Origin of the sequence: Phyllobacterium myrsinacearum (assembly GCF_014138285.1) — a bacterium.
Lineage (GTDB): Bacteria > Pseudomonadota > Alphaproteobacteria > Rhizobiales > Rhizobiaceae > Phyllobacterium > Phyllobacterium myrsinacearum_A.
The window spans coordinates 171,065-228,735 of sequence record NZ_JACGXN010000007.1; the positions used below are offsets into that span (position 1 = coordinate 171,065).

Annotated in this window: 55 protein-coding genes (2 of these 55 running past the window's edge); 42 read left to right on the forward strand and 13 right to left on the reverse strand. The window is 56.2% G+C overall.

From position 1 onward, the window contains the following. From FHW16_RS19775 to FHW16_RS19800, 6 genes are all read left to right on the forward strand, one after another. Positions 1–37, forward strand: partial view of a phasin family protein gene (locus FHW16_RS19775; RefSeq protein ID WP_182551002.1) — the 3' end only. The gene continues 296 nt to the left of window position 1, outside the view; only the last 37 of its 333 coding nucleotides appear in the window; its start codon lies beyond the left edge, outside the window; the stop codon is at positions 35–37. 197 nt (positions 38–234) lie between these two features. Next, on the forward strand, positions 235–588 hold the full coding sequence (clpS, locus tag FHW16_RS19780) for an ATP-dependent Clp protease adapter ClpS (RefSeq protein WP_105733146.1): 354 nt from the start codon (positions 235–237) through the stop codon (positions 586–588). A gap of 6 nt (positions 589–594) precedes the next feature. Further along, positions 595–3,069 (forward strand): ATP-dependent Clp protease ATP-binding subunit ClpA, encoded by a 2,475-nt coding sequence (gene clpA, locus FHW16_RS19785; protein ID WP_182551003.1) that lies wholly within the window; start codon positions 595–597, stop codon positions 3,067–3,069. Continuing rightward, positions 3,069–3,890 carry an AzlC family ABC transporter permease gene (locus tag FHW16_RS19790; protein ID WP_348643907.1) on the forward strand — a complete coding sequence of 274 codons (822 nt, stop codon included), beginning with the start codon at positions 3,069–3,071 and terminating at the stop codon, positions 3,888–3,890. Before clpA ends, FHW16_RS19790 begins: the two co-directional genes overlap by 1 nt. Then, on the forward strand, positions 3,887–4,237 hold the full coding sequence (locus tag FHW16_RS19795; RefSeq protein WP_182551004.1) for an AzlD domain-containing protein: 351 nt from the start codon (positions 3,887–3,889) through the stop codon (positions 4,235–4,237). The genes FHW16_RS19790 and FHW16_RS19795 overlap by 4 nt, the downstream gene beginning before the upstream one ends. 77 nt (positions 4,238–4,314) lie before the next feature. Beyond that, positions 4,315–5,253 carry a phosphatase PAP2 family protein gene (locus tag FHW16_RS19800; protein WP_182551005.1) on the forward strand — a complete coding sequence of 313 codons (939 nt, stop codon included), beginning with the start codon at positions 4,315–4,317 and terminating at the stop codon, positions 5,251–5,253. On the opposite strand, the gene FHW16_RS19805 is transcribed toward FHW16_RS19800, so the two are convergent. From FHW16_RS19805 to FHW16_RS19820, 4 genes are all read right to left on the reverse strand, one after another. Continuing rightward, the gene (locus tag FHW16_RS19805; protein WP_182551006.1) at positions 5,250–5,684 is read right to left on the reverse strand and encodes an HIT family protein; all 435 of its coding nucleotides are present in this window, start codon (positions 5,682–5,684) and stop codon (positions 5,250–5,252) included. The genes FHW16_RS19800 and FHW16_RS19805 overlap by 4 nt on opposite strands. Positions 5,685–5,768: 84 nt before the next feature. After that, positions 5,769–6,953, reverse strand: a complete 1,185-nt coding sequence (locus tag FHW16_RS19810) for a GNAT family N-acetyltransferase (protein WP_182551007.1) — start codon at positions 6,951–6,953, stop codon at positions 5,769–5,771. 117 nt (positions 6,954–7,070) lie between these two features. Beyond that, a complete protein-coding gene (locus FHW16_RS19815; RefSeq protein WP_182551008.1) occupies positions 7,071–7,790 on the reverse strand; it encodes a glycerophosphodiester phosphodiesterase in 720 nt (239 codons plus the stop codon). A 2-nt stretch (positions 7,791–7,792) separates the two neighbouring features. Then, positions 7,793–8,257, reverse strand: a complete 465-nt coding sequence (locus tag FHW16_RS19820) for a RidA family protein (protein ID WP_182551009.1) — start codon at positions 8,255–8,257, stop codon at positions 7,793–7,795. Positions 8,258–8,377: 120 nt separating this feature from the next. On the opposite strand from FHW16_RS19820, the gene FHW16_RS19825 reads away from it, so the two are divergent. From FHW16_RS19825 to lpxB, 14 genes are all read left to right on the forward strand, one after another. Continuing rightward, positions 8,378–9,202 (forward strand): cell envelope integrity EipB family protein, encoded by an 825-nt coding sequence (locus FHW16_RS19825; protein ID WP_182551010.1) that lies wholly within the window; start codon positions 8,378–8,380, stop codon positions 9,200–9,202. Positions 9,203–9,584: 382 nt separating this feature from the next. After that, entirely contained in the window at positions 9,585–10,379 is a 795-nt protein-coding gene (rpsB, locus tag FHW16_RS19830) for a 30S ribosomal protein S2 (RefSeq protein ID WP_182551011.1), read from the forward strand. Between the two features lie 117 nt (positions 10,380–10,496). Then, entirely contained in the window at positions 10,497–11,420 is a 924-nt protein-coding gene (gene tsf, locus FHW16_RS19835) for a translation elongation factor Ts (RefSeq protein WP_182551012.1), read from the forward strand. A 100-nt stretch (positions 11,421–11,520) separates the two neighbouring features. Then, a complete protein-coding gene (gene pyrH / locus FHW16_RS19840; RefSeq protein ID WP_182551013.1) occupies positions 11,521–12,243 on the forward strand; it encodes a UMP kinase in 723 nt (240 codons plus the stop codon). A 69-nt stretch (positions 12,244–12,312) separates the two neighbouring features. Further along, on the forward strand, positions 12,313–12,873 hold the full coding sequence (gene frr / locus FHW16_RS19845; RefSeq protein WP_182551014.1) for a ribosome recycling factor: 561 nt from the start codon (positions 12,313–12,315) through the stop codon (positions 12,871–12,873). A gap of 40 nt (positions 12,874–12,913) precedes the next feature. Continuing rightward, on the forward strand, positions 12,914–13,633 hold the full coding sequence (locus FHW16_RS19850; RefSeq protein WP_182551015.1) for an isoprenyl transferase: 720 nt from the start codon (positions 12,914–12,916) through the stop codon (positions 13,631–13,633). Further along, positions 13,630–14,481, forward strand: a complete 852-nt coding sequence (locus FHW16_RS19855; RefSeq protein ID WP_182551016.1) for a phosphatidate cytidylyltransferase — start codon at positions 13,630–13,632, stop codon at positions 14,479–14,481. The genes FHW16_RS19850 and FHW16_RS19855 overlap by 4 nt, the downstream gene beginning before the upstream one ends. Before the next feature lie 23 nt (positions 14,482–14,504). Beyond that, complete coding sequence (gene rseP, locus FHW16_RS19860) at positions 14,505–15,674, forward strand: RIP metalloprotease RseP (protein ID WP_432652057.1); 1,170 nt, start codon at positions 14,505–14,507, stop codon at positions 15,672–15,674. Positions 15,675–15,903: 229 nt separating this feature from the next. Further along, complete coding sequence (gene bamA / locus FHW16_RS19865) at positions 15,904–18,288, forward strand: outer membrane protein assembly factor BamA (protein WP_182551017.1); 2,385 nt, start codon at positions 15,904–15,906, stop codon at positions 18,286–18,288. A 53-nt stretch (positions 18,289–18,341) separates the two neighbouring features. Beyond that, positions 18,342–19,400 (forward strand): UDP-3-O-(3-hydroxymyristoyl)glucosamine N-acyltransferase, encoded by a 1,059-nt coding sequence (lpxD, locus tag FHW16_RS19870; RefSeq protein ID WP_182551018.1) that lies wholly within the window; start codon positions 18,342–18,344, stop codon positions 19,398–19,400. Beyond that, positions 19,393–19,878, forward strand: coding sequence for a 3-hydroxyacyl-ACP dehydratase FabZ (gene fabZ, locus FHW16_RS19875; RefSeq protein WP_182551019.1), 486 nt, complete (start codon positions 19,393–19,395; stop codon positions 19,876–19,878). The genes lpxD and fabZ overlap by 8 nt, the downstream gene beginning before the upstream one ends. Continuing rightward, positions 19,878–20,711: an acyl-ACP--UDP-N-acetylglucosamine O-acyltransferase gene (lpxA, locus tag FHW16_RS19880; protein WP_182551020.1), complete on the forward strand. Its 834-nt coding sequence runs from the start codon at positions 19,878–19,880 to the stop codon at positions 20,709–20,711. Before fabZ ends, lpxA begins: the two co-directional genes overlap by 1 nt. Continuing rightward, positions 20,695–21,585 (forward strand): UDP-2,3-diacylglucosamine diphosphatase LpxI domain-containing protein, encoded by an 891-nt coding sequence (locus FHW16_RS19885; RefSeq protein ID WP_182551021.1) that lies wholly within the window; start codon positions 20,695–20,697, stop codon positions 21,583–21,585. Before lpxA ends, FHW16_RS19885 begins: the two co-directional genes overlap by 17 nt. Next, entirely contained in the window at positions 21,582–22,763 is a 1,182-nt protein-coding gene (gene lpxB / locus FHW16_RS19890; protein WP_182551022.1) for a lipid-A-disaccharide synthase, read from the forward strand. Before FHW16_RS19885 ends, lpxB begins: the two co-directional genes overlap by 4 nt. A gap of 78 nt (positions 22,764–22,841) precedes the next feature. On the opposite strand, the gene gltA is transcribed toward lpxB, so the two are convergent. Together gltA and gltX are read right to left on the reverse strand one after the other, a co-directional pair. Then, positions 22,842–24,134, reverse strand: a complete 1,293-nt coding sequence (gene gltA, locus FHW16_RS19895; protein ID WP_182551023.1) for a citrate synthase — start codon at positions 24,132–24,134, stop codon at positions 22,842–22,844. Between the two features lie 303 nt (positions 24,135–24,437). Further along, positions 24,438–25,862: a glutamate--tRNA ligase gene (gltX, locus tag FHW16_RS19900; RefSeq protein ID WP_182551024.1), complete on the reverse strand. Its 1,425-nt coding sequence runs from the start codon at positions 25,860–25,862 to the stop codon at positions 24,438–24,440. Between the two features lie 112 nt (positions 25,863–25,974). On the opposite strand from gltX, the gene FHW16_RS19905 reads away from it, so the two are divergent. Then, on the forward strand, positions 25,975–28,428 hold the full coding sequence (locus tag FHW16_RS19905) for a ComEC/Rec2 family competence protein (protein ID WP_210278206.1): 2,454 nt from the start codon (positions 25,975–25,977) through the stop codon (positions 28,426–28,428). On the opposite strand, the gene lexA is transcribed toward FHW16_RS19905, so the two are convergent. Further along, positions 28,422–29,141, reverse strand: a complete 720-nt coding sequence (lexA, locus tag FHW16_RS19910) for a transcriptional repressor LexA (protein WP_182551026.1) — start codon at positions 29,139–29,141, stop codon at positions 28,422–28,424. The two genes, FHW16_RS19905 and lexA, sit on opposite strands and share 7 nt — an antisense overlap. A 364-nt stretch (positions 29,142–29,505) precedes the next feature. On the opposite strand from lexA, the gene FHW16_RS19915 reads away from it, so the two are divergent. After that, positions 29,506–30,348 (forward strand): GNAT family N-acetyltransferase, encoded by an 843-nt coding sequence (locus FHW16_RS19915; RefSeq protein ID WP_182551027.1) that lies wholly within the window; start codon positions 29,506–29,508, stop codon positions 30,346–30,348. A gap of 6 nt (positions 30,349–30,354) precedes the next feature. Here the strand turns inward: FHW16_RS19915 and FHW16_RS19920 are convergent, their stop codons facing one another. Further along, positions 30,355–31,383 carry a substrate-binding domain-containing protein gene (locus FHW16_RS19920; RefSeq protein ID WP_182551028.1) on the reverse strand — a complete coding sequence of 343 codons (1,029 nt, stop codon included), beginning with the start codon at positions 31,381–31,383 and terminating at the stop codon, positions 30,355–30,357. 464 nt (positions 31,384–31,847) lie between these two features. On the opposite strand from FHW16_RS19920, the gene FHW16_RS19925 reads away from it, so the two are divergent. The 6 genes from FHW16_RS19925 to FHW16_RS19950 all read left to right on the forward strand — a co-directional run bounded on the left by FHW16_RS19925 (position 31,848) and on the right by FHW16_RS19950 (position 38,020). Next, positions 31,848–33,110 (forward strand): ABC transporter substrate-binding protein, encoded by a 1,263-nt coding sequence (locus tag FHW16_RS19925; protein ID WP_182551029.1) that lies wholly within the window; start codon positions 31,848–31,850, stop codon positions 33,108–33,110. A gap of 116 nt (positions 33,111–33,226) precedes the next feature. After that, complete coding sequence (locus tag FHW16_RS19930) at positions 33,227–34,174, forward strand: carbohydrate ABC transporter permease (protein WP_182551030.1); 948 nt, start codon at positions 33,227–33,229, stop codon at positions 34,172–34,174. Further along, positions 34,174–35,004 carry a carbohydrate ABC transporter permease gene (locus tag FHW16_RS19935; RefSeq protein ID WP_182551031.1) on the forward strand — a complete coding sequence of 277 codons (831 nt, stop codon included), beginning with the start codon at positions 34,174–34,176 and terminating at the stop codon, positions 35,002–35,004. Before FHW16_RS19930 ends, FHW16_RS19935 begins: the two co-directional genes overlap by 1 nt. A 5-nt stretch (positions 35,005–35,009) precedes the next feature. Next, on the forward strand, positions 35,010–36,020 hold the full coding sequence (locus FHW16_RS19940; RefSeq protein WP_182551032.1) for an ABC transporter ATP-binding protein: 1,011 nt from the start codon (positions 35,010–35,012) through the stop codon (positions 36,018–36,020). A 55-nt stretch (positions 36,021–36,075) separates the two neighbouring features. Then, positions 36,076–36,858: a ThuA domain-containing protein gene (locus FHW16_RS19945; protein ID WP_182551033.1), complete on the forward strand. Its 783-nt coding sequence runs from the start codon at positions 36,076–36,078 to the stop codon at positions 36,856–36,858. Positions 36,859–36,970: 112 nt separating this feature from the next. Further along, positions 36,971–38,020, forward strand: coding sequence for a Gfo/Idh/MocA family protein (locus tag FHW16_RS19950; protein WP_182551034.1), 1,050 nt, complete (start codon positions 36,971–36,973; stop codon positions 38,018–38,020). 91 nt (positions 38,021–38,111) lie between these two features. On the opposite strand, the gene FHW16_RS19955 is transcribed toward FHW16_RS19950, so the two are convergent. The 5 genes from FHW16_RS19955 to FHW16_RS19975 are packed head-to-tail and all read right to left on the reverse strand — an operon-like array spanning position 38,112 to position 43,572. Beyond that, positions 38,112–39,320, reverse strand: coding sequence for a molybdopterin molybdotransferase MoeA (locus tag FHW16_RS19955; protein WP_182551035.1), 1,209 nt, complete (start codon positions 39,318–39,320; stop codon positions 38,112–38,114). 3 nt (positions 39,321–39,323) lie between these two features. Further along, positions 39,324–39,824 (reverse strand): cyclic pyranopterin monophosphate synthase MoaC, encoded by a 501-nt coding sequence (gene moaC / locus FHW16_RS19960; protein WP_182551036.1) that lies wholly within the window; start codon positions 39,822–39,824, stop codon positions 39,324–39,326. Continuing rightward, positions 39,821–40,639, reverse strand: a complete 819-nt coding sequence (gene trpC, locus FHW16_RS19965) for an indole-3-glycerol phosphate synthase TrpC (protein WP_182551037.1) — start codon at positions 40,637–40,639, stop codon at positions 39,821–39,823. Before trpC ends, moaC begins: the two co-directional genes overlap by 4 nt. 2 nt (positions 40,640–40,641) lie before the next feature. Beyond that, positions 40,642–41,661 carry an anthranilate phosphoribosyltransferase gene (gene trpD, locus FHW16_RS19970; RefSeq protein ID WP_182551038.1) on the reverse strand — a complete coding sequence of 340 codons (1,020 nt, stop codon included), beginning with the start codon at positions 41,659–41,661 and terminating at the stop codon, positions 40,642–40,644. Between the two features lie 18 nt (positions 41,662–41,679). Continuing rightward, positions 41,680–43,572 carry a SurA N-terminal domain-containing protein gene (locus FHW16_RS19975; protein WP_182551039.1) on the reverse strand — a complete coding sequence of 631 codons (1,893 nt, stop codon included), beginning with the start codon at positions 43,570–43,572 and terminating at the stop codon, positions 41,680–41,682. Between the two features lie 154 nt (positions 43,573–43,726). Here FHW16_RS19975 and tpiA point away from each other — a divergent pair, with 154 nt between their 5' ends. From tpiA to lpdA, 14 genes are all read left to right on the forward strand, one after another. Further along, a complete protein-coding gene (tpiA, locus tag FHW16_RS19980; RefSeq protein WP_182551040.1) occupies positions 43,727–44,491 on the forward strand; it encodes a triose-phosphate isomerase in 765 nt (254 codons plus the stop codon). Between the two features lie 112 nt (positions 44,492–44,603). Then, a complete protein-coding gene (secG, locus tag FHW16_RS19985; RefSeq protein ID WP_182551041.1) occupies positions 44,604–45,071 on the forward strand; it encodes a preprotein translocase subunit SecG in 468 nt (155 codons plus the stop codon). A 208-nt stretch (positions 45,072–45,279) separates the two neighbouring features. Beyond that, positions 45,280–45,957: a L,D-transpeptidase gene (locus FHW16_RS19990; protein ID WP_182551042.1), complete on the forward strand. Its 678-nt coding sequence runs from the start codon at positions 45,280–45,282 to the stop codon at positions 45,955–45,957. A gap of 145 nt (positions 45,958–46,102) precedes the next feature. Beyond that, on the forward strand, positions 46,103–47,731 hold the full coding sequence (locus FHW16_RS19995; RefSeq protein ID WP_182551043.1) for a CTP synthase: 1,629 nt from the start codon (positions 46,103–46,105) through the stop codon (positions 47,729–47,731). Positions 47,732–47,785: 54 nt separating this feature from the next. Beyond that, positions 47,786–48,682 carry a VOC family protein gene (locus FHW16_RS20000; RefSeq protein WP_182551044.1) on the forward strand — a complete coding sequence of 299 codons (897 nt, stop codon included), beginning with the start codon at positions 47,786–47,788 and terminating at the stop codon, positions 48,680–48,682. Continuing rightward, entirely contained in the window at positions 48,679–49,512 is an 834-nt protein-coding gene (gene kdsA, locus FHW16_RS20005; protein ID WP_182551115.1) for a 3-deoxy-8-phosphooctulonate synthase, read from the forward strand. Before FHW16_RS20000 ends, kdsA begins: the two co-directional genes overlap by 4 nt. A gap of 101 nt (positions 49,513–49,613) precedes the next feature. Continuing rightward, positions 49,614–49,967, forward strand: a complete 354-nt coding sequence (locus FHW16_RS20010; protein ID WP_182551045.1) for a PRC-barrel domain-containing protein — start codon at positions 49,614–49,616, stop codon at positions 49,965–49,967. Positions 49,968–50,131: 164 nt separating this feature from the next. After that, positions 50,132–51,409 (forward strand): phosphopyruvate hydratase, encoded by a 1,278-nt coding sequence (gene eno / locus FHW16_RS20015; RefSeq protein ID WP_182551046.1) that lies wholly within the window; start codon positions 50,132–50,134, stop codon positions 51,407–51,409. A 183-nt stretch (positions 51,410–51,592) separates the two neighbouring features. Beyond that, the gene (locus FHW16_RS20020) at positions 51,593–51,925 is read left to right on the forward strand and encodes an FtsB family cell division protein (RefSeq protein ID WP_182551047.1); all 333 of its coding nucleotides are present in this window, start codon (positions 51,593–51,595) and stop codon (positions 51,923–51,925) included. 128 nt (positions 51,926–52,053) lie between these two features. Beyond that, positions 52,054–53,085, forward strand: coding sequence for a pyruvate dehydrogenase (acetyl-transferring) E1 component subunit alpha (pdhA, locus tag FHW16_RS20025; protein WP_182551048.1), 1,032 nt, complete (start codon positions 52,054–52,056; stop codon positions 53,083–53,085). Positions 53,086–53,098: 13 nt separating this feature from the next. Beyond that, a complete protein-coding gene (locus tag FHW16_RS20030; RefSeq protein WP_182551049.1) occupies positions 53,099–54,493 on the forward strand; it encodes a pyruvate dehydrogenase complex E1 component subunit beta in 1,395 nt (464 codons plus the stop codon). 55 nt (positions 54,494–54,548) lie between these two features. Next, entirely contained in the window at positions 54,549–55,874 is a 1,326-nt protein-coding gene (locus FHW16_RS20035; RefSeq protein WP_432652062.1) for a pyruvate dehydrogenase complex dihydrolipoamide acetyltransferase, read from the forward strand. An 8-nt stretch (positions 55,875–55,882) separates the two neighbouring features. After that, positions 55,883–56,521, forward strand: coding sequence for an SGNH/GDSL hydrolase family protein (locus FHW16_RS20040; RefSeq protein WP_182551051.1), 639 nt, complete (start codon positions 55,883–55,885; stop codon positions 56,519–56,521). Positions 56,522–56,544: 23 nt separating this feature from the next. Then, on the forward strand, positions 56,545–57,671 hold the 5' portion of the coding sequence (gene lpdA, locus FHW16_RS20045) for a dihydrolipoyl dehydrogenase (protein ID WP_182551052.1). The gene runs 319 nt beyond the window's last position; the window shows 1,127 of its 1,446 coding nt (coding positions 1–1,127); the start codon lies at positions 56,545–56,547; its stop codon lies off the right edge, out of view.

Consider the following 57,671-nt stretch of genomic DNA (forward strand, 5'->3'; position numbering starts at 1 on the left):
GCCTTACGAAGCTGCGGTTGCCAAGGTTACCAAATAAATCCAGTTTCATTTCTGGGTCAGATGAGGTCCGGTTGCCATCGCAACCGGACTTTTTTTGTCTCTGACACCCAAAACAGGCTGTGCAGCGGCAAGTTGATATTGCATGCTTCGAGAGAGGGCTTAAAATCGACGCGTTGCGACCTACATAGGATACACAGGGCAACACATGACCACGAAATGCGGGTATCGGAAGAGATGAAGCGGTTTGCACCAACAATGCAAGATGAAGACAAAGGCAGCGGCAATGGCCCCGGCCGGGGAACGGCTGTCATCACACGAACCAAGCCAAAGCTGAAGAAGCCGAGTCTTTACCGGGTGTTGCTCCTGAATGACGATTACACTCCCATGGAATTCGTCATTCACGTTCTGGAACGTTTTTTCCAGAAAAACAAAGAAGATGCCACACGCATCATGCTTCATGTGCATAATCATGGAGTCGGAGAGTGTGGAGTCTTTACCTATGAGGTCGCGGAGTCCAAGATGACCCAAGTCATGGACTATGCGCGGCAAAACCAACATCCGCTGCAATGCGTGATGGAGAAAAAGTGAGGTTTCATGCCATCTTTCTCACCTAGTCTGGAGCGGGCCCTCCATCAGGCGCTGACAATCGCGAACGAGCATCATCATGAATATGCAACGCTGGAGCATCTGCTCCTCGCGCTCATCGATGATCAGGACGCGAGCAGTGTCATGCGCGCCTGCAATGTTGACCTCGCACAGTTAACCCGCACCGTGACCGATTATGTCGATCACGAACTGGATAACCTTGTCACCGGGTATGACGAGGATTCAAAGCCAACCGCCGCGTTCCAGCGTGTCATCCAGCGTGCAGTTATTCACGTTCAGTCCTCCAACCGTGAAGAAGTTACCGGCGCCAATGTTCTTGTGGCAATTTTTGCCGAGCGGGAAAGCCATGCGGCATTCTTCCTGCAGGAACAGCAGATGACCCGTTATGACGCGGTCAATTATATCTCCCATGGCATCTCGAAGCGCCCCGGCGCAGCTGAGCCGCGTACCCCGTTGGGTGCGGAGAGCAACAATGAAGAAAACCATGCTGCCGAGTCCGAAGAGGGCGCGACAAAGAAAAAGCAGGATGCCCTGACGGCCTATTGCAACAATCTGAACGACCGGGCGAAAGCAGGCAAGATCGATCCGCTGATCGGCCGTGATCAGGAGATCAACCGTACGATCCAGATTCTTTGCCGCCGTTCCAAGAACAACCCGCTCTATGTCGGCGATCCAGGTGTTGGCAAGACAGCCATCGCCGAAGGTCTTGCCAAGCGGATTGTCGAAGGCAAGGTTCCGTCCGTATTGGCGGATGCAACGGTGTTTTCGCTTGATATGGGCACGTTGCTTGCCGGAACACGCTATCGCGGTGATTTCGAAGAACGTTTGAAACAGGTCATCAAGGAACTCGAAGAGTTTCCGGGTGCGATCCTTTTCATCGACGAGATTCACACGATCATCGGTGCCGGCGCCACTTCGGGCGGCGCAATGGATGCGTCGAACCTTCTGAAGCCGGCATTGTCATCCGGTGCGATTCGTTGCATCGGTTCAACGACTTACAAGGAATTCCGCCAGTTCTTTGAAAAGGACCGGGCACTTGTTCGCCGTTTCCAGAAGATCGACGTCAATGAACCATCCATCCCGGATGCCATTGAGATCATGAAGGGGCTTCGCCCGTATTTCGAGGACTTCCACAAGGTCAAGTACACGGTGGAAGCCATCAAATCGGCTGTTGAACTGTCGGCGCGCTATATCAACGACCGCAAGTTGCCTGACAAGGCAATCGACGTGATCGATGAGACAGGTGCCAGCCAGATGCTTCTGCCGGAAGGAAAGCGCAAGAAGTCCATTGGCGTCAAGGAAATCGAGGCAACCATTGCCACGATGGCTCGCATCCCGCCGAAGACTGTTTCCAAGGATGACGAAGCGGTTCTGTCCAATCTCGAGGCTGAACTGAAGCGTGTTGTCTATGGTCAGGACCTTGCAATTGAAGCTCTGTCTTCCTCGATCAAGCTGGCCCGTGCCGGACTGCGCGAACCGGAGAAGCCGATTGGCTCCTACCTGTTCTCGGGCCCGACCGGCGTCGGCAAAACGGAAGTTGCCAAGCAACTGGCGCTGTCACTCGGCGTGGAACTCCTGCGTTTCGACATGTCGGAATACATGGAGCGTCACACGGTCTCGCGTCTGCTCGGTGCACCTCCCGGCTATGTCGGCTTCGATCAGGGCGGTCTTCTGACCGATGGCGTCGATCAGCATCCGCATTGCGTGCTGCTGCTTGACGAAATCGAAAAAGCCCATCCGGATCTGTTCAACATCCTGTTGCAGGTGATGGATCACGGCAAGCTGACCGATCACAATGGCAAGCAGATCGATTTCCGCAATGTCATTCTGATCATGACAACCAATGCGGGTGCTTCCGATGCTGCACGCTCGGCCATCGGTTTCGGCTCGTCCCGTCGTGAAGGCGATGACATGGAAGCGATCAACCGGCTGTTTACACCGGAGTTCCGCAACCGTCTCGATGCCATCATTCCGTTCGGTCCTCTGCCGATCCCGGTCATCCATCAGGTGGTTCAGAAGTTCGTCATTCAGCTTGAGGCACAACTTGCCGATCGCGGCGTGACGTTCGATCTGAAGCCTGAAGCAATCGCCTGGCTCGCTGAAAAGGGCTACGATGACCGCATGGGTGCTCGTCCGCTTGGCCGTGTTATTCAGGAGTACATCAAGAAGCCACTGGCTGATGAAGTGCTGTTTGGCAGGCTGAAGAAGGGCGGTACCGTTGCGGTATCGGTCGGCGAGAAGGCGGATGGTTCCAAGGGTCTTGTCCTTGACTACATCGCCGATGAAGTGGTGGTGAAGCCGAAGCAGGAGATTGCCGCCCAGAAGAAGCCGGTGGTCAAGAAGAAGCCCGCGCCGAAGAAGCCGATACTTGAAAAAGCGACGGCTGGGCCTTCTATCGCCGACGAACCGACGCCGCCGTCACGCGGCAAGGCATCGGTGCCCAAGGTACCGCGCAAGAAGTAATGAAAAGGCCGCCTTCGGGCGGCCTTTTTCTTGCCGGTATGGCAGGATCAGGTTATCGGTTGGGTATGGCCGATTCCGAATTCTCTCCCGCGCCAATGCCAGAAGATGACAGCCTGAGAACGCGATTCTCGTGGTTTCTCTCCGGCGTGTCCATGATCTTCAGTATTCCGGCCTTCATTCTCATGACCGCGCATGTGGGCTTTGCCGGCTTTGCCAGCGAGAACGGTGTATCCCTGCTGCAGGCGGCCTTCATGGTCGCGACAATCTGGGCGCTTCCTGCAAATATTGTCCTGATCGGCGCGATTTCCGGCGGGTATTCACTTCTCGGTGCCGCCATTGCCGTCGGCCTGTCATCCATACGGCTGATGCCGATGGTGGCCGCATTCATCCCCGAGATGCGCGGTCCGAACACCCGCAGGATCACGCTGCTTTTTCTGTCGCATTTCATTGCCGTGACTGCCTGGGTGATGGGCATGGAGCGTTTCCAGCATATTCCGCGCAATATGCGCGTGAGTTATTTCGCCGGTCTTGGCATGACGTTGACCGTGACCAACACCCTTGTCGTGGCGCTTGTCTATTTTCTGTCGACGGATTTTCCGCCGATTGTTTTTGCCGGGTTGTTCTTTCTAACCCCCATGTATTTTCTCACGTCGCTATGGGGATCCGCCCGCGACCGGTCGATCCATGTGGCCATGGTATCGGGGCTTTTGCTGTTCCCGCTCGTGCATCATCTGGCGCCAGCCTATGATCTGTTGTTGACGGGATTTGCCGGCGGCGGCGTGACGATGGGATATGTGCGGTGGGCGAGGGCGCGCGCATGACCTGGCACAGCCTGACCGACTGGTGGTGGCCCTATATCTTCATCCTGCTCGCCGGATGGCTGCCCACGGATATTTGGCGGTATCTCGGTGTCTTTGTCGGCGGCAAGGTGCGCGAGGACTCTGACGCACTGATAGCCGTGCGTGCCGTTGCCACAGCTCTTGTTGCAGGTGTGATCGCCCAGCTCATTCTCTACCCGAGCGGATCGCTTGCCGAATCGTCGGTTTTTCTGCGTATCGGTGCAGCCGCTGCCGGATTTCTGGCCTATTTACGTCTTGGCCGCCATGTTATTGTCAGTGTGATTGCCGCTGAGATCGTCCTGATAACAGGGCTCTTTCTCGATTTTTAGCTTTGATTAAGGCAATCGCTTAACGCGATGAACATTCCAGCCCCCTAAGTTTGACGACGTACTTAAGGGGAGCCAAGATGAGGTCCGATATTCAGACCCTTTGGAAAGCATCAATCGTTACCGGAATACTGCTCATTGATGCGGTCTGGATTGTTATGTCCGACTTCCAGTTTGATACCTTGAGCGCTTTGAAGGCGATTATCTTGACCGGCATTTGCGGAGGTATCGCCTATATCTACCATGCCAAGCGGCCGATGCGTCATTTCAATGTGATGTGCGTTGAAACGGCTGTTCTGGTGGCGTTCAGCGCAGCCGCCGCTGTACTGAGTTATCTGGTGACATCGCTAGATTTTCCTGCTGTTGACGCCGAGCTTGTGCGCCTTGATGCTTTATTTGGCTTCGATTGGCTTGCCTATGCGCGTTATGTCGGGGAACATCCATCGTTGGGTCTTCTGTTCTCATTCACTTATGTCACGACGTTGGTGCAAGTCGCATTTGCAGTCATTGTTTTCGGGGTGATGGGGGATGTGAAGAAGGCGCAACATTTTGTAGCAGCTGTCATGGCGGGCGCTCTAGTGTGCATCCTCATTTCGGCAATTCTGCCTGCAGCGGGAGCACTGGCAACAATCAGACCGGCGGAAACCCTGTGGGGAATACACAGGCCGGTCGTGGATCTCGCCTACAAGCAGACTTTCTTTGATCTTCGATCTGGCGTTGAACAGCGGGTTTCGCTGTATTCCATTAAAGGACTGATCGCATTTCCATCTTATCATGGAACCCTCTCAGTCCTTCTGGTGCTGGCTTTTTGCGGTGTCCGTATATGGTTTTTACCGATCCTGCTATTGAACATAATTATCCTGATCGCCACGCCAATCGAGGGCGGACACCATCTGGTTGATGTCATTGCGGGTGTCGGCGTCGCTCTGTTGTGCTGGTATGGAACCGGACTGTTCTATAGATCAGCCCGTCTTCATCCAGCTGGTAAAGCTTCCCGTCCGGTTATGACGACAGCCTAATCCAACTGCGCGAGTGCCACTCTGATTTTTTCAGCGTTTGCGGCGAGCAGTCCCTGATCTTCCATCTGTCCCGTATGAGGCTTCAACGCGACGCCTTCAAAGCGCGGAATGATATGGAAATGCAGATGGAAAACCGTTTGACCGGAAGCGGGTTCATTGAACTGAATCACGGTAACGCCATCGGCGTTGAAAGCGGATTTCACGGCACGGGCGAGTTTCTGCGTTGTTGCAATCACTGCCGCAAGACTGGCCGGAGCAACATCGAGAATATTACGCGATGGCTGTTTCGGTATAACGAGACAGTGACCATTGCCCTGAGGCATCACATCCATGAAGGCGTAGGTGTCGGCATTCTCATAAAGCTTGTGGGAAGGAATTTCACCACGGAGGATTTTCGCAAACACGTTGTTGTCGTCATAGATCTGGCTCATGGGGCACCCGTCTTTCCTGAATGATGAATCGGATGTTTGCCATGTGGCGCGACAAGGTCAAGCGTACCTGCCGAAATGTTGCTGTCAGCAGTCGGATTTCTTGAAGGGGGCATGCTCGTTGAGAACTTCGCTCATCGTAGCAACCTCGCTGCGCTCATGTTCGAGGAAACCTGCGACAGCACGGCGCAAGCCTTCATGGGCTATAAAATGAGCGGAATGGGTCGTGACCGGCAGATAGCCGCGCGCAAGCTTGTGTTCGCCCTGTGCGCCAGCCTCGACCACATGCAACTTGCGTTCGATGGCAAAGTCGATGGCCTGGTGATAGCAGACCTCGAAATGCAGAAACCGGTGATCCTCGATGCAGCCCCAGTGGCGGCCAAAGAGCCGGTCGGAGCCGATAAAATTGATCGCGCCTGCGATGTAACGGCCATCGCGCCTCGCCATCATCAGAACAATGTCATCGGGCATGCGCTCGCCGATAAGCCGGTAAAATTCGCGATTAAGGTAAGGGCGGCCCCATTTGCGACTGCCGGTGTCCGTATAAAAGGTGAAAAAGTCGTCCCATACAGGTTTGGTCAGTGCGCTGCCGGTCAGGTGATCAATCGAAATGCCATCGGCAAGAGCTTCGCGCCGCTCCCGCTTTAACGCCTTGCGTTTGCGCGCAGCAAGACTTTCAAGGAAATCATCATAGGTTTCATACCCCTCGTTGAAGAAGTGAAACTGCTGATCGATGCGATGCAGGAAGCCGGCCTCTGTCAAAGCGGGCAGATCATCTGCATTGACGAAGGTGGAATGAGCCGATGAAACGCCAAGCTGTCCTGTGAGCTGCCGCAAACCATTGGCAAGCGCGGCACGAACTGCCGGACCGTCCCAATCCCGATGCGCAAGAAGGCGAGGGCCCGTTGCCGGCGTGAAGGGAATGCTGGCCTGCAATTTCGGATAATAGCGTCCGCCAGCCCGTTCGAACGCGTCCGCCCAACCATGGTCGAAGACATACTCACCCTGGCTGTGACCCTTCAGATAGCACGGGACAGCACCAATAACTTTTCCTGCGGCATCTTCGAGACGCAGGAACTGCGGCAGCCAGCCGGATTTGCGTTCGACGCAGCCGGAATCTTCCAGTGCGGACAGGAAAGCATATGAAAGGAAGGGATTGTAGCCGGGTGACTCTCTTGAGGTTCCCGTCAGCTGCGACCACTCCTCCGGCGTGAACGCGCCGATTCCATCGCCGACGCGCAAGGTGAACTCGCCCTGATCAAGATTTGACATTGCTGAACTTGGTTTCCTGACGTTACCGGCAGGATGATGGTCGCCTCGCTGCCTCTGGTTTAAACTAGGTATTTCACCCAGCGATACAAGAGGCAGCGCGGCTTAACATGAGCGGCTTCAAGCCGCCCGAGGATCGAATCCTTCAAACGTGATCTGATCCACGCGCGCATCGCTCCTGGCTTTGTCATCGGGACTGCGCACCGTCCAGGAAATGACCGGCAAGTCAAGTTTGCTCTTCACGAAATCGACAAAGCGGTTTTCCAGATGATGAACATTGTAGGAGACGAAATCGATATCGTGAGCAAGCATGGAAAAATGCGCTTCCAGATCGCTGTCTTTCAGGCCTTCAGCCGTGAGCCCGGCCGGAATACCGGGAGCATCCTTGCCAAACAGCCGGATGAGATGGTGATCGAAGGACATGATGGCGGCATCGCCTTCATACCCCGCCAAATCCTCGGCAACTGCCTTGACGAGACCATCGTCCCTTCCCGGAATACCTTTCAATTCAATCACAACGGGTACCCGCCCGGCGATGAGCTTGAGTGCTTCTGCCAGTGTTGGTACGTGATCCTTGGTGCCGCCGACCCGCAGGGCTGCGGCGTCTGCAACCGAAACGTCATGAGTATTTCCTGATTTGCCCACCAGTCGATCCAGTGTACCGTCATGGAACACGATCGCTTTGCCATCAGCAGAGAGATGCACATCGCATTCGATCGCAAATCCGGCACTTGCCGCTGCGTCAAAGGCCGAAAGTGTGTTCTCCCAGCGGGATTTGTTCAGATCATGCAATCCGCGGTGGGCAATAGGTGTTTTTGCCAGCCAATCCAGAGATGCCATGATCAGCGAACCTCGATGATGGCTTCGATTTCCACCGGTGCATTCAGTGGCAGAACGGCGGTACCGACGGCCGAACGGGCATGGCGGCCCTTGTCGCCAAGCACGGCAACCAGAAAATCGGATGCGCCGTTGGCGACAAGATGCTGTTCGGTAAAATCCTTGGAGGAAGCGACAAACACGGTGATCTTCACAACCCGCTCAATCTTTTCAAGGTCGCCAAGTGCTGCCTTTGCCTGTGCAAGAATATTGATGGCACAGGCCTTTGCTGCTTCCTGGCCCTGCGCGAGCGTAAGATCTGCGCCAAGCAGACCCGTGTGGACGAGCTTGCCCCCCGCGAGCGGCAACTGTCCCGAGGTCAGAAGCAGCGATCCGCTCTGCGCAAACGGAACGTAATTTGCGGCCGGTGCCGCGGCCACGGGGAGGGTGATGCGTAGCTCGGTTAGACGGCTTTCGACGGTACTGCTCATGGGATTTCCTGTCCTTATGTTGCGGAATCGCAATTGATTGTGAATGAAGTTGCGATTTTTGCCTCGCTTCCGCCAAGAGTTTTTTTAATATGCACATTCGAAAACTGGAGAATCTTGTCAATGCGTCTATTCCCCGTCCTCGTTTTCAGCATGAGCGCCATCGGTCTGTCCGGATCATCCATGGCTCTTGCTGCTGGAACAGCGACTCTCGTACCACACCGCGCCATCTACGATCTGAAGCTGGACAATGCGCAGGAAAGCAGTGGTATCACGGGGCTGACAGGCCGCATGGTATACGAATTCAATGGTTCGGATTGTGAAGGTTACACGACAAATTTTCGCTTCGTGACACGCGTGGACATGGAGGAGCAGCCCCAACGGGTGACTGACCAGCAGACCACGACCTTTGAATCGGGGGATGGTGCGAAATTCCGTTTCGTCAACAAGACATTCGTGGACCAGAGCCTGACCAAGGAAGTGCGCGGTGATGCACTTCTGGCCAAGGACAAGACGGAAATTTCCCTGACCAAGCCGGAAGCGAACAAGGAAAATCTCGAGTTTTCACAGTTTCCGACGCGCCATATGCAGGAACTGATCGGGAAAGCCATTGCCGGTGACGTCTTCTACCAGACAAAATTGTTTGACGGCTCCGAGGATGCCGACAAGGTTATGGCGACGACGGTTGTCATTGGCAAATCGGCAGCTGGTGATTCTGATGACGAAACCAAGAAGATGGGCGCGCTGGAGAAGGAAAACACCTGGCCCGTTTCCATCGCCTATTTTGATGACGCGGATAAATCGGAAGGCTTGCCCAGTTACCGCATAAATTTCAAACTCTACCGCAACGGGGTGACCCGCGATCTCAAGATGGATTACGGTGACTTTTCCATGACCGGAAAGCTCGTCAATCTTGAACTTTTTGACGCTCCGAAATGTTCGAAGTAGCGCGCGAAACTATCGAGAATGGTTGGCTTCCATGGAAGGTCCCAGACAATTAGGCAAAGCATTGTCAGATTCACTTGGTGGGCTATGGCGCTACTAGAGTCGGCAACTATCGCATCATTTGCGATTTGCGAGGAAAGCGCCTTATCATTTGGTTCTTGAGATTGGCCATTGCGGAGTCATTTATCGATGATGGGCCGATGAATTCTCCTTAAATCGCCTTTTCTCACGCTTGCTCTTGCCTTTGCCGCCAATATCCATTAACAGCCGCTTCATTCCACACACGGGATTTGGGTTGATATCGGGAGAAATCCGATATGGCCTCCGGTGGCGGGTCTCCCGCCTCTTTCCTGTGGAGGTTAAACCGGAAAAGGAAAACTAAGAGATGGCATTGCCTGATTTCAGCATGCGTCAGCTCCTCGAAGCTGGCGTTCACTTCGGCCACCAGACACATCGCTGGAACCCGAAGATGGCACCATACATTTATGGTGACCGCAACAACATTCACATTCTTGACCTGGCCCAGACCTATCCGCTGCTGCACACAGCACTGAAGAAGGTTTCGGACACCGTAGCCCGTGGCGGCCGCGTTCTGTTCGTCGGCACCAAGCGTCAGGCTTCGGACATCATTGCCGATGCGGCAACCCGTTCGGCCCAGTATTACGTCAACGCCCGCTGGCTCGGCGGCATGATGACCAACTGGAAGACGATTTCGAACTCCATTCAGCGTCTGCGCAAGCTGGACGAACTTCTTTCGGGCGAAGCGCAGGGCTTCACCAAGAAGGAGCGTCTGAACCTTGATCGTGAACGCGAGAAGCTCAACCGCGCCCTCGGCGGTATCAAGAACATGGGTTCGATTCCGGACCTGATCTTCATCATTGATACCAACAAGGAAGCGATTGCCATTCAGGAAGCCAAGCGTCTCGGCATTCCGGTTGTAGCCGTTATCGACTCCAACTGCGATCCGGACCAGATCGACTTCCCGATTCCCGGCAATGACGACGCATCGCGCGCCATTTCGCTCTATTGCGATCTGATTGCCAAGGCTGCCCTTGATGGCATTCTGCGTCAGCAGGGTTCGCTCGGCATCGATGTCGGTGCTCAGGAAGAAGCACCTGTCGAGCCAGCGCTTGAAGAGCCGGCACAGGCTCCTGCACAGGACGGTGAAGCCTCCGCTTGAGGCTTCATATACCCGTCGTAACGGGTGACTAAAAACAATTGTATTGGCGCATGACGCGCCGCAAAGTTGGCATGCTGGTTTCTCCAGTATGCCTTCGCTTTGAGAAGAGGCGACATAATGAGCATTTCTGCATCACAGGTAAAAGAACTCCGCGAAATCAGCGGTGCTGGCATGATGGACTGCAAGGCAGCCCTGACTGAAACCAATGGCGACATGGAAGCTGCCGTTGACTGGCTGCGTGCCAAGGGTATTTCGAAGGCAGACAAGAAGGCTGGCCGTACAGCTGCCGAAGGTCTGGTTGGCGTTGCAACGAACGGCAAGAAGTCGGTTGTTGTTGAAGTCAATTCCGAAACAGATTTCGTTGCCCGTAACGACGCGTTCCAGGACATCGTTCGCAATGTTGCGAGCGTTGCTCTCGGCACTGATGGTTCCACGGCTGCCGTTGCTGCCGCAACCTATCCGTCAACTGGCAAGTCCGTCGTCGACACGATCAAGGATGCCGTTGGCACAATCGGCGAAAACCTTTCGTTCCGCCGTTCGGCCGCGCTCAGCGTCAATGAAGGCGTTGTTGCAACCTATATTCACAACGGTGTTTCCGACGGCCTCGGCAAGCTCGGTGTTCTCGTTGCCATCGAAACTGCTGGCAATGCGGATGCCGCCAACGCATTCGGCCGTCAGGTTGCCATGCACGTTGCTGCGACCAGCCCGCTCGCTTTGACTGCGGCAGAAGTCGATCCGGCTGCCGTCGAGCGTGAAAAGGCTGTTTTCACCGAGTCCGCCCGCCAGTCCGGCAAGCCGGACAACATCATTGAAAAGATGGTCGAAGGCCGTCTGCGCAAGTTCTATGAGGAAGTTGTTCTTCTCTCACAGGCTTTCGTCATCAATCCCGACCTGACTGTCGAAGCCGCTCTCAAGGATGCGGAAAAGGCAATCGGCGCGCCAGCCAAGATCACGGCATTTGTCCGTTTTTCTCTGGGTGAGGGCATCGAGAAGGAAGAGACCGATTTCGCAGCGGAAGTTGCAGCAGCTGTGAAGAAGTAATTTCACAATTGACGAAATCAAAGGGCATCGCGTGACAACGCGGTGCCCTTGGTGTATCCGGACTTCGAATATCTGAAATGCGCGACTCTGAGGAGGTCTTATGGTTGGTACGGCTGTCTATAAACGCGTTCTGCTGAAGGCCTCCGGTGAAGCTCTCATGGGCGATCAGGGGTTCGGGATCGACGTCACCGTTGCCGACCGTATTGCCAGTGATATCGCCGAAGCGCGTGCTCTCGGTGTCGAAGTCGGTGTCGTTATCGGCGGCGGTAACATTTTTCGCGGTGTTGCTGTTGCTTCCAAAGGCGGCGACCGGGTTACCGGCGATCACATGGGCATGCTCGCCACGGTCATTAATTCGCTGGCTCTGCGCACATCTCTGGTCAAGATCGGTATCGACACAGTCGTGCTGTCTGCCATTGCCATGCCTGAATTGTGCGAGACTTTTTCCCAGAGACAGGCGACGGCCTATATGGACATGGGAAAAGTGGTGATTTTTGCCGGTGGCACGGGCAATCCATTCTTCACGACAGATTCGGCCGCAGCGTTGCGCGCAGCTGAAGTTGGCGCTGATGCCCTGTTCAAGGGCACTCAGGTCGATGGCGTTTACACTGCTGATCCCAAAAAGGACCCCAATGCAGTGCGCTTTGACCGACTTACCCACAAGGAGATGCTCGATCGGGGCCTTACGGTTATGGATACAACCGCGGTGGCTCTTGCGCGAGAGAACAATATCCCAATAATTGTCTATTCAATCCACGAAAAGGGTGGTTTTGCGGAAGTTCTGCAAGGCAGAGGACGTGCGACGATCGTATCTGACGATTGATCGGTCATCCTCGCAAGAGGTGACCAGAATGCCGGCCAGAATACCGGAAAGATTATAGGAGCATTGAACATGAGTGATGCACTCGATTTGAATGATCTGAAGCGCCGTATGGACGGGGCCGTGCAGGCATTGAAACATGACCTCAATGGTCTGCGCACCGGTCGCGCATCGCCGAGCCTGCTGGAACCGATCGTGGTGGAAGCTTACGGCTCGAACATGCCGTTGAACCAGGTTGCCAATATTACCGTTCCTGAATCCCGAATGCTTGCCGTATCGGTCTGGGACAAGTCCATGGTCGGCAAGGTTGAGCGCGCAATCCGTGAATCGGGTCTTGGTCTTAATCCGATCACCGACGGCAACAATCTTCGCATTCCTCTGCCTGAACTCAACGAGCAGCGCCGCAAGGAACTGGTGAAAATCGCGCATCAGTACGTCGAACAGGCCAAGGTTGCTGCGCGCCACGTGCGCCGTGACGGCATGGATGAGTTGAAAAAACTCGAAAAGGACGGTGACATCAGCCAGGATGACAACCGCGTTCTGTCTGAAAAGGTGCAAAAACTGACGGATGACACGATCACCGAAATGGACAAGGTTGTTGCCGCCAAGCAGGCGGAAATTATGCAGGTCTAGTCTGTTCGTAGTCCTTTAATACTACCGGAGGTTGAGTGCCATGTCCAATCCGAGCCACATTGCCATCATTATGGATGGAAATGGCCGTTGGGCAAAGGCGCGGGGCCTGCCGCGTGCAGCTGGTCACAAGGCTGGCGTTGAAGCACTGCGTGAAACCATTCGCGCGGCGGGGAAGATGGGCATTCCATTTCTGACCCTGTTTGCGTTCTCATCGGAAAACTGGTCGCGTCCGCGATCCGAAGTATCGGACCTGATGGGGCTGTTGAAACTGTTCATCCGCCGCGATCTGGCTGATCTTCACCGTGAGAATGTGCGGGTGCGCATCATTGGCGAGCGGGAAGGTTTGGCCAAGGATATCCGCGGACTTCTGGCGGAAGCGGAGACCCTGACCGAAAAGAACACGGCGCTCACACTTGTTATTGCCTTCAACTATGGCTCGCGCAATGAAATTACACGGGCTGTTCAGAAGATTGTTTCGGATATCGCGTCTGGTGTGTTGGCTCAGGAAGACGTAACCGCCGAGAGCATTTCAGCGCGGCTGGATACGGCCGATATTCCCGATCCTGACCTGATCATCCGCACAAGCGGCGAGATGCGTCTTTCCAATTTCCTGCTTTGGCAGGCGGCTTATTCGGAATTCATGTTTCTGCCCTGTTACTGGCCGGATTTCCGCGCTGCACATTTGGCAGAAGCGATTGAGACATTTCATATGCGTGAACGGCGCTTCGGCGGGGTAAATCAGCAGGAAATTGCCCTGTGACGGCTTCAGGGCCATCCGCACCGGGTAAAGGCACCGGCCGTTTTTCCAATCTCCACAAGCGCACGCTCAGCGCTGCTGTCCTTATCGCGATCGCTGTGGCGTTGACGTGGGTCGGCGGCCTGCCATTCACTTTGATGGCCTGCGTGATCGGATTGGGCGTCTTTTACGAATGGCAAGACATTACAGGTCCACGCTCCAATGCCCTCACGCGCGGTGTTTCCTGGGCGTGTCTGATCGTTGTGCTTGGCCTTTTGATGCTGTCGCATAATGGTTTGCTGATTATAGCCATATTGTTGGCCGGATCCGTGCTTGTGGCCGTGATTGGCGGCCGGCAGTTCGGCGTTTGGCCGGCGGTTGGCCTTCTCTATGCCGGATTTCCGTCCATAGCACTGACGTTCGTACGCGGTGACACGGGCGATGGATTTGCAGCCATCCTGTTTCTGTTCGCCGTTGTCTGGTCAACCGATATTTTTGCCTACTTCAATGGTCGCGCGCTGGGTGGCCCAAAACTCGCGCCGCGTTTTTCGCCCAACAAGACCTGGGCAGGGGCCATTGGCGGCGCGGCAGCGGGTATCGCTGCCGGCGTGGCCTGCGCGGCATTCATAACGCCGGCCGGCGGTATTCCCATCCCGCTGATCGCTTTCATCCTGTCGGTGACGGCCCAGATCGGCGATCTGGGCGAATCGTGGGTCAAACGCAAGTTTGGCGTGAAGGATTCGGGGCAAATGATTCCTGGTCACGGTGGCGTGATGGACCGGGTGGACGGACTTGTGGCCGCGGCGGCATTGCTGTACCTCATCGGGGCAATTCTGGTGAAACCGGAAACGCCTTACGATATTCTTTTCTAGCAGGCTAAGTTCGGTAACCCCTGATGGGTTTTGGACAGGGCCCGGAGGACATTTTGACGGATACGCTGAGCTATCTTTTCGGCACGCACGGTTTGCTTATCGGTACGATTTTACCCTTTCTGATTGTACTAACGGTTGTCGTCTTCGTTCATGAGATGGGACACTACCTCGTCGGGCGGTGGTGCGGCATTGGCGTTAAAGCCTTTTCGATCGGCTTCGGTCCGGAACTGTTCGGATTCAATGACCGCAGTGGTACGCGCTGGAAGCTATCAGCGATCCCGTTGGGCGGTTATGTCAAATTTGCCGGTGATGAAAGCGTAGCGAGTTCTCCCGTTGCCGCGACAGAAAACATGAGTGCGGAAGAGCGCGCCGTTGCCTTCCATACCCAACCGGTCTGGAAGCGCGCAGCAACCGTCTTTGCCGGTCCGGCGTTCAATATATTGCTGACCGTTGCGATTTTCTCTGTCTTCTTTGCCCTCTACGGCCGGATGGTTGCAGACCCGATGGTCGCCGAGGTTCGTCCCGGCGGACCGGCGGCTGTGGCCGGATTCCAGCCCGGCGACCGTTTTATCAGCGTGGATGGCGACAAGGTAGAAACATTTGCTGACGTACAGCGCCACGTTTCAGCCCGGGCAGGCGATTCTCTGAAATTCGTTGTGGAGCGCAACGGGCAGGAAGTGAACCTGACCGCGACCCCGGAACTTGCCGAACAGAAAGATGCCTTGGGCAACACGGTGAAAATTGCTGTCATCGGTGTCGTGAACAACCAGGAACTCGGCAATTTCCGGCGGATTACCTATAACCCGATCGAATCAGTTGGTCAGGCTGTGCGTGAGAGTGGTTTCATCATTGCCCGGACAGGCCAGTTCTTCAGCCGCTTCTTTGCAGGGCGTGAGGACAAATGTCAGCTTGGCGGACCGGTCAAAATTGCCACAATGGCAGGGCAGGCAGCCAGTCAGGGTGTCGATTGGCTGATTCAACTGACCGCCATGCTGTCCATCGGCATCGGTTTGCTTAATCTTTTCCCTTTACCGCCGCTTGATGGTGGGCATTTGATCTTTTATGCGGTGGAAGCAGTCATCCGCAGACCGGTAAAACCGGCTGTTCAGGAGATTTTCTTCCGCATGGGGTTCCTTTTGGTGCTCGGATTCATGGGATTTGTTGTGTTTAACGATCTTTTCGCCTGTCGGTGATGAAAATTAAACATTAGTGAAAATTATAGGGCTGGGCTGGAAAAGCGTTATGATCTGTTTACTATAAGCCGCGAATGGCGTGGCATGGATGCCACGCTTTGATGTGAAGTAAATAGATTTTAACCGTAAGCCTTGCGTGTATGTAAAAACCGGTTATGACGGTGTGCGAGTAAGTGCTTAGTCCGGGATCTCGCCCGGGGACAACGAGAAACAAAGGTTTAGTAGGCCTATGGCGGCAAGTTCAAAATTCGTTGGTGCAGCGTCGGCGCTCGCCATTTCAGCGGCTCTTGTAAGTTCGGGAGCGATCGTTACGACGGTTGCGGGGATTACAGCAGCTCAGGCAGCAACTGTGAGCCGCATTGAAGTGCGCGGGAATACCCGTGTGGATGCCCAGACGGTTAAGGACAATCTCGGCATCACGCCCGGTAAGCCTTTTTCCAATACTGATATCGACGCAGCCACCAAGCGCCTGTTCGCGACGAACCTGTTCGGTGATGTGCGCATCACCCAGTCCGGCAGTACGCTTGTCGTCACTGTGTCCGAGCACCAGGTGGTCAATCAGGTCATTTTCCAGGGCAACAAGAAGATCAAGGACGCTCAGCTCGCTGATGCCGTGCAGTTGAAGGCGCGTAGCGCGTTCAACCAGCAGACGCTTGATGCTGATACCGAGGCTGTCCGCGCGGCTTACCGCAACGTCGGCCGTAGCGATGCTACGGTAAGTTCGCGCCTGATGGATTTGGGTCAGGGTCGCGTCAATGTTGTCTATGAGATCAATGAAGGCGACCGTACCAAGATCGCCAATATCGTGTTTGTCGGTAACAATGCCTTTGGTGAGCGCCGTCTGCGCGATGTGATTTCGACAAAGAAGTCTAATCCTTTATCCTGGCTGACACGCAATGACGTGTACAGTGAAGACCGCATGCGCGCCGACGAAGAAGCGCTGCGCCGCTTCTACTATAACCGCGGTTACGCCGATTTCCGCGTGATATCGTCGACAGCCAATCTTGATGCTGCGACCAACGAGTACACGATCACCGTCACGGTTGAAGAAGGTGACAAGTACAAGTTCGGCGGCGTCGAGATCCAGAGCTCCGTCGAGGGTGTCGATACATCCAAGCTCGGTGGACTTGTGCAGACCTCGGAAGGCGACACATACAACGCCAAGGAAGTCGAAGATTCGATCATCAAGCTGTCGGAGAAGGTTGCCGGCCAAGGTTATGCCTTTGCCAAGGTTGAGCCGCGTGGCGACCGCAACTTCGAAAACCACACGATTTCGGTTGTCTACAACATCGATCAGGGGCCGCGCGCCTATCTCGAACGCATCGAGATTCGCGGCAACGAGAAGACACGTGATTACGTCATCCGCCGTGAATTCGATGTGAGTGAAGGCGATGCCTTCAATCAGGTGCTGATCCAGCGTGCCAAGAAGCGTCTTGAGAACCTCGAGTTCTTCCAGACTGTCAACATCTCGACCGCTCCCGGCTCGCAGCCGGATCAGGTCGTGCTTGTTGTGGATGTCGTTGAGAAGTCGACCGGTGAGTTTTCCATCGGTGGTGGTTATACGACCGGTGGTGAAAGCCCCGGGCCAACAGTTGAAGGTTCGATCACCGAGCGCAACTTCCTTGGCCGTGGTCAGTATATCCGTATCGGTGCCGGTGGTGGTCTGAACAACAACCGCACCTATTCGCTGTCCTTCACCGAGCCTTATTTCCTCGGTCAGCGTATTTCCGCCGGCTTTGACCTCTTCAAGCGTCAGTCCGGTGTAAACGACAAGTATGAGACCGATTTGACCGGTGGTACGATCCGCTTTGGTCTGCCAATCACCGAAACGCTGACTGCTGGCGTTGCGTACAATCTCACGCAGGAAAAGTATGAGATTGATGACGAGGCCAAGCTGCCGGATGGCACGCCAGATCCAAGCCAGATTTCGCAGGCATTTATCGATGCTGCGGACCGCGGTGCATGGATCAAGTCATCGGTTAGCTGGTCATTGGTCTATGACACTATTGATGATCGCAAGAATCCGCACGATGGTCTCTACGCCAAGTTCAATCAGGAATATGCCGGTATCGGTGGTGATGCCAACTTCCTGAAGACGACATTCAAGGGCAGTTACTACAAGACGCTGTCGCAGGAAATGGATATCGTCGGCCTTGTTGGTGTCGGTGCTGGTCATATCGAAGGATTTGGCGATGATCTGCGCGTCTTCGATCTGTTCAAGAACAATCAGGAGATGATCCGCGGCTTCAAATATGCCGGTATTGGTCCTCGCGACGGTAGTGTTCGGGACAGTGACGGCAGCTTCCTCGGTGGTACGACTTACTTCAATGCCAGTGTGGAAACGCAGTTCCCATTGCCGATTGTTCCTGAGAGCCTGGGTATTCGCGGTGCGCTGTTTGCCGATGCCGCGACACTTTATGGCAACGAACTCAAGGATAGAGACGGTAGGCGGTATGTATCCGACGATGGCATGGAATGGCGTGCGTCTGCTGGTGTAAGTATCATGTGGGCATCGCCGTTCGGTCCGCTGCGCTTCGACTACGCTTTCCCGGTCAAGAAAGTTGAAGGCGATCAGGTGCAGAACTTCAACTTCGGCATGTCGAGCAAATTCTGATAGATTGCTGACCTCCCGGGGGAGCATATTTCCCCGGGGGAGAAAGTTAGTCGATGGCCGATCCGATCTTTTATGAGCCACTGTTGAACGTGACTATTGGTCAGATCGCCGGTCTGACCAATGGCGTTCTCGTGGACAGTTCTCTTGCCAACCGGCCCGTCACACGTCTTGCCTCTCTGGCTGATGCCGGGCCTGATGCACTTGTTTTCATCGATGGCAAGAAGAATGCCCAGAACCTTGAAGGTTTGAAGGCCGCGGGTGTCCTCTGCACGGATGAAGTCAAACCCAGCATTCCCAAAAACGTGGCCATTATTGTCAGCCGTCATCCGCAGCAGGATTTTGCGGCCATTGGCCGTGCACTGTACCCGCGGGCAGTCAATGCGCATCTTTGGAGCGGCGACGAGACCGGTATTTCCCCCCATGCAATTATCGATCCCACGGCCGAGATTGAAGCAGGTGTGACCATCGAACCCGGCGTTATCATCGGCAAGGGTGTTGCCATCGGTGCCGGAACGGTGATTGCCGCCAATGTGGTAATTGGCAATGGCTGCAAGATTGGGCGCGATTGCTATATCGCCCCGAGTTGCTCTGTCCAGTACGCCTTTCTGGGTAATCGTGTGCTGCTTCATCCCGGCGTGCGCATCGGCCAGGACGGGTTTGGCTATGTGCCGGGCAAAGCAGGTCTCGACAAGATGCCCCAACTCGGCCGGGTCATTATTCAGGACAATGTCGAAATCGGTGCCAACACCACGGTTGATCGCGGTGCATTGGCCGATACGATTATCGGTGAAGGTACAAAAATCGATAATCTTGTACAGATTGCCCACAATGTTCGCATCGGGCGCCATTGCGTGATTGCTGCGCAATGTGGCATTTCCGGCAGCGTCGTGCTCGGTGATATGACAATGCTGGGCGGAAGCGTCGGCATCAAGGATCACGTCAACATCGGTTCACGCGTTGAAATCGCTGCCGCAAGTGGTGTTATGAATGATATTCCGGATGGCGAGCGGTGGGCCGGAGCGCCCGCGCAGCCGTTCAAGCAATGGTTCCGGGAAATCGCGAGTGTCCGCGCGATGACCAGAACCAAGAAGGAGAGCAGTTCAGATGAATGAAAATGTGCAGGCGAGCAGTCTCGGTGTCGCGGACATCCAGAAGATTCTGGCAAATCTGCCGCATCGCTATCCCTTTCTGCTGATTGATCGTATCGTTGACATTGACGGCGATGTTTCAGCAACCGGCATCAAGAATGTCAGTATCAATGAGCCGCATTTCGCCGGACATTTCCCTGAATTGCCGATCATGCCTGGTGTTCTGATCATTGAAGCCATGGCCCAGACTGCCGGCGCAATCGTGCTGTTCCACAATGGTGGCGGCAAGCCCGGCAAGGTCTTCTTCATGACCATCGACAATGCGAAGTTCCGCAAGCCTGTCGTTCCCGGCGATCAGCTCAAGTTGCACGTGACCAAGCTCAAGCAGCGCGGCAACATCCACAAGTATAGCTGCATTGCTGAAGTTGACGGTGTGAAGGTCGCCGAGGCAGAAGTCGCGGCCATGGTCAGTTTCCCTGATGAAGACGAGACCGGAGCTTGATGTCCAGTTCCAGCATTCACCCCACGTCCATTATCGAGACGGGCGCCAAAATTGGCGACAGGGTAAGTATCGGTCCATTCTGCCACATCGGTCCTGAAGCTGTCATCGGCAATGACGTCAGTATTCTCAGCCACGTCGTCATTATGGGTGCGACGACCCTTGGCGATGGCTCGAAAGTCTATCCGCACGCCATTCTGGGCGGTGATCCCCAGAACACGAAGCACAAGGGTGGTCACACCACGCTCGTCATCGGCAAGAATTGCACCATTCGCGAGGGCGTCACGATGCATCGCGGCACCGATAGCAGCCGTGGTTTCACCACAGTTGGCGACAACTGCATGTTCCTGGCCTATTCGCATGTGGCGCATGACTGCGACATTGGCGACAACGTTACGTTCTCGAACAATGTCATGATTGGCGGCCATGTAACGATCGGCAACAATGTTATCATCGGTGGCGGTGCAGCGCTGCATCAGTTTGTTCGCGTTGGTCATCATGCCTTTATAGGCGGTCTTGCCGCAGTCGCATTGGATGTGATCCCCTACGGCATGGTAATCGGCAATCATGCTTACCTGGGTGGTCTGAACATTGTCGGTATGAAACGATCCGGCATGGCCCGTCCGGAGATACACAATCTGCGCCGCGCGGTGCGTATGTTGTTTGATCGCAGCAAACCGGTTCGCGCACGGGCTGACGATGTGCGTCTGGCTTTTGCAGACTCTCCGGCTGTTGCCGATCTGATCGATTTCATCACGACGGATACCAAGCGCGCCTACTGCACGCCGCCCCTCGGTTCTGGAATCGAGACCAGCGATAGTGACGACAACAGCTAAGACACAGCCTTTGGCATCTTCTGCGGCCATTACTGGCCGCACTGCGATTGTTGCGGGCAATGGGCTTTTGCCTATTGCGATTGCGGAAAGCCTGCAGAAGCAAGGCGCCGATCCCCTGATCATAGCGATCAAGGGCGAGGCATCGCCTGACATTAACGCGCGCAAACACGCTGAAATCTCGATCGTCGAACTCGGCGGACTGATGAAAATCCTGAAATCAGAAAACATCATCAATGTCGTGCTGGCAGGCGGCATACGCCATAGGCCGGAATTTTCTGCGGCACTGCACCCGGGCAACGGCAATCTCGTTGCGCTGTACCGCTTCATGCGTGCTTTTCGCCTTGGCGATGACGGACTGCTCAAAGCAGTGATTGCGACCATTGAATCCTATGGCTTCCGGGTTGTCGGTGCCCACGAGATTGTTCCCGATATTCTTGCGCCTGAAGTGGGGACCATCACCCGGCGGAAGGCGGACAAGGAAAGCATCGCCAATATGCAGGCCGCCCGGGAGGCGGCGATCATGATCGGTTCCCTCGATATTGGTCAGGCGGCCATTGCCGTGGGCAGGCGCGTTGTGGCGCTTGAGGGCGTGGAGGGCACCGACGCAATGCTGCAGCGGGTGGCGGAACTGCGCGTCGCCAAGCGCATCAACCGCAAGGGCGGTGTTCTGGTGAAATGTGCCAAACCCCAGCAGGAAGTGCGGGCGGATTTGCCTGCCATTGGCGTGAGCACTGTCGAGAATGCGGTGAAAGCCGGTTTAAAGGGCATCGCCATCGAAGCGCGGCGAACGCTGATCCTCGGCTATGCCGAGACGATCGCCGCTGCCAATGAAGCCGGTATCTTCATTGAAACCTTCACGCAGGAGGCCACGTGATGGCCGCAACCAAGCCGCTTCGCCTCGCTATCGTCACCGGCGAAGAGTCCGGCGACCTGCTTGGCGCTGATCTGGTTCAGGCTTTAAGGCGGCAATATCCGGGTGAGGTAACACTGACCGGTGTTGGTGGTGACCATCTCTCAGCCCTTGGTCTCAACTCGTTGTTTGATCAGCATGAAATCGCTCTTGTCGGACTCTCGGCCATCGTCACGAAACTGCCGCAGCTTATCCGTCGCATATCACAGCTCGCCAAAGCCATCATTGCGGCAAAACCCGATTGCCTTGTGATTATCGACAGTCCGGATTTCACCCACCGCGTCGCACGTAAGGTGCGGGCGGCTGATCCCTCAATTCCGATCATCAATTATATCAGTCCATCGGTCTGGGCATGGAGGCCGGAACGCGCCAAGGCCATGCGCAGCTATATCGATCACGTCCTGGCCATTCTGCCATTTGAAGTGCAGGCGCTGAAGGATCTCGACGGCCCGCCTGCCACCTATGTCGGCCATAGGCTTGTGTCATATGCACCACTACTGGCGGCTGCAGAACAGAATCGCGCGCGCGAAAACAGTCTCGGCGACCGAACTGAACACAATATTGTCGTGCTTCCCGGTTCGCGCAGAGCTGAAATTACTAGTCTTTCCAAACCCTTCGGCGAAGCTATTGAACTGTTGTCGAGTCGCGGAAACCGCTTCAGGCTGACGTTGCCGACGCTTCCCAAAGTCGAATCCCTGGTGCGGCAGCTCACGGCTGACTGGAAAGTTCAGCCAAACATCGTGGTGGGGGAATCGGAACGTCTGAAAGCCTTTGCGGAAGCCGATGCCGCATTGGCCGCTTCAGGGACGGTATCGCTTGAACTCGCGCTGGCACGGATTCCAACGGTTCTGTCGTACCGGCCTGACTGGCTGGCGCGGATTTTCATCGCGCCTCGCATCAAGGTCTGGAGCGCAGCCTTGCCCAATATCATCGCCGACAAGCGGGTTGTGCAGGAGTATTTCAACCAGTTCGTTCGTCCCGGTCCGCTGGCGCGAGAAATCGAACAACTGCTGAAACCCGGTTATACCAGATCTCTGCAGCTTGAAGGTTTTGATGAGATAGCAGCGTTGATGCAGACGGAGCGGCCATCCGGCGAAATTGCTGCCGAAAAAGTCCTCGAATACGTGCGTGACAAGGCCTGAGGAACTGGCTTTTCGAAACTGCTGCATATGCAGACATGAAAAAGGCGCCGAAAGGCGCCTTTTCTATGCAGGATGATCTTATTTGCGATTGCCGACAGGCACGTAGTCGCGCTGTGCCGCACCGGTGTAAAGCTGGCGCGGACGGCCAATCTTCTGGTGCGGATCTTCGATCATTTCCTTCCACTGGGCGATCCAGCCAACCGTGCGTGCAACGGCAAACAGAACCGTGAACATGGTGGTGGGGAAGCCGAGTGCCTTCAAGGTGATGCCGGAATAGAAATCGACATTCGGATAAAGCTTCTTCTCGATGAAATATTCATCGGTCAGGGCAATGCGCTCCAGTTCCATTGCAACGTCAAGCAGCGGATCGTCCTTGATGCCGAGTTCGGCGAGAACTTCCTTGGTGGTCTGCTGCATGATCTTGGCGCGTGGATCGTAGTTCTTGTAGACGCGGTGACCAAAGCCCATCAGGCGGAACGGATCGTTCTTGTCCTTGGCGCGGTTGATGAATTCAGGAATGCGGTCAACCGTACCGATTTCGCCGAGCATGTTGAGCGCAGCTTCGTTGGCGCCGCCGTGGGCAGGGCCCCAGAGGCAGGCAATACCAGCAGCGATACAGGCGAACGGATTGGCACCGGACGAACCGGCAAGACGCACCGTTGATGTCGATGCATTCTGCTCGTGATCAGCGTGCAAAATGAAAATCCGGTCCATTGCGCGGGCAAGAACCGGATTTGGAACGTAATCTTCGCATGGCACGGCAAAGCACATGTGCAGGAAGTTGGTTGCGAAATCGAGATTGTTCTTCGGATAAACGAACGGCTGACCAATGTGGTACTTGTAAGCCATCGCAGCCAGGGTCGGGATCTTCGCGATCATGCGGATCGACGCAACCATGCGCTGATGCGGATCAGAAATATCTGTTGAGTCGTGATAGAAGGCCGACAGGGCACCCACGCAGCCGACCATGACAGCCATGGGATGGGCGTCACGGCGGAAGCCGCTGAAGAAGCGCGACATCTGTTCATGCACCATGGTGTGGTGCGTTACGCGATAATCAAAATCATGCTTCTGGCTCTTTGTCGGCAGTTCGCCGTAAAGCAGGAGATAGCAGGTTTCGAGAAAATCGCCTTTTTCAGCGAGTTGTTCGATCGGGTAGCCGCGATGCAGCAGAATGCCTTCGTCACCGTCGATATAGGTGATCTGCGACTCGCAGGAGGCTGTGGATGTAAAACCCGGATCGTAGGTGAATGCACCCGTATTCTTGTAGAGTGTTCCAATGTCCACGACATCAGGTCCGATGGTGCCTTTTTTAATCGGTAACGCAAACTCGTGACCATTCAGATCGATGTTGACGCTATTCTCAGACATTGCCGTTCCTTTCTTGCTTCAGCTCCCGCTGACATCCCGTGTACCGTTCCGAAGTTCGCTGCTTGAGCAGTAGACTCTCGTCGAACTTCGGAAGTGAAAGCACACGAGTTACTTCATATTCCAGTATGCCTTTGAAACAGGATTGTTCCGTCCAGGCAGGTAAAATTCTGACCTTTGCGTTCAGCACACTGGCCCAAAGCCTTGACCTCTTTACAAGGTCTTTATCCTGATTTTCTCAGGCACGACACCGTAGCCGAACGGCACAATGTTGCAATGCAAAAAATGCACCGGCGAGGCTACGGATTAACCTTTTATCTGGTCTTCAATACGGCCCAATGACTCCTCGCGGCCCAGGACCGCCAGAACGTCGAAAACACCCGGAGATGTTGCTCTTCCCGTCAATGCAGCACGCAAGGGCTGAGCGATTTTGCCGAGTTTCAGACCAGTGCTTTCCGCGTGAACCCGCACTGCGGCATCAAGTGCCTCGGCAGTCCAGTCATTGACACCCGAAAGCGCCGGCAGAACGCCGGAAAGCACGGCCAAACCCTCTTCGTTCAGCAGGCTTGCAGCTTTTTCGTCGAGCGCAAGCGGGCGCTGTGCAAACAGGTATTTCGCGCTGTCCGCCAGTTCCACCAGTGTCTTGGCACGTTCCTTCAGGCCAGGCATTGCTGCCAGCAGTTGCTGCCGGTTCCGGTCATTCAAGCGCGACAGAATGTCCGCACCGCCTTCGATCTCCGGCAGGATATCGATCATGGCCTTGACCAGATCAGCATCGGCGGAGAAGCGCATGTAATGGCCGTTGATCGCTTCAAGCTTCTGAAAGTCGAAACGCGACGCGCCGCGATTGATATCGGAAATTTCGAACCACTCGATCATCTGCGCATCGGACATGATCTCGTCATCACCGTGGCTCCAGCCGAGGCGTACGAGATAGTTGCGCAAAGCGGCGGGCAGATAGCCCATGGCGCGATAGGCCTCGACGCCGAGTGCGCCGTGACGCTTGGACAGCTTTGCACCGTCCGCACCGTGGATCAGCGGAATATGGCCCATGACTGGGATATCCCAGCCCATGGCATCATAGATGACTGCCTGTCGTGCCGCGTTGGTCAAATGATCGTCGCCACGGATGATGTGAGTGACGCCCATATCATGATCATCGACCACGACGGCATGCATATAGGTCGGATTGCCGTCGGAACGCAGGATGATGAAGTCATCGAGATCCTTGTTGGGAAAGCGTACATCGCCCTGCACGAGGTCGCGCACCAGCGTTTCGCCGTCCTGCGGTGCCTTGATGCGGATAACCGGTTTGACGCCCTCAGGGGCTTCCTTCGGGTCGCGATCGCGCCAGCGGCCGTCATAACGGGGTGGACGGCCCTCGGCACGGGCCTTTTCCCGCATTTCCTCAAGCTCTGCCGGTGACGCATAGCAATAATAGGCTTTGCCCCTGGTCACGAGCTCTTCGGCGACTTCCCGGTGACGGGGCGCCCGCTCATACTGCGACACGGCATCGCCATCCCAATCGAGACCCAGCCACTTCAAACCATCACGAATGGCTGTGACGGCCGCCTCAGACGAGCGTTCGCGGTCGGTGTCTTCGATGCGCAGCAGCATCTTGCCGCCCGTATGCTTGGCATAGAGCCAGTTGAACAGGGCCGTCCGGGCACCGCCAATATGGAGGTATCCGGTCGGGGAGGGTGCAAAGCGCGTAACAACAGGTGACGACATAAGTACTCCAACAGACGTCTCGGCCATTAGCCTAACATCCAATCGATTTGATCTGGCGTTGATGTAGCATAGGAGCGCTGTCGTGCAAGGGCATTGGCAGAATTGGAGGCAAATGCAGGGGTCAGTCACCGGTACACAAACGAGTGAACGGCATTTTTTTGATCGTCTGCCGGACGATGAGCCGGATATTGTGACTCAAATACCTCCGGGTGCTGCTGTCTTTCGGCAAAGCGTGAGTCTTTCCGCAAAGCTGCGTCGGACAATAGGTCAGGGGCACAATCCGGTGCGCTTGCTCTTTGTGGCGATCTCTATGGCATTCAGCCGGGAATATGATCGCGGCAACTTTTTCCTCTTCACACCCGTCTTTGCCGGAAGCGGTGCCGTCCTCTATTTCAGCCTGCCGTCGGAACCGAGGCTAAGTGCCATACTTTTCGGATTGACCGCACTTGCGGGGTTCAAACTTCGGGCGCGGGAGCGATACTTGACCGGTGTTTGGCTTTCCATGGCCCTGTTGATTGTCATAGGCATGGTATGCGCCAAGCTGGAAACACTGCGTCTGGATACGCCCATGCTTGGCTCCGGCGTCACCACCCGCCTGACCGGACGCATTGTCGCGATCAATCGTGCCGAGCGCGGTGGCTGGCGTGTGACGATGGATGTTGTGGCCACGGAACGGCCGCAACTGCGTTATGCACCCGCGCGGCTCGTTGTTTCAGTCCGCGCCTTACCATTGGATGCTGATATCGGCTCCGGGTTGAGCGGTCTGGTACATCTGCGCCCGCAGTCTGGCCCGGTACGACCCGGCAATTACGACTTTGCCTTCCACAACTACTATCGCGGTATCGGCGGGAGTGGTTTCTTTCTCGGCAAACCTGAAGCGGTTCACCTCGCGGAACCGCCAGATGCGGCAACCAGAATGCTGTTCATGATCGCCGGCATGCGTCAGGCACTGACCGATCGTATCCTTGGTCATATCCCGGGAGAAACGGGAGCGATCGCTGCCTCACTCATCACCGGACAGCGCGATGGCATCAGCGAAGCCACGAACAACGCCATGCGATTGAGCGGCCTGTCGCACATCCTGTCCATTTCAGGGTTTCACATGGCGCTCGTGGCAGGGATAGTTATCGGCTCCTTGCGTGCTTGCATGGCGTTCTTCCCGGAGTTTGCAGCGCGATATCCCATCAAGAAGTTTTCGGCGTGCGCGGCACTTTCAGCGTCGGCATTCTATCTCTTGCTCTCGGGTATCGACGTGGCTGCCCAGCGGAGTTTTATCATGCTTGGCGTCATGCTCATCGCCATGACTGCAGACCGCGCGGCATTGTCACTGCGTAACGTGGCATTGGCGGCCTTGGTGACGATCGGCGTCGCGCCGCACGAACTCATGGGACCAAGTTTCCAGATGTCCTACTCGGCGACTGCTGCGTTGATTGCGTTTTACGGCTGGTGGTCACCGCGTAAGGCCGGCAGGAACGGCAAGCGTCCACGCGGCAACCACATGCTGCTGCAACTGCCGGGCAGGATTGGCGATCATATCAGCAATGCTGCTCTGACCTCTCTGGTCGCGGGCTCCGCCAGCGCTATCTTTGCCGCCTACCACTTCAACAACACAGCACCACTCGGATTGATCGGCAATGCCTTTGCATTGCCGGTGGTCTCTGTTCTTGTCATGCCCTTTGCTGTTCTGGCACTCCTGCTCATGCCTTTCGATCTGGATTTTCTGCCATTCGCTATCATGCAGCGTGGCATCGAGCTTGTGGTTTTCATCGCCAGCCATGTTGCCGCACTCTCGCCCTCAGGCAATCTCGGCCCCATGCCGCAGCTCAGCCTGATCCTCATGAGCGGAGCGCTTGTAATCCTGCTGCTTCTATCGTCGTGGTTGCGTCTTTGCGCCCTGCCACTCGTTGTTGCCGCAGTATTGATGATGGCGCGGACAGTCCCGCCGGATATCGTCCTGTCCGAGGATGGCAGGCTGGTCGGTGTGCGCAATGGAGCTGTGCTGATGATCAATCGCGCACAGGGCGGTACCTTCTCCTTGAACAACTGGCTGCAGGGCTATGGGCTTGAACAGATCGTCAAGCCCATGGATGGAGGCAAAAAACCGGTAGAGGGGGCTTTTGAATGCGCCAACAAGCTCTGCATCGCCCGCGAACCGGGCGGCCTTATCATCGCCTATACGGATGACCCTACGCAAAAGCATGCTGCCTGCAGCGAGGCTCATATTGTTGTCCTGGGGTTTGCCGATGCGCAGAGCGATTGCGAGGCACCCGGTGCAATGGTGATTTCGCGGCGGGATTTGGCTCTGCACGGCGCCGCCGAGATCAGGTTCGGCTCCATCAAACAAGGGCAGGACGATCTGTCCGATACCGCAAAAGTGGAGGAAATCGTGAATCAAAGACTGCTGTCAGCTGATTTGACCTATGCAATAGGGCCACCCGAGCGGCCATGGAACACGTATCGCATTCATTCGAATGCGGCACGCAACCTGCCGGAACGCAACCGCAATTCTCAACCTGCCAAGGACATCCCGACCAATTCCGGACGGGATGCTGAAGCGGATCAGTAGCGTCGGATCAGTCCGACAAGCTTGCCCTGTACCCGCACGCGATCCGGTCCGAAAATGCGTGTTTCATAGGCAGGATTGGCTGCTTCCAGTGCAATCGAGGCGCCCTTGCGGCGAAAACGCTTCAGCGTCGCTTCTTCGTCATCGACAAGTGCCACGATGATTTCACCGGGACTTGCGGTGTCACCACGCTTGATGACCACGGTATCGCCGTCAAAAATACCGGCCTCGATCATCGAGTCGCCCTTGACCTCAAGCGCGTAATGTTCGCCGCTACCGATCATATCAGGCGGAAGGCTCAGCATGTGGGTCTGATTCTGGATGGCGGAGATCGGCACACCGGCGGCGATCCGGCCCATGACGGGAATGCTTACATTGGCAGGCATATCCATATCATTGGAGGCGCGCGGCTGCTGCTTTGGCGGGGCAACGTTGCGCCCGAGACTGCCTTCGATCACGCTTGGTTCAAATTTTCTCTGAGCGTTAAGCCCTGGAGCTATGGAGTCCGGCAGCCGCAGGACTTCCAGCGCGCGTGCCCTATTGGCAAGCCGGCGAATGAAGCCGCGCTCTTCCAGCGCAGTGATCAGCCGGTGAATGCCGGATTTGGAGGCCAGATCCAGCGCATCCTTCATTTCGTCGAAGGATGGCGGAATGCCTGTCTCCTTCAGACGCTCGTGAATGAAGAGAAGAAGTTCATGTTGTTTACGCGTGAGCATCGGCGATCCTTTAGCAGGGAATCGGAAAAACAAACCCAGAACAAACACTATCTGTTCCAGCATTGTTCTACAAGTGCTTAATATTCCGTTGCATCCTATGAAGAAGACCGATTGTGTTCCTCACCGCGGAAAGGCGCGTCGGTAGCGTTGTACGCGGAAATGGCGCCTGAAACGGCAAAGAATGCGAGGAGAGATGCAAAGGGCGAGGGCACTTCCCGAGCCGAGCGGCTCCATTTACCCGGCTACTTCGTTGCAAAGGCCCGAGAATGAACCACATTGCCATCGCCTTTGCTCCTTGTATCCGAGCAAATGGCCTCATACCATTTCGGCCACATTACTGAGTCCCGATCCCAGGTCATGCAGGATGACATCCATCACAAGAATCGCCGGTCGCCCGGATATTGCCACCATCATCGACTGGGCGGCGGCCGAGGGCTGGAATCCCGGCTTGGATGATGCGGGCGTATTCTGGGCCAGCGACCCTGACGGCTATCATGTACTGGAGATCAACGGTGAACTGGCGGCGGCGATCTCACTGGTGCGTTATGGGCGCAATTACGCTTTCCTCGGTTTCTATATGGTTCACCCGCAATGGCGCGGCCAGGGTTTGGGGTGGACACTCTGGCAGAGTGTACTGAACGGATTTGCGGGGCAGACCATCGGTCTCGACGGTGTCATTGCCCAGCAGGAGAATTACCGCAAATCCGGGTTCGCCTATGCCCACGCGAATTACCGTTTTGGGGGTGTTCCAAACTGTGCGGCGCCCAAAAACAAAGAGATAGTTGCCATTGATGGGGGGCTGACCGATGCCGTGTCAGCCTACGACAGCGGATTTAATCCTGAGCCCCGCAGTTCTTTCATTCGTGCGTGGCTGGGGTTGTGTGCGTCGAGGCAGGGAATGGCCTGGATTGTGGATGGCAGGATTGCGGGATACGGCGTCGTGCGTGAATGCCGGCAGGGCTACAAGATTGGTCCGTTGTTCGCCGAAACAGCAGAGATTGCTGACGGGCTTTTTCAATCGCTGGCCGCAGAGGCCGGAGATAAGCCGGTCTTTCTGGATATTCCCGGACCCAATGCGACCGCCCGGGGTCTTTGCGAACGCTATGGTCTGACACCGGTTTTCGAAACCGCGCGGATGTATCGCGGGCCGGCGCCTGAACTGCCGCTCGACAGGATTTTTGGTATTACAACATTCGAACTCGGGTAGGCCGTCTCAACGGCGCGGGGCGACTGGCGGTCCGCTCGATTGGCGCAGGATAAGCTCGACCGGCCATATCTCATGAATGCTCTCGACCGGCTCGCCATCGAGCACGCGCACCAGCAGTTCGGCAATGCGCGAACCAGCGGAGCGGATTGACGACCGCGTTGTGGTCATGGCCGGGACCATGTTGCTGGCGTTGAGATAGGGGAACACGTCGTCATGGGCAACGACGGACACTTCCTTGCCCAGTTCATAGCCCTTTGAGCGGATCGCGCGAAAAACGCCCAGCGCCGTCATCATCGAACCGGCAAGGATGGCTGTCGGGTGCGGCGTATAGGACAAAAGGCGCTGCGCCTCGTGAAAACCTGTCTCGTCGGAAAACCGCTCATGCACGATAAAACGCGGATCAACGGGAATACCGCGCTCCAGCAATGCTTCACGATAACCCGTCTCCCGGTGCTCGGAGAACGTATGCCCCTTCAGTCCGTCGATCATCGCGATATGCCGGTGGCCGATATCGATCAGATGGGTTGCCGCCTGCCGGAACGCACCGGCATTGTCGATGTCAAGCCAGGCGTGCGGTGCCGCAATGTTGGTTCGCCCGTGCAGCACAAAAGGAAATTTTGCTTCCGTGAGCATGGCGACACGCTCATCCATCAGGGTAGGGCCGGTCACGATAATACCGTCCACGCGCTTGCTGGAAATCAGCCGCTTGTAAGCCGCAAGCTCATCATTGTTGATACTCGGGCTCATCAGCAGATCCATCTCATCGCGCGAAAGCTGCTCGGCCAGACCGGAAAAAAACTCGCTCGTGTGGGGACCGAAACGTTCGCTGCGGTCGCGCGGCATGAGAATGCCGATCGCACCGATGCGGCCGATGGCAAGACGGCGGGCATTGGCATTGGCACTATACCCGAACTTGAGGGCAGCCTCGCTGACACGTTCGCGTGTCGCCTTGTTGACTTCGGGATAGCCGTTCAGGGCGCGACTGACAGTCGTTTGCGAGAGTCCCAGTTCTTCGGCCAGTTCCTTGAGTTTCATGGCAAGCAATCCAGTACATAATCCAAATCAGGCAGGCGGGGGAAACGTTCCGGTTACCGGAATGACCCGTCCGCAGCGCAGATATGACTCCAAACAGTAAACATCACCAGAGCATAAATTCAAAGCGCTTTGGAGAAATCCTCTCAATATTGTGATCTTTGGTTATCAGGACCTTGTTTCAACAGGGTGGCGTGCGGGTTTTACGCGATTGGAAAATCGCACTAGTATATTGTTATTCAATAATAATACTGCGAATTATCAGGATTTTTGATGGCGAAGATACAGGCTGCCACCAATTTGCGGCTTGACAGTTGAAAAGGCCTTTGTCATTTTTCGCTCAAAGCGCTTTGAATATCTATTTTTCAAGAAATTTCCAAAGCGCTTCAGGAGGAATTTTGAGAGGGGATCTGGCATTATTGCGATGCGCCGGGGCCCGATTCCATTTCGGTTTTTGGGAGGAAATCATGAAAGCCAAGTCATTTATTGCGACCCTTTTGACCACGACATTGCTGGCATCGGGGGCTTTTGCCGCCAATCTTGCGATTGTATCCGGTGATACCGGCAATGGACGCGAGTTCCTGCGCAAGCAGCTCGATCAGTTCGAGAAAGAAACCGGAAACAAGGTTTCGATTGTGGCCATGCCGGCCAACAGTTCCGACAATTTCGGCCAGTATCGCCTTTGGCTAGCGGCAGGAAACTCCGATATCGACGTATATCGCACCGACGTGATCTGGGCGCCGCAGCTGGCCGACCAGTTTCTCGATCTGAAGGCAGCCGCCAAAGACGTCATCGACCAGCATATTCCCTCGATCATCGAAAGCCAGACCGTGGATGGCAAACTGGTCGCGCTGCCCATGTTCACGGATGCACCGGCGCTTTATTACCGCAAGGACCTGCTTGAGAAGTACAAGAAGCCGGTACCAAAGACCTGGGACGAGATGGCGGCAACCGCCAAGGAAATTCAGGATGGCGAGCGTACGGCAGGCAACAAGGGCATCTATGGCTTTGTCTTTCAGGCCAATGCCTATGAGGGGCTGACCTGCAACGCGCTTGAATGGATAAAGTCCTCGGGCGGTGGCCAGGTCGTTGAGGCTGACGGCACGATTTCGATCAACAACCCCGATGCTGCTGCCGCCATTGATCGCGCCAAGGGCTGGGTCGATACGATCTCGCCGAAGGGGGTACTTGCCTATACGGAAGAAGAGGCACGCGGCGTCTGGCAGACCGGCAATTCTGTTTTCATGCGCAACTGGCCCTATGCTTATGCGTTGGCCGGTGCCGACGGCAGTGCCATCAAGGGCAAATTTGACGTGGCGCCTTTGCCAAGCGGCAAGGAAGGGCAAAACTCGGCAGCAACGCTCGGCGGCTGGAATCTCGCGGTTTCGAAGTATTCGAAGGCGCCCGAAGAGGCGATCAAACTTGCCATGTTCCTTGGCTCGCCGGAACAGCAGAAAGCACGGGCGATTTCGCAGGCCAGCATGCCGACCATCAAGTCGCTGTACGACGACAAGGATATCGCCGCGGCACAGCCGCTCATTCCGAACTGGAAAGCGGTATTTGAAAATGCCGTTCCGCGCCCGTCGGCGCCGACAAAGGTGAAATACAACGAAGTGTCCAACATGTTCTGGAGTGCCGTGCACGATACATTGTCGGGCAATGGCACCGCTGCCGAAAATCTCGAGCTTCTGGAAGCCAAGCTCACCGAACTCAAGGGAGACAGCTGGTAGTCCTCTGCCAGCAGAAGGGCACGGTGCGGATGGCGTTCATTACCTCCCGAACCCCGTTCGCACCGTTTGCCTGACGCTTTCGCTTCACCCAGAACCATACGGGCAGGAAAACGAATATGACGCCTTCCACCGCACGTTCAGAGCTTATGCGCCAGCGCGCCCGCTCGGCGCAGCTGTTTCTCATTCCGATGATTGTTGCCCTGGCCATCGTTGCCGGCTGGCCATTGCTTCGGACAATCTACTTCTCCTTCACCGATGCCTCGCTGACCAATATGAGCGCGGCAAAATGGGTGGGATTCAAGAACTATTTCTCGTGGATCCAGTTGAAAAGCGGCCGGACGATCTATTCAGGCCTCCTGGTCGATCCAACATGGTGGAACGCCGTTTGGAATACGGTGCGGTTCAGCATCATCTCCGTCGCGCTTGAAGCCTTCTTCGGCATGATCGTCGCGCTCGTTCTCAATGCCGAGTTCAAGGGCAGGGGCATTGTCCGCGCTGCCATTCTCATTCCATGGGCGATCCCGACCATCGTGTCCGCCCGTCTCTGGGGCTGGATGCTGAACGACCAGTTTGGTATTCTCAACGATCTTTTCATGCGTCTTGGTTTTATCAGCCAGCCGATTGCGTGGACCGCAAGCGCCGATACCGCGATGACTGCGGTATTGATCGTCGATGTCTGGAAAACCACGCCTTTCATGGCACTGCTCATTCTGGCGGGCCTGCAGATGGTACCCAAAGACATATATGAAGCGGCGCATATCGATGGCGTGCATCCGATCCGCCAGTTCTTTCGCATTACCTTGCCGCTCATCAAACCGGCATTGATGGTCGCCATCATTTTCCGCCTGCTCGATGCCATGCGCATTTTCGACCTGATCTATGTTTTGACACCCAACAGTTCCCAGACAAAGACCATGTCCGTATTGGCGCGTGAAAATCTCATCGAGTTCGACAAGTTTGCCTATGGCTCGGCACAATCGACGCTGCTTTTCCTGGTGATTGCCCTGATGACTGTGCTGGCGATCTGGCTAGGCCGCGTGCGCCTCGATGGAGGAGACCGCTGATGATCTGGAATCTCACCAAGAATACGGCGTTTTATGCGCTTGTGACCCTGATTGTCGTGCTGGCGGTCTTTCCATTCTACTACGCGATCATCACCAGTTTCAAAACCGGCAGCAACCTGTTCACCGTCGAGTATTTTCCATCCACGTTCTCTCTGGAAAACTACGTATCGGTCATCAACGCCGGCAGTTTCACCCGCAACCTGCTCAATTCGCTCATTGTGTCGACACTGGTGGTTCTGCTGGCACTGCTGATAGCAGTCACGGCATCCTTTGCGCTGGCCCGTGTGCGGTTTCGCGGCCGTTCGCTCCTGCTGCTGACCATCCTGTCGGTGTCGATGTTCCCGCAGATCGCCGTCTTGGCGGGGCTGTTTGAAGTCGTGCGCTTTCTCGGCCTCTACAACACGCTGTGGAGCCTCGTTTTCTCCTATACGATTTTCACATTGCCATTCACAGTCTGGGTGCTGACAACATTCATGCGTGATCTGCCTATCGAAATAGAGGAAGCGGCGATTGTCGACGGCGCAACACCCTGGGTCATCATAACAAAGGTTTTCCTGCCTTTGATGTGGCCGGCGATGGTGACGACTGGATTGCTCGCCTTCATTGCGGCATGGAACGAGTTCCTCTTCGCACTCACGTTCACCTCTTCGACGGAGGTACGCACGGTGCCGGTCACCATCGCACTTCTGTCGGGAGCCAGCGCACATGAAATCCCGTGGGGCACGATCATGGCCGCATCCGTCATTGTGACGGTGCCGCTCGTTGTTCTCGTCCTGATTTTCCAACGCAAGATCATTTCCGGTCTAACCGCCGGCGGCGTCAAGGGGTAACTTAAATGACAGCTATTCATCTCAATAACATTCGCAAGTCCTTCGGTACGTTCGACGTGATCAAGGGGGTCGATCTTGAAATCAGTCCCAGCGAGTTCATGGTTTTCGTCGGACCTTCCGGTTGCGGGAAGTCGACGTTGCTGCGCCTGATTGCCGGTCTTGAAGATATCACCGCCGGTACGCTTGCCTTTGATGACAAGGTGGTCAACAGCCTGACCCCGTCGCAGCGCGGTATTGCCATGGTGTTTCAGTCCTATGCGCTCTATCCGCATATGACAGTGTTCGACAATATGGCCTTCGGTCTGAAGCTCGCCAAAGGCGGCACCGACGAGATCAGGCGGCGCGTGAATGAGGCGGCGGAAATGCTGCAGATCACCGCCTATCTTGATCGCCTGCCGAAACAGCTTTCCGGCGGTCAGCGCCAGCGCGTGGCCATCGGACGGGCCATTGTACGTGACCCCAAAGTCTTCCTCTTCGATGAACCGCTTTCCAATCTCGATGCGGCTCTGCGCGTGCAAACGCGGCTTGAGATCGCCAAACTGCATGCCAAAATGCACGAGACCACAATGATCTACGTCACTCATGATCAGGTTGAGGCCATGACGCTTGCCGACCGGATCTGCGTGCTGCGCGATGGTATCGTCGAGCAGGTTGGCACGCCGCTCGAGCTGTATGAAAAGCCGCAATCGGTTTTCGTCGCGGGTTTCATCGGGTCACCCAAAATGAACTTTCTCACTGAGAAGCACGCGGATACCTACCGAGCCCACACACTCGGCGTTCGCCCGGAGCATCTGGAGATCCGGCCGAAGGACGGCGCATGGAACGGCAAGCTGATCCTGTCCGAAAACCTCGGCTCCGAAACCTATCTCTATATTGATATTGGCGCGAAGGACCCGCTTGTCGTCAGACAGGACGGAACTGCAAGCCAGCAGCCCGGCGAACTGCTCTACATTTCGCCGATCAACGACAATGTCCACCGCTTTGATCAGTCAGGCAGGCCGGCAGCGTCAAACTGAAGACCGAACACACGCATCCTCCCAACACGCATATGCAATGAATAGGAAGACACAAATGACCATCCGCACGCTCGTCTGGGGCGAAAATGTTCATGAGAAGATGAACAAGACCGTCGCTGAAATCTACCCTGAAGGCATGCACAACCAGATTGCCAAGCTTTTGAAGTCCGACAGCAACATCTCGGTCAAGACAACCACGCTGCAGGAACCCGAACACGGCCTGACGGACAAGGTGCTTGAGGAAACCGATGTTCTCATCTGGTGGGGTCATCGCGCACACGGGGATGTCTCCGATGAGGTGGTCGAACGCGTGGCCAAGCGCGTCTGGGAAGGCATGGGCATCATCGTCCTGCACTCCGGACATTTTTCCAAGATCTTCAAGCGCCTCATGGGTTCGCCCTGTGCGCTGCACTGGCGCGAAGCCGGCGAGCGCGAGCGGCTCTGGGTCGTCAATCCGGGCCATCCCATCGCCAAGGGCCTGCCGCGCTATTTCGAGCTTGAAAACGAAGAGATGTATGGTGAACCATTCTCCGTGCCGGAACCGCTCGAAACAATCTTCGTATCCTGGTTCCAGGGCGGCGAAGTGTTCCGTTCCGGCCTGACCTACCGCAAGGGCGCCGGCAACGTATTCTATTTCCGTCCGGGCCACGAAACCTATCCGACTTATCACGACGAGACTGTCGGGCTGGTGCTGCGCAATGCGGTGAACTGGGCTTACAATCCCAACCGCTATCCGGAGCTCAACACAGCGCCGAACACACCGGTTGACAAGGCGATCGAGCCCATCACCGCGCGCGGTGGCAGCCTACATGAATCTGGTGAGGAAGGTTTCCGCTAGACGTCCGACCTGATCAAGGATGGCCGTTCACGCGGCCGTCCGCAAACAGCTGTCATATCGATGCCGTCACCCGTTGCAGCGTGCGGCACATTCATTTTGAAGGACTGGACCAATGCGTCTCTTGATCTTGGGTACCGGCAGTATGGCCAATTCCCACGCCCGGAATTTCGCTGAAATAGAAGGTGTAACGCTGGCTGGCGCGGTAGATGTCGATCCGGGCCGGGCGGAAGCATTTCGCGCTGAATACGGTATTGAACGGGCCTTCACATCGCTCGAAGATGCGTTGGCATGGGGCGAGTTTGATTCGGTAGCGAACGTCACGCCCGATAGCATCCACCACGACACAACATTGCAATGCATCGCTGCCGGCAAACACGTGTTCTGCGAGAAGCCGCTTGCAGCCAATTACGAAGACGCCGCCGAAATGGCGGACAAGGTTGAAGCTGCCAATCTTGTCGGCATGGTGAACCTGACCTATCGTAATGTCGCGCAGCTTCAGGCCGCACGCAATCTGGTCACGAGTGGCCAGATTGGCAAGGTCAAGCATGTGGAGGCGTCCTATCTGCAGAGCTGGCTTGTCTCGAAAATGTGGGGCGACTGGCAGACGGAAAGCCGCTGGCTCTGGCGCTTGTCAAAAAAACATGGGTCCAACGGCACACTCGGCGACGTCGGCGTACATATTCTGGATTTCGTTGTTTACGGCACCGACACGGAGATCGACGAGGTTTTCTGCCGTCTCAAAGCCTTTGATAAGGCGGAAGGCAATCGCATCGGCGAATATGAACTGGATGCCAATGACAGCTTCACCATGACGGTAAGCTTTACCAATGGCGCGCTTGGCGTCGTGCATTCCAGCCGCTGGGCGACGGGCCATGTCAATGAGTTGCGTTTGCGCGTCTATGGTGACAACGGCGCATTTGAGGTGGTGCATCGCCATGATGGTTCAAAGCTGTCAGTATGCCTTGGTGAAGACGTCGAGACGGCGACGTGGAAAGAGGTTGAAGTAGAACCTGTGGCAACCAACTATCAGCGTTTTGTCGAAGCCGTAAAGCTCGGTACGACGCTCGAGCCTTCTTTCCGTCACGCGGCTAAGTTGCAAAAGGCGATAGATCTTGCCAATGTGACTGAAAGCGACCGGAAGGAACACCGGTTAACCGCTTGATATGAGTTGCAGATTGCCTTGGGTTGCTCTCAGGCAAATACCGCTCTGGAGTTGTGGACTGACCCATGACTCCAGAGGTCCGGTTTCAAACCTATCGCAACATCAGAATGGTGCAGGGCGATCCGGCCGGCAGGGACGGTGCATGCGGCTCACGGATGATCAGGCCGTTGGCATCGGCGAGAAATTTCAGCATGGAGGAATCCTGTAGTTCGAACGGCGTTGCCGTCAGCGTGCCATCAGCGCTTGTGACGATTCGGGCACGAACGTAGTCCTGCCTCTGGTCATTGATATTCATCTCTGCACCAAGCACAGCGGCACGCAGATCCGGCGCATGCGGCAGGCCCATGAATGCACGAATGAGTGGCGTCAGGAAAATATGCGCGCAGATCAGGCTCGATACGGGATTGCCGGGCAAACCGAGGATGCGCATACCCTGAAGATGACCAAACATCAGCGGTTTGCCGGGGCGCAGGGCAATCTTCCAGAAATCCAGTTCCATGCCACGTGCCGCCAGCGCTGGCTGCACCAGATCATGATCGCCGACAGAAGCACCACCGAGCGTCACCAGAATGTCGGCCTTGGCGGCAATAGCACGATCCAATGCCTGGCTCAGTGCTTCCAGACTGTCTTCCGCAATACCAAGATCGATGGCGATACCGCCCGCATTGCGGACGATTTCCGCAAGGCCGAAGCTGTTGGATGCAATGATCTGATCCGGACGATAGGGTTCGCCGGGACTGACGAGTTCATCACCCGTCGCCAGAATGGCCACGCGCGGACGCCGGATGACGGACAGTTGCGGATGGTCGGCGGATGCAGCAAGAGCGAGCGCGGATGAATCGAGCTGGCGGCCAGCATCGAGCAAGACATCGCCCTTGTTGAAATCAAGGCCAGCCTTGCGGATGTTGCGGCGAAGGGCGATCGTCTCGACAATTTCAACTTCCGCGCCATGGGCAACAGTGTTTTCCTGAATGACCACACTGTCCGCACCTTCCGGCACCGGCGCGCCGGTGAAAATGCGCACGGCTTCGCCCGCATTGACCAACCCCTGGAAGGCATGACCGGCTGCAGATTGACCCACAAGCTTCAGGCGGACAGGCACATTGACGACATCGGCTGCACGAAGGGCGTAACCATCCATGGCTGAGGCGGCAAACGGCGGCTGCTGGCGTTTGGCGTGCAGATCGGCAGCCAGCACACGGCTACCGGCTTCGCCAAGCGTTACAGTCTCTGATTCCAGCAGTTGGACATTGGCAAGGATGCGCCGCAGCGCTTCGTCAACCGGAAGAAGGCCTGCCATGGTTCAATTCCCGTCTGATGTTTCTGCGGACCAGTCGCCGGATTTGCCGCCTGATTTCTGCAACAGGCGAATATCCTGAATTATCATGCCCTTGTCGGCAGCTTTTGCCATGTCATAGACGGTCAAGCATGCAAGGGAAACGGCGGTAAGTGCTTCCATTTCGACACCCGTTTTACCTGTCAATTTGACCGTGGCGCGGACCCGCAGGCCCGGCAGCGAGGAATCCGCATCGATATCGACGGTGATCTTGCTCAAAAGCAGGGGGTGGCAGAGCGGAATGAGATCGTGGGTTTTCTTGGCAGCCATGATCCCGGCAATGCGCGCGGTGCCGATGACATCGCCCTTTTTGGCATTGCCCGAAAGGATCAGGTCGAGCGTCTCCGCACGCATGCGTATTGAACCCTCGGCTACAGCAATCCGTTCGGTCTCGGTCTTGTTGCCGACATCCACCATATGCGCGGCGCCGGTGCTGTCGAGATGGGTCAGCTTGGGCGCGGTTGTCATGCGGCGCTTGTCTGCTGGTCCGATGGGCCGTGCAGAAGCGTGTGTGCCGCGGCCGCGACATCGCTCTGGCGCATCAGGCTTTCGCCAACGAGGAATGTTCCAATATTTGATTTGGCAAGACGCTGGCAATCCGCATGGGTGAATACGCCGCTTTCGCTGACGAGCAGCTTGTCCACGGGCACCATCTTGGCCAACCGTTCGGAAACGGCGAGGTCCACGTTGAATGTCCGCAGGTCGCGGTTGTTGATGCCGAGAAGAGGTGAGGCGAGCTTCAGGGCCCGCTCCATTTCAGCTTCGTCGTGTACCTCGACCAGGACATCCATATCAAGTGCCATGGCTGTGTCTTCAAGCCCCTTGGCCAAGGCATCGTCGACGCCGGCCATGATGATCAGGATGCAATCGGCGCCCCAGCTGCGGGCTTCAAACACCTGATAGGTATCGAAGAGAAAATCCTTGCGCAGCGCAGGCAGGCTGACGGCAGCGCGGGCTGCTGTCAGAAACTCCGGTGCACCCTGAAACGACGGTGCATCGGTCAGCACGGAAAGACAGGCCGCGCCGCCCTGTTCATAGGCTTTCGCCAACGCGGGTGGATCGAAATCAGGGCGAATCAAACCTTTTGACGGACTGGCCTTCTTGATCTCCGCGATCAGGCCGAATTCATTCGCAGTGCGTTTCCGGCGCAAAGCGTCAAGGAAGCCGCGCGGCGCATCCTGATCCCTGATCCGGGCCTTGAGTTCGTCAACGGTCAGACGCGCCTTGGCCGCGGCAATCTCTTCACGCTTGTAGGCTTCGATCTTGCGAAGAATATCAACCATGCTCAGATCGCCTCGCTGTTGGATATATGGATGAGCTTCTTTAGCACATTCCGGGCTGCGCCGCTGTCGATTGAATGGGCGGCCATGCCGATGCCTGTTTTCAGGTCGTCCGCAACGCCTGCCACCACCAATCCGGCGCCCGCGTTGAACAGGGTGATATCGCGATAGGCACCATGCGCGCCGTCGAGAACCGACAGCAGCGAGACCGCATTCTCGTCGGCCGTTCCACCTTTGAGATCCTGCGGATCAACGAGCCGCAGTCCAAATGCTTCCGGTTGGATCTCGAAGGTTCGGATAGCGCCGTTCTCGAGCGCCGCAACTTTGGTGACGCCCGCCGTGGTGATTTCGTCGAGCCCGTCGCCGTGCACGACCCATACGGATTCAGAACCAAGGTTTTTGAGTACCTGCGCGATGGGTTCAACCCATTCCGGCGCGTAGACGCCGACCAGCTGGCGGGTAACGCCGGCCGGATTGGTCAAAGGGCCGAGAAGGTTGAAAATCGTCCGCGTGCCCAACTCAACGCGGGCGGGCCCCACATGTTTCATCGCCGGATGATGGGACGGCGCGAACATGAAGCCAATGCCGGCCTCCCTGATACAGGTGGAGATCAGGTCCGGGCCAATCTCGATGTTGATGCCGAGTGCCGCAAGCGTGTCGGCCGCACCCGAGCGCGACGACAGGGCGCGATTGCCGTGTTTGGCAACCGGCACACCGGCTCCGGCGGCGACAAAGGCCGCGCATGTTGAAACGTTATATGAACCCGACTGGTCGCCGCCGGTGCCAACAATATCAATCGCGCCGGGCACGGCTTTGACGGTCAGCATCTTCGAGCGCATCGCAGAGACAGCGCCGGCAATTTCGTCGACCTGTTCGCCGCGCACGCGCAGCGCCATCAGCAGAGCACCGATTTGTGCCGGGGTTGCCTGTCCCGACATCATGATGTCGAAAGCCTCGACGGCTTCCTCGCGGGAAAGTACCTTTCCCGCGGCCGCAATGCCGATGAAACGTTTCAGTTCAGCCATTCCTAGGTCTCACAGCAATCACTGGCGGGCAAGCGCCTGATCAATAACGGTTTTGTTGATAGATACGGGGTAGACCGTCTGCAACTGCATGACCAATTGGTCCAGCAGATCATCTGACAGACGCGAGGTGAACGAATCTTTCTCGGCCTTGCTGAGTGAGTCCGGTCCCACATTCAACGGCTCGATCGATTCCGTGACCTTGAAGATCAGCTTTGATTGATCGGCCGCCGATTCGGTGACGCCAACCAGGCCGTTCGGGCCGTCAAACACCGACGCCACGCCGCCTTCACCCAGGTCGGTATCCTTCGACTGTCGGGTGATGCCGCGTTTGGTTTCCTTGGTGAACTTGAATTCCGCGGCAATATCGTCGAGCGACGTTCCTGAGGCAACACGTTTGCGAACTTCCTCGGCTTTTTCGTTGAGGCGCTTTTCAAGTTCGGCAGTCCGCCAGTTTTCCGTCACGCGAGCCTTAACTTCGTCAAGAGTGCGATCACGTGCAGGCGTGATGCCCGCTACGTCATACCAGAGGAAGCTGTTCGACCCGACGTTCAGCGGTTCGTTGTCAAAACCCTGATCGGCAAGGAAAGCAGCGGCCAGAAGGTTCTCACCGAATGGAATGTTGGGAATTTCCTTCTCGTCCGGCCCGCGTCCGGACTGATCGACAGCATCAATAGTGACCATCTTGAGGTTCTGCTTGGCAGCAGCATCCGCCATGCTCGTGCCATCGGCGCGGGCATTTTCATAGGCATCATGCACTGACATGACCGATGAAGCGGCAAGGGTGAGGGCAATCGTCTCGCGAATGTCCTTCTCGACTTCAGCGAGCGGCTTGACCACCTCAGGCGCAGCGGCAGTTACCCGGACAATCACCGGACCGAAGGCGCCGGTAATTACGTCACTCACATTTCCGGCCTGCAGTTTGAAAATCGCATCGGAAATTGTCTGGTCGGGCAGGGCATTGCGCTGGAAAGTGCCAAGGCGCACGTCGTTCATGCTCTTGCCTTCGGCCTTGACCTCATCCTCGAACGGGGTGCCTGCGGCAAGCCTGTCATGGGCCGCCTTGGCCGCATCGGCGTTGGCAAAGGTCAACTGTTCGATGGTGCGGGTTTCAGGTGAGGTGTAACGGGCTATGTTCTTGTCGTATTCGGCCTTGATCTCTTCCGGCGATACGGAAGCCTCGTCGGCAATATCCTTGGGTTCGAGCTTTACATAGGTGATCTTACGGTACTGCGGCGCACCATAGGCTTCCTTGTTCGCGTCGAAATAGGTTTTCAGATCCGCATCGCTGGGCGCCGGGATATCCGTGATGAATGATTTCGGCATCGACACGTAATCGATCGTGCGCGATTCACCCTTGTAGGTCGCAACCGCTTTCAGCAATGTGTTCGGCACGGTGATACCGTCAGCCACGGCTTCAACAATCTGCTGGCGGCGCGCAATCTTGCTGCGGCTGTCGAGGTAACCCTGGGGCGTCATGCCTGCATTGCGCAGCACGAGGTCAAACTGTCCGGGGTTGAAACGGCCGTCCGGCCCCTGAAAAGCCGGGTCTTCGGCAGCAAGCTGGGCAAGGCGGTCCTTGGACAGACCAAGCGACATCTTGCGTGCCTCTTCGTCGAGCACGACGCCGGCTACAAGTTGCGACTGAACTTGATTGCTCACACCGATGGCATCCGCCTGTTCCCGCGTGAAGCGCTGTCCAAAACGCTGCTGCAACGATGCCAGCTGGCGATCATAGGCGAGGCGATACTCGACCGGTGATACTTTCGAGCTGCCGGCACTGATAGCCGAACCGTTGCCGACGGCACTGAGAATTGTATTGGACACGCCCCAGCCAACAAAACTGACGCCAAGAAGAGCAAGAAGCAGCTTGGCTACCCAGGTCTGGGCCACGTCGCGCAAGGAATCGAGCATAGAAAGTCACCGTAACAGTATGAGGCTCAAATTGAATTGCTTAGGGGAATAGCGTCATGAAGGGCTTGTGTCGATTGCTTTATCAAGTGAATTTGCTAGTCAGACAATCAAAAGACCGAGAAATCATCAAATCTATCGTGTTGAGGAACGCCGAATGACCCCTGATGTCCGTCCACTCGTCGCTGGTAACTGGAAAATGAACGGGACGGGAGAGTCTCTGGATGAACTGCGGATCATCGTCAACCGGCCGAATTCGGCGATTGGCGAGACGATCGACGCGCTGATCTGCGTACCAGCGACACTTGTCTTCCGCGCTGCCCAGTCCGTGGAAGGCGAGGCGCTCCACATTGGCGGCGAGGATTGCCATGCGAAAAAGTCCGGCGCGCACACGGGCGACGTCTCTGCTGACATGCTCAGGGATGCCGGTGCATCGCACGTTATTGTCGGGCATTCGGAACGCCGCACGGATCACGGCGAGACGGATGCGATCGTGCATGACAAGGCAATCGCCGCGTGGAACGCAGGACTGGTCGCCATCATCTGCATTGGCGAGACCGAAGCGCAACGCAAGGCCGGTGCCACACTTGATATCATTGCGACACAGCTCGCCGGTTCTATTCCCGATAGCGCAACGGCAGCCAACTGCGTTGTTGCCTATGAGCCGGTGTGGGCGATCGGCACCGGCCTGACGCCCACTGCCGGCGACGTTCGGGAGGTGCACGCATCGATCCGCGCCGCTCTGGTCAAGCGTTTTGGTGCGGAGGGCGCGAAACTGCGCATTCTCTATGGTGGCTCCGTAAAGCCGTCCAATGCCGTTGAGCTTCTCGGTATCGAGAACGTCGATGGCGCACTTGTTGGCGGCGCGAGCTTGAAAGCGACGGACTTCCTGGCCATCTGTGAAGCATATCATTCGCTCTGAACCACACCAGAAGCCCCGAACTGCCGAGAAAACTGTCAACTGACGGGCTTGGTTTATTGCAAGATACGGTGTAAAGAGCCGCGTCCGACACCTAGAAAGCAGAAAATACCCCATGCAAACCGTCGTTATCGTCATTCATCTTCTGATTGTACTTGCCCTCGTTGGAGTTGTGCTCATGCAGCGCTCCGAAGGTGGTGGTCTTGGAATTGGCGGCGGCTCCGGTTTCATGAGCGCGCGCGGTGCAGCCAATGTGCTCACACGCGCCACGGCAATTCTTGCAACAGGTTTCTTTATCACGTCTTTGGCATTGGGCATCATGTCGCGTTATGCGGAAAGCCCGACGGATATTCTGAACCGTATCCCGGCGACAACGGGCGGACAGCCTGCGACAGGCGGACAGCCAGCGGGTAGCGGTGGTATTCTCAATCAGCTCCCGGGTGCGCCAGCTACGACGCCGCCTGCATCGGATGCAAATGCTCCGGCTTCGGGTGCGCCTGCGCCCGCCGAATCAACTGCGCCAGCGCCATCTGCTCCGGTCACGCCGGCTCAGCCTGCCAATCCTGTTCCGAATTCGCAGTAACAGGCTGAAGAAGTGATTCTATGCAGACGCGCAGCAAATGTGTTGCGCTTCCGCAACCCTTGCAGGTGAAGAATCAGTCTGCCCTGTTCTTCACGGTGATTTGCATTGAGAAGAAAGCAGTCTTCGGATATCGCCATAATCAGGTTTGGCCTAGGGGGCCTGGCAAGCGCCGCTGATGGCGCATGCATACTATCCGGGAACTAACATTATGATTTCACGTCGCTCTCTGCTTATCGGAATCTCCGTTCTGGCGCTGGCCGGACCGGCATCCGCTCAGACCATTGCCAACACGGCTGCCACGCCTGCTGATGGTGCCAACATTGATCCGGCAGCAACCGCTTCCACGGCAAAGCCTGCCAAGGTTTCCCAGGTACGCAAGCCAGCCCGTGCGGCAGCAGCGACCAAGCGCAATTATTCGCTTGATCCGAAGTATTTGCCGCAGGACGTATCCTTTACAGGTTACAAGCCAGGCACGATCGTTATCGATCCCAAGGAAAAGTTCCTTTATCTCGTTGAGACATCCACCACAGCACGCCGCTATGGCATTGCTGTTGGCAAGGAAGGCCTCGAGTTCAAGGGTACTGCTGAAATCCGCACCAAACGCGAATGGCCGCGCTGGATTCCCACCAAGGAAATGATCCAGCGGGAACCTAATCACTATGCCAAGTACGAGAATGGCATGGATGGCGGTCCTGGCAATCCTCTGGGTGCTCGCGCGCTGTACCTTTCGCAGGGTAACAAGGATACTTATATCCGTATTCACGGTACCGTGCAGCCATGGACAATCGGCAGCTCCGCTTCGAACGGTTGCTTCCGTATGGTCAATGATCACGTGATCGATCTTTACAACCGCGTCAGTGTTGGCACGGAAGTGGTTGTACTGTAAGAACTATTCATCGCTGAATTGAAACGGCCAGACATCGCGTCTGGCCGTTTTGTTTGTTTGAAAAAAATATTGGGACGGGAAAAACGGCTTTCATGCCGATTTTTTTGTGGCCAAATCACTCACAAAGGACTAACGAGATAAGCCCATGGCCCGATATGTTTTCATCACTGGCGGCGTGGTTTCTTCCCTCGGAAAAGGCATCGCCGCAGCTGCTTTGGCAGCCCTCCTTCAGGCTCGTGGATACCGTGTACGGATTCGCAAGCTTGATCCTTATCTCAACGTCGACCCCGGCACGATGTCGCCGTATCAGCATGGCGAGGTCTTTGTGACCGACGATGGCGCTGAAACTGACCTCGATCTTGGTCATTATGAGCGCTTTACGGGGCGTCCTGCCAACAAGCAGGACAATATCACCACCGGACGCATTTACCGGAACATCATCGAGAAGGAACGCAGGGGGGATTACCTCGGCGCGACTGTTCAGGTGATTCCGCACGTCACCGATGAGATCAAGAACTTCATCGTTGACGGCAATCAGGACTATGATTTTGTCCTGTGCGAAATCGGCGGCACCGTCGGTGATATCGAAGCGATGCCGTTCCTCGAGGCGATCCGTCAGCTCGGCAATGATCTGCCGCGCGGCAGTGCCGTTTATATTCACCTGACCCTGATGCCCTATATTCCGGCTGCGGGCGAACTGAAGACCAAGCCGACCCAGCATTCCGTCAAGGAATTGCGCTCGATCGGTATCGCACCTGACATTCTGCTGATTCGCGCCGATCGCGAGATTCCGGAATCCGAACGCCGCAAGCTTTCGCTGTTCTGCAATGTCCGCTCCTCCGCGGTCATTCAGGCGTTGGATGTCGATACAATTTATGATGTTCCGATGGCCTACCACAGGGAAGGCCTGGATTCGGAAGTTCTGGCAGCGTTCGGTATCGATCCGGCACCGAAGCCCCGCATGGAGCGTTGGGATGAGGTCAGCAACCGCATCCACAATCCCGAAGGCGAGGTCACGATTGCCGTTGTCGGTAAATACACCGGCCTGAAAGACGCCTACAAGTCGTTGATCGAAGCCCTTCATCATGGTGGTATGGCCAACAAGGTCAAAGTCAATCTCGACTGGATCGAATCGGAAATATTCGAGCAGGAAGATCCGACCCCTTACTTGCAGAAGGTGCATGGCATTCTGGTGCCGGGCGGCTTCGGCGAGCGCGGTTCGGAAGGCAAGATTCTGGCGGCAAAATTCGCCCGCGAGAAGAAAGTGCCGTATTTCGGTATCTGCTTCGGCATGCAGATGGCGGTCATCGAGGCAGCCCGTTCGCTGGCTGGCGTCGAAAAGGCGTCGTCAAGCGAGTTCGGCCCGACGAGCGAACCGGTTGTCGGTCTGATGACAGAATGGCTGAAGGGCAACATGCTGGAGAAGCGCACCAAGGCCGGTGATCTCGGCGGCACAATGCGTCTGGGCGCCTATGAAGCCATGCTGAAATCCGGAACGCGGATTGCCGACATCTATGGCACAACGGATATATTCGAGCGGCATCGTCATCGCTATGAAGTGAACATCGACTACAAGGACCGTCTGGAAGAATGCGGTCTGGTGTTCTCCGGCATGTCGCCGGACGGTGTTCTGCCTGAGACCATCGAGTATCCCGATCATCCATGGTTTATCGGCGTTCAGTACCATCCGGAACTGAAATCACGGCCATTCGAACCGCATCCATTGTTCGCCTCGTTCATTCAGGCGGCAATGGATCAGAGCCGGTTGGTTTGAAACAAGAGGGGTGTGGCTTGAATTGCAGTTCGCATTGAGGCACACCCTTACCCCATGACCACGATTTCACCCCGCACACCCCGGCCTGTCGATCATCTGGTTCTGCCTGTCTTGGACCTCGACACGGCGCGCCTGCGTCTTGACGCACTCGGCTTTACTGTTGCACCTGTCGGCATCCACCCGTTCGGCACCGAAAACGCCTGCGTGTTCTTCAGCGATGACACGTTTCTGGAACCATTGGCCATTGCCCAGCGCGAGACCTGTGAATCCGAGGCGCGCAACGGCAATGTCTTCGTTGCCCGTGATCAGGCCTATCGTTTCCGTCAGGGGCAGGAGGGTTTTTCTGCCTTGGTCATGGGAACGCAGGATGCAAGGGCAGATCACGATGCGTTTGTGCAATCGGGAATTTCTGCGGGCCGGATGCTGGAATTTTCGCGTGGCTTCAAAACGCCCGATGGTGCAGAAGGAGTGGCGGGTTTTCGTCTTGCCTTCGCCGCCGATCTGCGGGCACCTGATGCATTTTTCTTTACCTGCGAGCGCGTGAATGCGCCGAAAGTAGATCGTACGGCGCTTCAAACCCACCGGAATGGTGCGATTGGCCTGCGCGAGATCGTGCTTTCGGAAGTCAATCCGACGGATTTTCAGTATCCCTTGCAGGAACTCGTCAACCAACGCGACGTCAATGCCCATTCATTTGGCATGGATATCCGTGCCTCCAATGCCAATATCACCGTCCTGACGCCCGCAGGTCTTCGATCATTCTTCGGTCTGAATACATCAGAAAATGAGCGCGGTTTGCGCTTGCAGGCGTTCGTCGTCGGTGTCCGCGATCTGGCTGCGGTTGAAACTCTGCTCGCCAACAACAATATCTCCACTGAAAAGCGCGGCTCCCGCCTCATTGTGCATAAGGCACCGGGACAGGGCGCTGCCATTGTATTTGAGGCTTCCTGATGTCCCTGAATTCTACAGTATCCGCCGGCTCGGTTGCCTTTTCCAACACTGCTCAGTTTTCGCTGATCGCGGGACCTTGCCAGATGGAGAGCCGCCAGCACGCGTTTGATATGGCCGGCGCGTTGAAGGAACTCACAGGCAAGCTCGGCATCGGACTGGTCTATAAATCAAGTTTTGACAAGGCGAACCGCACGTCTCTGACGGGCAAGCGCGGCTTTGGTCTGGAGAATTCGCTTCCGGTTTTTGCCGATATCAAAAAGGAGTTTGGCCTCCCAACTTTGACTGACGTCCATACGGAAGAGCAATGCGCAATTCTGGGCGAAGTCGTCGATGTGCTGCAGATCCCCGCATTTCTCTGCCGTCAGACAGATTTGCTGATTGCTGCGGCCAACACAGGCAAGGTGGTCAACATCAAGAAGGGGCAGTTCCTGGCACCCTGGGACATGAAGAATGTCATTGCCAAGGTAACGGAAAGCGGCAATCCGAATGTGATGGTCACCGAGCGTGGTGCGTCGTTCGGCTACAACACACTGGTGTCTGACATGCGCTCGCTGCCGATCATGGCAGGATTCGGTGCACCGGTCATTTTCGATGCCACCCATTCGGTGCAGCAGCCGGGCGGACAGGGCGGCTCGACCGGCGGGCAGCGCGAGTTCGTGGAAACTCTGTCACGTGCAGCCGTTGCCGTCGGTGTCGCCGGTCTGTTCATCGAAACACATCAGGACCCGGACAATGCACCATCCGACGGCCCGAACATGGTGCCGCTCGACCAGATGCCGAGGCTTCTGGAGAAGCTGCTGGAATTCGACCGGATCGCCAAGTCGGCCTGATGGTGGCCAAAAAGGTTCCATAGAAAAACTCGAAATTTTTATGCAACTTTGATGGGATTTGCCCATTTCCCTTTCAGTGACAACAGAAAAGGAGTGAGCAAATGCCAACCAATTCAGGTCATACAACAGCAATCCGCGCTTCCCGTGTTATCGGCACCAATGTCTATAATACAGGCGGTGAGAAGATCGGCGAGATCGAAGATGTCATGCTCGACAAGGCGGCTGACGGCATCATGTTTGCCGTCGTCGGTTTTGGCGGGTTCCTCGGTATCGGTGAAAAATACCATGCCGTTCCTTGGTCGATGCTGGATTACGACACCAACAATGACGGCTATGTCGTTCCGTTCACGCGTTCGCAGCTGGAACAGGCTCCGGCACATACGATCAAGGAACTGTCCGAGAATGACGGGCGCAAGGCGCGCGATCTTTCGTTCTCCTATTTCAAGGCGGCCTGACCGTTCTTGAAGGTGGAAAGAACGCCTCATACGAAAAATGGCCGTCTCTGACGGCCTTTTTTCTGTTTTGATCAAGAATTCGTCCTTATGGGGATTTTCCTTGTCATCTTCATTCGCTATTCCAGTGGCGAATGCTGCCCAATGCAAATTGAAGGAAAAGCCTTATGACTGCTATTGTCGATATTATTGGCCGTGAAATTCTGGATAGTCGCGGGAACCCGACTGTTGAGGTCGATGTCATTCTCGAAGACGGCTCCATGGGCCGCGCTGCGGTACCCTCCGGCGCATCGACAGGTGCACACGAAGCCGTGGAACTGCGCGATGGCGGAACACGCTATCTTGGCAAGGGCGTTCTGAAGGCTGTCGATGCCGTCAATGGTGAATTGTTCGATGCGATCGGTGGCCTGGACGCGGAAAACCAGATTCACATCGACAAGACCATGATCGATCTGGACGGCACACCCAACAAGAGCCGCCTCGGCGCCAATGCCATTCTCGGTGTATCGCTCGCCGTTGCCAAGGCTGCTGCTGAATCTTCCGGCCTGCCGCTCTATCGCTATCTCGGCGGACCGAACGCCCATGTCCTGCCAGTGCCGATGATGAACATCATCAATGGCGGCGCGCATGCGGACAATCCGATCGATTTTCAGGAATTCATGATTCTGCCCGTTGGCGCTTCGTCGCTCGCGGAAGCCGTGCGTTATGGCGCAGAAGTGTTTCACACGCTGAAGAAGAGCCTGAAGGACGCCGGTCACAACACCAATGTTGGAGACGAGGGCGGTTTCGCGCCGAACCTGAAGTCGGCACCGGCTGCGCTGGATTTCATCATGGAGTCCATCGAGAAGGCTGGTTTCAAGCCCGGCGAAGAAATCGCAATCGGTCTTGATTGCGCTGCGACCGAATTCTTCAAAGACGGCAATTATGTCTACGAAGGTGAAAAGAAGAGCCGTGATCCGAAGACCCAGGCGAAGTATCTTGCCAAGCTGGCGGCTGACTATCCGATCATCAGCATCGAAGACGGCATGTCGGAAGATGACTGGGAAGGCTGGAAATACCTGACTGACCTCATCGGCGACAAGTGCCAGCTCGTCGGCGATGATCTGTTCGTCACCAATTCTGCCCGTCTGCGCGACGGCATCAAGATGGGTGTGGCCAATTCCATTCTCGTCAAGGTCAACCAGATCGGCACGCTGTCGGAAACTTTTGATGCGGTCGATACGGCACATCGCGCCGGCTATACCGCCGTCATGTCGCACCGCTCGGGCGAAACGGAAGACTCGACAATTGCCGATCTCGCCGTCGCCACCAATTGCGGGCAGATCAAGACCGGCTCGCTTTCCCGCTCCGACCGGATCGCCAAGTACAACCAGTTGATCCGTATCGAGCAGGAACTCGGACCGCAGGCCCGCTATGCCGGTCGTGGAATTTTCCGCAGCCTCTGATTCAGTCAGAGTGCTATGAGATAGGAATGGCGGGCCCTGTGCCCGCCATTTTAGTTTTCAGTAGGGGTGGCGCATCCCGCGAAATGGCGAATTTAATCGGCTGTTAAGCAAAACATTGTTTTATGGCCAGGTGACTAATCAGGCCATCGTGACCTGATTCCGCATCCCTTCGGGTCATTTGCCATGTGGACAAAACAAAGACGGAAAACCAATCGCGGACGGCTTGTCGTGCCTATCCTTGCCGCCATGTTTTTCGCCTATTTCGGTTTCCACGCCTATCATGGCGAGTACGGTCTCTATTCCACCATCAAGCTGCAGGAACAGACCCAACTGCTGCGGGCGCAGTACGATGCCGTCAAGACATCGCGCGTAGAGCTTGAACGTGAGGTCCAACTTATGCATGATGGGACAATCGAGCGGGACATGCTGGATGAACAGGCCCGCAAAGCGCTGAATGTTTCACGGCCGGATGAAGTCACAATCATGCGTGGCTCCGGCGATTTAACTATTAACTGAATTCCAGTTAATAGACGTTTTGTTGTGCATTTTGAACGTCTTATTTGCATAGCTCTTATTCAATTCTGCATATTGTAAGTTCTGCTTTCGCTGCTATTCTCGCCCAACTAAATAACAGGGAGTGAGATATGGCTACGAGGGCGAAAAAAAGCCCTGCGCGTTCCGCGCAGACCTCTGCTGTCAAAGCACCAAAACCAATCCAGTTCACCAAAGAGCAAGAGCTCGAAGCCTACCGCGAGATGCTGCTGATCCGGCGTTTCGAAGAAAAAGCCGGTCAGCTTTATGGTATGGGTTTCATCGGCGGTTTCTGCCACCTCTATATCGGTCAGGAAGCTGTTGTTACCGGAATGCAGGCCGCGCTGATTGAAGGCGACCAGGTCATCACCGGTTATCGTGATCACGGCCATATGCTGGCCTGCGGCATGAGTGCCCGGGGTGTCATGGCTGAACTGACCGGACGCCGCGGTGGCCTTTCCAAAGGCAAGGGCGGCTCCATGCACATGTTCTCGAAAGAGAAGAATTTCTACGGCGGTCACGGCATCGTCGGTGCACAGGTCTCTCTTGGAACGGGCCTCGCCTTTGCCAATCGCTACCGCGAAAACGGCAATGTATCCCTGGCCTATTTCGGTGACGGTGCGGCCAACCAGGGTCAGGTCTACGAAAGCTTCAACATGGCGGCGCTCTGGAAGCTGCCTGTCATCTACATTATTGAAAACAACCGTTATGCCATGGGCACCTCGGTTTCCCGCGCTTCGGCCGAAACAGATTTCTCCCGTCGCGGCATTTCCTTCAATATTCCCGGTATTCAGGTTGACGGCATGGATGTACGCGCTGTTCAGGCTGCCGGTGAGGAAGCCACGGCCTGGGCGCGCTCCGGCAAGGGCCCGATGATCCTGGAGATGCAGACATACCGGTATCGCGGTCACTCCATGTCGGATCCGGCCAAATACCGTTCCAAGGACGAAGTGCAGAAGATGCGCTCCGAACACGATCCTATCGAGCAGGTGAAGAGCCGGTTGATCGACAAGGGCTGGTCCACAGAGGACGACCTGAAGAAGATCGACAAGGACGTTCGCGACATCGTTGCCGACGCAGCGGATTTCGCCCAGTCCGATCCGGAGCCGGATGCATCCGAGCTCTATACCGATATTCTGCTCTAAGGGAGGCGCAACCATGCCTGTAGATATTCTGATGCCAGCGCTCTCGCCGACCATGGAAGAGGGCAAACTGTCGAAATGGCTGAAAAAGGAAGGTGACAAGGTCACCTCCGGCGACGTTCTCGCAGAAATCGAAACCGACAAGGCGACGATGGAAGTGGAAGCAGTCGATGAAGGTACTCTCGGCAAGATTCTTGTGGCCGAAGGCACCGACAATGTGAAGGTCAATACTGTCATCGCCGTTCTTCTGGGCGAAGGCGAAAGCGCCGATACTGCCAGCGCGCCGAAGGCTGCAGTCGCTGAAGCGCCTGCCAAGGCGGAGGAAGCCCCGAAGCAGGAAGCGGAAGCCGAAAAGCCTGCTGCGACCGTACCGGCTGCGCCGAAGTCCGAAGTTGCCGCTGATCCGGATATTCCGGCAGGCACTGAAATGGTTTCGACCACTGTACGCGAAGCACTGCGCGACGCCATGGCGGAAGAGATGCGCCGTGACCCCAACGTCTTCGTCATGGGTGAAGAAGTCGCCGAATATCAGGGCGCCTACAAGATCACCCAGGGCCTGCTCGACGAATTCGGTCCCAAGCGTGTTGTCGATACACCGATCACCGAACACGGCTTCGCCGGCGTTGGAGTTGGTGCTGCCATGACCGGCCTGCGTCCGATCGTTGAATTCATGACCTTCAATTTCGCCATGCAGGCGATTGACCAGATCATCAATTCGGCAGCCAAGACACTTTATATGTCCGGCGGACAGATGGGCGCACCGATGGTGTTCCGTGGTCCTTCCGGTGCCGCTGCTCGCGTTGCTGCCCAGCACTCCCAGTGCTATGCCGCTTGGTACAGCCATATTCCGGGCCTTAAGGTCGTCATGCCCTACACGGCTGCCGATGCGAAGGGCTTGCTGAAGGCTGCGATCCGCGATCCGAACCCGGTGATCTTCCTCGAAAACGAGATCCTCTACGGTCATTCCTTCGATGTGCCGAAGCTGGATGATTTCGTCCTGCCGATCGGCAAGGCCCGTATCCACAAGAAGGGCAAGGACGTTACGCTCGTCTCCTTCGGTATCGGCATGAACTACACGGTCAAGGCCGAGGTAGAGCTGGCCAAGCTCGGTATCGACGCTGAGATTATCGATCTGCGCACGATCCGCCCGATGGATATTCCGACTGTGGTGGAATCGGTCAAGAAAACCGGCCGCTGCGTCACCATCGAGGAAGGCTATCCGCAGTCTTCGGTCGGCACGGAAATCGCCACCCGCGTCATGCAGCAGGCATTCGATTATCTGGATGCGCCGATCCTGACGATTGCCGGCAAGGACGTTCCGATGCCCTATGCCGCCAATCTGGAAAAGCTGGCATTGCCGAATGTTGCTGAAATCGTCGAGGCCGTCAAAGCTGTGACATACACAGCGTAAAGGGGAGGAAATCGATATGCCGATCAATATCACCATGCCGGCTCTTTCTCCCACCATGGAAGAGGGCAATCTTGCCAAATGGCTTGTCAAGGAAGGCGATAAGGTTGGTCCCGGCGATGTAATTGCCGAGATCGAAACCGACAAGGCAACGATGGAAGTCGAAGCGGTCGATGAGGGTACGGTTGCCAAGATCGTGGTTCCTGCCGGTACGGAAGGCGTAAAGGTCAATGCACTGATCGCCATTCTGGCAGCTGACGGCGAAGATGTCGGCGCCGCTGCCAAGGGTGGCGAAGCTGCTCCTGCGAAAGCTGAAGCAGCGCCTGCCGCGGCTGAGACTCCGAAGGCAGACACCCCCAAGGAAGAGAAGAAGCCGGAAGCGGCTCCAGCATCTGCGGCGCCCGTCGCCACGGCTGCTGCGCCAGTCAAATCAGGCGACCGGACATTCTCTTCTCCGCTCGCACGCCGCATCGCCAAGGATGCCGGTGTTGATCTTTCTGCTGTGACGGGTTCCGGTCCGCATGGCCGTGTGATCAAGAAGGACGTCGAGGCTGCGATTTCGGGTGGCGGTGCCAAAGCAGCGGCTCCCGCTGCAGCGGCAAGCGCATCTGCGCCTGCAGCAGCTCCGAAACCCATGTCAGATGATACGGTGCTGAAACTGTTCGAGGAAGGCTCTTACGAACTCGTGCCGCATGATGGCATGCGCAAGACGATCGCCAAGCGTCTGCTGGAAGCCAAATCAACTGTTCCCCATTTCTACCTGACAGTTGATTGCGAACTTGATGCATTGCTGGCCCTGCGTGCGCAGATCAATGCGGCATCGCCGATGCGCAAGACGGAAAAGGGCGATGTTCCCGCCTACAAGCTTTCTGTCAACGACATGATCATCAAGGCGATGGCTCTGGCCCTGCGCGATGTTCCGGATGCCAATGTGTCCTGGACCGAAGCCAACATGGTCAAACACAAGCATTCCGACGTGGGCGTTGCCGTGTCGATCCCCGGCGGCCTGATCACACCGATCATCCGCAAGGCTGAACAGAAGACCCTGTCGGCCATCTCCAACGAGATGAAGGACCTGGCCAAGCGCGCGCGTGACCGTAAGCTGAAGCCCGAGGAATATCAGGGCGGCACAACGGCGGTTTCAAATCTCGGCATGTTCGGCGTCAAAGATTTCGCCGCTATCATCAATCCGCCGCATGCCACCATTCTGGCAATCGGTGCGGGTGAGGAGCGGGCAGTCGTCAAGAAGGGTGAGATCAAGGTTGCCACGGTCATGTCCGTGACGCTTTCGACCGATCATCGTGCCGTCGATGGAGCCTTGGGTGCCGAGCTTGCTCAGGCTTTCAAGCGCCATATCGAGAACCCGATGGGCATGCTGGTCTGAGGCCGATAATGAAAACGGTGCTCTGCTATGGCGATTCGCTGACCTGGGGCTATAAGCCCGACGGGTCGGGGCGTCATGCCTTGGCGGACCGCTGGCCGCAGGTGCTTCAGGCTGAACTCGGCAATGGCGGTCACGTTGTTGCCGATGGCCTGAATGGCCGGACAACGGCTTTTGACGATCATCTGTCCGGTTTCGAGCGTAATGCTGCCAAAACGCTGACCACCGCGCTTGGCACGCATTTTCCACTCGATCTCGTGATCATCATGCTCGGCACCAACGACATGAAGACTTTCATCTGCGGCAACGCGTTAGGTACCAGGCGCGGCATGCAACGGCTGATTGAGATTGTCCGCACCGCGCCGTACCAGCTTGGTGTGAAAGCGCCTGATATTCTGATCATGTCTCCACCGCCGCTCGGCGAGACGGACGGTCCGGAATTCAGGCTGGTGTTCGAGCAGGGCATCGAACAATCACGCTTGCTCGCCGCGTTTTATGAAGATGCCGCCCGACAGGCCGACTGCGCGTTTTTCGATGCGGGATCGGTAGCAAAAACATCATCCGTCGATGGCGTGCATCTGGATGCAGACAATACACGGGCAATCGGTAAAGCCATTGCACCAATCGTTCGAGGCATACTCGATATTTAGTTCAGTCTTAGGAGGACCGAGACTTGGCCAATAATTACGACGTGATCATCATTGGTTCCGGCCCGGGCGGCTATATCGCCGCTATCCGTTCCGCGCAGCTGGGATTGAAGACCGCCATCGTGGAGCGCGAACACCTTGCCGGTATCTGCTCCAACTGGGGCTGCATACCGACAAAGGCACTGCTGCGGTCGGCTGAAATTTTCCATTATGCCGAGCACGCAAAGAATTATGGCCTGAAGATCGAAGGCAGCGTCACCGCTGACCTCAAGGCAATCGTTTCGCGCTCGCGCGGCATTGCCGAACGGATGAACGGCGGCGTCGGCTTCCTGATGAAGAAGAACAAGGTCGATGTCATCTGGGGCGAGGCCAAGCTGACCAAGCCGGGCGAGATCGTCGTGTCCAAGACCACCAAGAAGCCGGTCGAGCCACAGGCGCCGCTACCCAAGAATGCCTTGGGCGAGGGCACCTACACTGCCAAGCACATCATCATCGCGACCGGCGCGCGACCGCGTGCGCTTCCCGGTATCGAGCCGGATGGCAAGCTGATCTGGACCTATTTCGAAGCTATGAAGCCCGAAGAAATGCCAAAGTCGCTACTCGTCATGGGTTCCGGCGCCATCGGTATCGAATTTGCATCGTTCTACCGCACGATGGGTGTCGATGTGACCGTGGTTGAAGTCATGTCGCAGGTCATGCCTGTTGAAGACACCGAGATTGCCAATTTTGCCCGCAAGCAGTTCGAAAAGCAGGGCATGAAGATCATTCTCGATGCCAAGGTGACCAAGGTGGAGAAATCAGCCAATTCCATCACCGCCCACGTGGAAAAGAAGGATGGCAAGGTCGAGCAGATCACCGCAGATCGGATGGTCTCGGCTGTCGGCGTACAGGGGAATATCGAGAATATCGGCCTCGAAGCACTTGGCATCAAGACTGATCGCGGCTGCATTGTCATTGACGGTTATGGCAAGACCAATGTTCCCGGCGTCTACGCCATTGGTGATGTTGCCGGACCGCCCATGCTGGCACACAAAGCCGAGCATGAAGCCGTCATCTGCGTTGAAAAGATTGCCGGGCTGCCGAACGTACATCCGATGGACAAGGCCAAGATTCCGGGCTGCACCTACTGCAATCCACAGGTCGCTTCTGTTGG

Bases quoted from the DNA above. Each gene is read 5' to 3' on its own strand.
- clpS (WP_105733146.1), top strand. From the start codon at position 235: ATGAAGCGGTTTGCACCAACAATGCAAGATGAAGACAAAGGCAGCGGC.
- clpA (WP_182551003.1), top strand. From the start codon at position 595: ATGCCATCTTTCTCACCTAGTCTGGAGCGGGCCCTCCATCAGGCGCTG.
- FHW16_RS19790 (WP_348643907.1), top strand. From the start codon at position 3,069: ATGAAAAGGCCGCCTTCGGGCGGCCTTTTTCTTGCCGGTATGGCAGGA.
- FHW16_RS19795 (WP_182551004.1), top strand. From the start codon at position 3,887: ATGACCTGGCACAGCCTGACCGACTGGTGGTGGCCCTATATCTTCATC.
- FHW16_RS19800 (WP_182551005.1), top strand. From the start codon at position 4,315: ATGAGGTCCGATATTCAGACCCTTTGGAAAGCATCAATCGTTACCGGA.
- FHW16_RS19805 (WP_182551006.1), bottom strand. From the start codon at position 5,684: ATGAGCCAGATCTATGACGACAACAACGTGTTTGCGAAAATCCTCCGT.
- FHW16_RS19810 (WP_182551007.1), bottom strand. From the start codon at position 6,953: ATGTCAAATCTTGATCAGGGCGAGTTCACCTTGCGCGTCGGCGATGGA.
- FHW16_RS19815 (WP_182551008.1), bottom strand. From the start codon at position 7,790: ATGGCATCTCTGGATTGGCTGGCAAAAACACCTATTGCCCACCGCGGA.
- FHW16_RS19820 (WP_182551009.1), bottom strand. From the start codon at position 8,257: ATGAGCAGTACCGTCGAAAGCCGTCTAACCGAGCTACGCATCACCCTC.
- FHW16_RS19825 (WP_182551010.1), top strand. From the start codon at position 8,378: ATGCGTCTATTCCCCGTCCTCGTTTTCAGCATGAGCGCCATCGGTCTG.
- rpsB (WP_182551011.1), top strand. From the start codon at position 9,585: ATGGCATTGCCTGATTTCAGCATGCGTCAGCTCCTCGAAGCTGGCGTT.
- tsf (WP_182551012.1), top strand. From the start codon at position 10,497: ATGAGCATTTCTGCATCACAGGTAAAAGAACTCCGCGAAATCAGCGGT.
- pyrH (WP_182551013.1), top strand. From the start codon at position 11,521: ATGGTTGGTACGGCTGTCTATAAACGCGTTCTGCTGAAGGCCTCCGGT.
- frr (WP_182551014.1), top strand. From the start codon at position 12,313: ATGAGTGATGCACTCGATTTGAATGATCTGAAGCGCCGTATGGACGGG.
- FHW16_RS19850 (WP_182551015.1), top strand. From the start codon at position 12,914: ATGTCCAATCCGAGCCACATTGCCATCATTATGGATGGAAATGGCCGT.
- rseP (WP_432652057.1), top strand. From the start codon at position 14,505: ATGGGTTTTGGACAGGGCCCGGAGGACATTTTGACGGATACGCTGAGC.
- bamA (WP_182551017.1), top strand. From the start codon at position 15,904: ATGGCGGCAAGTTCAAAATTCGTTGGTGCAGCGTCGGCGCTCGCCATT.
- lpxD (WP_182551018.1), top strand. From the start codon at position 18,342: ATGGCCGATCCGATCTTTTATGAGCCACTGTTGAACGTGACTATTGGT.
- fabZ (WP_182551019.1), top strand. From the start codon at position 19,393: ATGAATGAAAATGTGCAGGCGAGCAGTCTCGGTGTCGCGGACATCCAG.
- lpxA (WP_182551020.1), top strand. From the start codon at position 19,878: ATGTCCAGTTCCAGCATTCACCCCACGTCCATTATCGAGACGGGCGCC.
- gltA (WP_182551023.1), bottom strand. From the start codon at position 24,134: ATGTCTGAGAATAGCGTCAACATCGATCTGAATGGTCACGAGTTTGCG.
- gltX (WP_182551024.1), bottom strand. From the start codon at position 25,862: ATGTCGTCACCTGTTGTTACGCGCTTTGCACCCTCCCCGACCGGATAC.
- FHW16_RS19905 (WP_210278206.1), top strand. From the start codon at position 25,975: ATGCAGGGGTCAGTCACCGGTACACAAACGAGTGAACGGCATTTTTTT.
- lexA (WP_182551026.1), bottom strand. From the start codon at position 29,141: ATGCTCACGCGTAAACAACATGAACTTCTTCTCTTCATTCACGAGCGT.
- FHW16_RS19915 (WP_182551027.1), top strand. From the start codon at position 29,506: ATGACATCCATCACAAGAATCGCCGGTCGCCCGGATATTGCCACCATC.
- FHW16_RS19920 (WP_182551028.1), bottom strand. From the start codon at position 31,383: ATGAAACTCAAGGAACTGGCCGAAGAACTGGGACTCTCGCAAACGACT.
- FHW16_RS19925 (WP_182551029.1), top strand. From the start codon at position 31,848: ATGAAAGCCAAGTCATTTATTGCGACCCTTTTGACCACGACATTGCTG.
- FHW16_RS19930 (WP_182551030.1), top strand. From the start codon at position 33,227: ATGACGCCTTCCACCGCACGTTCAGAGCTTATGCGCCAGCGCGCCCGC.
- FHW16_RS19935 (WP_182551031.1), top strand. From the start codon at position 34,174: ATGATCTGGAATCTCACCAAGAATACGGCGTTTTATGCGCTTGTGACC.
- FHW16_RS19940 (WP_182551032.1), top strand. From the start codon at position 35,010: ATGACAGCTATTCATCTCAATAACATTCGCAAGTCCTTCGGTACGTTC.
- FHW16_RS19945 (WP_182551033.1), top strand. From the start codon at position 36,076: ATGACCATCCGCACGCTCGTCTGGGGCGAAAATGTTCATGAGAAGATG.
- FHW16_RS19950 (WP_182551034.1), top strand. From the start codon at position 36,971: ATGCGTCTCTTGATCTTGGGTACCGGCAGTATGGCCAATTCCCACGCC.
- FHW16_RS19955 (WP_182551035.1), bottom strand. From the start codon at position 39,320: ATGGCAGGCCTTCTTCCGGTTGACGAAGCGCTGCGGCGCATCCTTGCC.
- moaC (WP_182551036.1), bottom strand. From the start codon at position 39,824: ATGACAACCGCGCCCAAGCTGACCCATCTCGACAGCACCGGCGCCGCG.
- trpC (WP_182551037.1), bottom strand. From the start codon at position 40,639: ATGGTTGATATTCTTCGCAAGATCGAAGCCTACAAGCGTGAAGAGATT.
- trpD (WP_182551038.1), bottom strand. From the start codon at position 41,661: ATGGCTGAACTGAAACGTTTCATCGGCATTGCGGCCGCGGGAAAGGTA.
- FHW16_RS19975 (WP_182551039.1), bottom strand. From the start codon at position 43,572: ATGCTCGATTCCTTGCGCGACGTGGCCCAGACCTGGGTAGCCAAGCTG.
- tpiA (WP_182551040.1), top strand. From the start codon at position 43,727: ATGACCCCTGATGTCCGTCCACTCGTCGCTGGTAACTGGAAAATGAAC.
- secG (WP_182551041.1), top strand. From the start codon at position 44,604: ATGCAAACCGTCGTTATCGTCATTCATCTTCTGATTGTACTTGCCCTC.
- FHW16_RS19990 (WP_182551042.1), top strand. From the start codon at position 45,280: ATGATTTCACGTCGCTCTCTGCTTATCGGAATCTCCGTTCTGGCGCTG.
- FHW16_RS19995 (WP_182551043.1), top strand. From the start codon at position 46,103: ATGGCCCGATATGTTTTCATCACTGGCGGCGTGGTTTCTTCCCTCGGA.
- FHW16_RS20000 (WP_182551044.1), top strand. From the start codon at position 47,786: ATGACCACGATTTCACCCCGCACACCCCGGCCTGTCGATCATCTGGTT.
- FHW16_RS20010 (WP_182551045.1), top strand. From the start codon at position 49,614: ATGCCAACCAATTCAGGTCATACAACAGCAATCCGCGCTTCCCGTGTT.
- eno (WP_182551046.1), top strand. From the start codon at position 50,132: ATGACTGCTATTGTCGATATTATTGGCCGTGAAATTCTGGATAGTCGC.
- FHW16_RS20020 (WP_182551047.1), top strand. From the start codon at position 51,593: ATGTGGACAAAACAAAGACGGAAAACCAATCGCGGACGGCTTGTCGTG.
- pdhA (WP_182551048.1), top strand. From the start codon at position 52,054: ATGGCTACGAGGGCGAAAAAAAGCCCTGCGCGTTCCGCGCAGACCTCT.
- FHW16_RS20030 (WP_182551049.1), top strand. From the start codon at position 53,099: ATGCCTGTAGATATTCTGATGCCAGCGCTCTCGCCGACCATGGAAGAG.
- FHW16_RS20035 (WP_432652062.1), top strand. From the start codon at position 54,549: ATGGAAGAGGGCAATCTTGCCAAATGGCTTGTCAAGGAAGGCGATAAG.
- FHW16_RS20040 (WP_182551051.1), top strand. From the start codon at position 55,883: ATGAAAACGGTGCTCTGCTATGGCGATTCGCTGACCTGGGGCTATAAG.